At 60.1% G+C, this 57,671-nt stretch carries 47 protein-coding genes, 4 tRNA genes and 1 riboswitch (2 of these 52 only partly in view); of the genes, 21 read left to right on the top strand and 30 right to left on the bottom strand.

Annotated elements, in window-relative coordinates; all coding sequences use genetic code 11:
- Positions 1 to 154, top strand: the end of a protein-coding gene (locus AC27VO_RS12860; protein WP_488667109.1) for a TauD/TfdA dioxygenase family protein. It extends 755 nt beyond the left edge of the window; 154 of the gene's 909 nt are visible here — the last part of the coding sequence; its start codon lies beyond the left edge, outside the window; its stop codon occupies positions 152 to 154.
- Positions 155 to 289: 135 nt separating this feature from the next.
- Positions 290 to 1,327 (top strand): Bug family tripartite tricarboxylate transporter substrate binding protein, encoded by a 1,038-nt coding sequence (locus tag AC27VO_RS12855; RefSeq protein ID WP_488667108.1) that lies wholly within the window; start codon positions 290 to 292, stop codon positions 1,325 to 1,327.
- Positions 1,328 to 1,394: 67 nt separating this feature from the next.
- Here the strand turns inward: AC27VO_RS12855 and AC27VO_RS12850 are convergent, their stop codons facing one another.
- From AC27VO_RS12850 to rpsB, 20 genes are all read right to left on the bottom strand, one after another.
- Positions 1,395 to 1,838 carry a hypothetical protein gene (locus tag AC27VO_RS12850; protein WP_488667107.1) on the bottom strand — a complete coding sequence of 148 codons (444 nt, stop codon included), beginning with the start codon at positions 1,836 to 1,838 and terminating at the stop codon, positions 1,395 to 1,397.
- A 14-nt stretch (positions 1,839 to 1,852) separates the two neighbouring features.
- The gene (greA, locus tag AC27VO_RS12845) at positions 1,853 to 2,329 is read right to left on the bottom strand and encodes a transcription elongation factor GreA (protein ID WP_488667106.1); all 477 of its coding nucleotides are present in this window, start codon (positions 2,327 to 2,329) and stop codon (positions 1,853 to 1,855) included.
- Between the two features lie 214 nt (positions 2,330 to 2,543).
- Positions 2,544 to 5,792, bottom strand: a complete 3,249-nt coding sequence (carB, locus tag AC27VO_RS12840) for a carbamoyl-phosphate synthase large subunit (RefSeq protein WP_488667105.1) — start codon at positions 5,790 to 5,792, stop codon at positions 2,544 to 2,546.
- On the bottom strand, positions 5,785 to 6,957 hold the full coding sequence (gene carA / locus AC27VO_RS12835; protein WP_488667104.1) for a glutamine-hydrolyzing carbamoyl-phosphate synthase small subunit: 1,173 nt from the start codon (positions 6,955 to 6,957) through the stop codon (positions 5,785 to 5,787). Before carA ends, carB begins: the two co-directional genes overlap by 8 nt.
- A gap of 188 nt (positions 6,958 to 7,145) precedes the next feature.
- Entirely contained in the window at positions 7,146 to 7,916 is a 771-nt protein-coding gene (locus AC27VO_RS12830) for a TrmH family RNA methyltransferase (protein ID WP_488667103.1), read from the bottom strand.
- On the bottom strand, positions 7,913 to 8,566 hold the full coding sequence (gene rnhB / locus AC27VO_RS12825; protein ID WP_488667102.1) for a ribonuclease HII: 654 nt from the start codon (positions 8,564 to 8,566) through the stop codon (positions 7,913 to 7,915). The genes AC27VO_RS12830 and rnhB overlap by 4 nt, the downstream gene beginning before the upstream one ends.
- Entirely contained in the window at positions 8,538 to 9,707 is a 1,170-nt protein-coding gene (gene lpxB / locus AC27VO_RS12820; RefSeq protein ID WP_488667101.1) for a lipid-A-disaccharide synthase, read from the bottom strand. Before lpxB ends, rnhB begins: the two co-directional genes overlap by 29 nt.
- A gap of 4 nt (positions 9,708 to 9,711) precedes the next feature.
- Positions 9,712 to 10,503, bottom strand: a complete 792-nt coding sequence (gene lpxA, locus AC27VO_RS12815) for an acyl-ACP--UDP-N-acetylglucosamine O-acyltransferase (RefSeq protein ID WP_488667100.1) — start codon at positions 10,501 to 10,503, stop codon at positions 9,712 to 9,714.
- A complete protein-coding gene (fabZ, locus tag AC27VO_RS12810; protein WP_488667115.1) occupies positions 10,503 to 10,958 on the bottom strand; it encodes a 3-hydroxyacyl-ACP dehydratase FabZ in 456 nt (151 codons plus the stop codon). Before fabZ ends, lpxA begins: the two co-directional genes overlap by 1 nt.
- Positions 10,955 to 11,956 carry a UDP-3-O-(3-hydroxymyristoyl)glucosamine N-acyltransferase gene (gene lpxD, locus AC27VO_RS12805; protein WP_488667099.1) on the bottom strand — a complete coding sequence of 334 codons (1,002 nt, stop codon included), beginning with the start codon at positions 11,954 to 11,956 and terminating at the stop codon, positions 10,955 to 10,957. The genes fabZ and lpxD overlap by 4 nt, the downstream gene beginning before the upstream one ends.
- A 16-nt stretch (positions 11,957 to 11,972) precedes the next feature.
- On the bottom strand, positions 11,973 to 12,482 hold the full coding sequence (locus AC27VO_RS12800) for an OmpH/Skp family outer membrane protein (protein ID WP_488667098.1): 510 nt from the start codon (positions 12,480 to 12,482) through the stop codon (positions 11,973 to 11,975).
- Entirely contained in the window at positions 12,482 to 14,845 is a 2,364-nt protein-coding gene (bamA, locus tag AC27VO_RS12795) for an outer membrane protein assembly factor BamA (protein ID WP_488667097.1), read from the bottom strand. The genes AC27VO_RS12800 and bamA overlap by 1 nt, the downstream gene beginning before the upstream one ends.
- Positions 14,846 to 14,893: 48 nt before the next feature.
- Positions 14,894 to 16,255 carry an RIP metalloprotease RseP gene (gene rseP / locus AC27VO_RS12790; RefSeq protein ID WP_488667096.1) on the bottom strand — a complete coding sequence of 454 codons (1,362 nt, stop codon included), beginning with the start codon at positions 16,253 to 16,255 and terminating at the stop codon, positions 14,894 to 14,896.
- Positions 16,256 to 16,285: 30 nt separating this feature from the next.
- Positions 16,286 to 17,464, bottom strand: coding sequence for a 1-deoxy-D-xylulose-5-phosphate reductoisomerase (ispC, locus tag AC27VO_RS12785; RefSeq protein ID WP_488667095.1), 1,179 nt, complete (start codon positions 17,462 to 17,464; stop codon positions 16,286 to 16,288).
- Complete coding sequence (locus tag AC27VO_RS12780; RefSeq protein WP_488667094.1) at positions 17,464 to 18,315, bottom strand: phosphatidate cytidylyltransferase; 852 nt, start codon at positions 18,313 to 18,315, stop codon at positions 17,464 to 17,466. The genes ispC and AC27VO_RS12780 overlap by 1 nt, the downstream gene beginning before the upstream one ends.
- Before the next feature lie 15 nt (positions 18,316 to 18,330).
- A complete protein-coding gene (uppS, locus tag AC27VO_RS12775; protein WP_488667093.1) occupies positions 18,331 to 19,062 on the bottom strand; it encodes a polyprenyl diphosphate synthase in 732 nt (243 codons plus the stop codon).
- A gap of 27 nt (positions 19,063 to 19,089) precedes the next feature.
- On the bottom strand, positions 19,090 to 19,650 hold the full coding sequence (frr, locus tag AC27VO_RS12770; RefSeq protein ID WP_488667092.1) for a ribosome recycling factor: 561 nt from the start codon (positions 19,648 to 19,650) through the stop codon (positions 19,090 to 19,092).
- 69 nt (positions 19,651 to 19,719) lie between these two features.
- Entirely contained in the window at positions 19,720 to 20,442 is a 723-nt protein-coding gene (pyrH, locus tag AC27VO_RS12765) for a UMP kinase (protein ID WP_488667091.1), read from the bottom strand.
- Between the two features lie 66 nt (positions 20,443 to 20,508).
- Complete coding sequence (tsf, locus tag AC27VO_RS12760; protein ID WP_488667090.1) at positions 20,509 to 21,399, bottom strand: translation elongation factor Ts; 891 nt, start codon at positions 21,397 to 21,399, stop codon at positions 20,509 to 20,511.
- Between the two features lie 103 nt (positions 21,400 to 21,502).
- Positions 21,503 to 22,255, bottom strand: a complete 753-nt coding sequence (gene rpsB, locus AC27VO_RS12755) for a 30S ribosomal protein S2 (RefSeq protein WP_488667089.1) — start codon at positions 22,253 to 22,255, stop codon at positions 21,503 to 21,505.
- 297 nt (positions 22,256 to 22,552) lie between these two features.
- Between rpsB and AC27VO_RS12750 the strand changes: the two genes are divergently transcribed.
- Positions 22,553 to 23,800, top strand: coding sequence for an NAD(P)/FAD-dependent oxidoreductase (locus AC27VO_RS12750; protein WP_488667088.1), 1,248 nt, complete (start codon positions 22,553 to 22,555; stop codon positions 23,798 to 23,800).
- Between the two features lie 8 nt (positions 23,801 to 23,808).
- Positions 23,809 to 25,320 carry an NAD(P)H-hydrate dehydratase gene (locus AC27VO_RS12745; RefSeq protein WP_488667087.1) on the top strand — a complete coding sequence of 504 codons (1,512 nt, stop codon included), beginning with the start codon at positions 23,809 to 23,811 and terminating at the stop codon, positions 25,318 to 25,320.
- A gap of 156 nt (positions 25,321 to 25,476) precedes the next feature.
- Here AC27VO_RS12745 and rnr read toward each other — a convergent pair whose 3' ends face one another.
- Complete coding sequence (rnr, locus tag AC27VO_RS12740; RefSeq protein ID WP_488667086.1) at positions 25,477 to 27,825, bottom strand: ribonuclease R; 2,349 nt, start codon at positions 27,823 to 27,825, stop codon at positions 25,477 to 25,479.
- Positions 27,826 to 27,859: 34 nt separating this feature from the next.
- Between rnr and AC27VO_RS12735 the strand changes: the two genes are divergently transcribed.
- From AC27VO_RS12735 to AC27VO_RS12720, 4 genes are all read left to right on the top strand, one after another.
- Positions 27,860 to 27,944, top strand: a tRNA-Leu gene (locus AC27VO_RS12735).
- Positions 27,945 to 28,085: 141 nt separating this feature from the next.
- A tRNA-Leu gene (locus tag AC27VO_RS12730) sits at positions 28,086 to 28,170 on the top strand.
- Positions 28,171 to 28,258: 88 nt separating this feature from the next.
- Positions 28,259 to 28,343 (top strand) — tRNA-Leu (locus AC27VO_RS12725).
- 83 nt (positions 28,344 to 28,426) lie between these two features.
- Positions 28,427 to 28,511 (top strand) — tRNA-Leu (locus AC27VO_RS12720).
- 151 nt (positions 28,512 to 28,662) lie between these two features.
- On the opposite strand, the gene AC27VO_RS12715 is transcribed toward AC27VO_RS12720, so the two are convergent.
- Together AC27VO_RS12715 and AC27VO_RS12710 are read right to left on the bottom strand one after the other, a co-directional pair.
- A complete protein-coding gene (locus tag AC27VO_RS12715) occupies positions 28,663 to 31,194 on the bottom strand; it encodes a DUF349 domain-containing protein (RefSeq protein WP_488667085.1) in 2,532 nt (843 codons plus the stop codon).
- Positions 31,195 to 31,345: 151 nt separating this feature from the next.
- On the bottom strand, positions 31,346 to 35,044 hold the full coding sequence (locus tag AC27VO_RS12710) for a DUF748 domain-containing protein (protein ID WP_488667084.1): 3,699 nt from the start codon (positions 35,042 to 35,044) through the stop codon (positions 31,346 to 31,348).
- Positions 35,045 to 35,578: 534 nt separating this feature from the next.
- Between AC27VO_RS12710 and AC27VO_RS12705 the strand changes: the two genes are divergently transcribed.
- The 3 genes from AC27VO_RS12705 to nrdR all read left to right on the top strand — a co-directional run bounded on the left by AC27VO_RS12705 (position 35,579) and on the right by nrdR (position 38,442).
- Positions 35,579 to 36,430, top strand: a complete 852-nt coding sequence (locus AC27VO_RS12705; protein ID WP_488667083.1) for a lytic transglycosylase domain-containing protein — start codon at positions 35,579 to 35,581, stop codon at positions 36,428 to 36,430.
- Between the two features lie 103 nt (positions 36,431 to 36,533).
- Positions 36,534 to 36,695, top strand: a riboswitch (ZMP/ZTP riboswitch).
- A 40-nt stretch (positions 36,696 to 36,735) separates the two neighbouring features.
- A complete protein-coding gene (gene glyA, locus AC27VO_RS12700) occupies positions 36,736 to 37,980 on the top strand; it encodes a serine hydroxymethyltransferase (RefSeq protein WP_488667082.1) in 1,245 nt (414 codons plus the stop codon).
- 12 nt (positions 37,981 to 37,992) lie between these two features.
- Positions 37,993 to 38,442 (top strand): transcriptional regulator NrdR, encoded by a 450-nt coding sequence (gene nrdR, locus AC27VO_RS12695; protein ID WP_488667081.1) that lies wholly within the window; start codon positions 37,993 to 37,995, stop codon positions 38,440 to 38,442.
- A 157-nt stretch (positions 38,443 to 38,599) separates the two neighbouring features.
- On the opposite strand, the gene aroC is transcribed toward nrdR, so the two are convergent.
- Entirely contained in the window at positions 38,600 to 39,697 is a 1,098-nt protein-coding gene (gene aroC, locus AC27VO_RS12690) for a chorismate synthase (protein WP_488667080.1), read from the bottom strand.
- 94 nt (positions 39,698 to 39,791) lie between these two features.
- Here aroC and AC27VO_RS12685 point away from each other — a divergent pair, with 94 nt between their 5' ends.
- Positions 39,792 to 41,981, top strand: a complete 2,190-nt coding sequence (locus AC27VO_RS12685) for a sensor domain-containing protein (RefSeq protein ID WP_488667079.1) — start codon at positions 39,792 to 39,794, stop codon at positions 41,979 to 41,981.
- A gap of 91 nt (positions 41,982 to 42,072) precedes the next feature.
- Here AC27VO_RS12685 and AC27VO_RS12680 read toward each other — a convergent pair whose 3' ends face one another.
- A complete protein-coding gene (locus tag AC27VO_RS12680) occupies positions 42,073 to 42,534 on the bottom strand; it encodes a CBS domain-containing protein (RefSeq protein ID WP_488667078.1) in 462 nt (153 codons plus the stop codon).
- A gap of 330 nt (positions 42,535 to 42,864) precedes the next feature.
- Here AC27VO_RS12680 and AC27VO_RS12675 point away from each other — a divergent pair, with 330 nt between their 5' ends.
- The 4 genes from AC27VO_RS12675 (at position 42,865) to AC27VO_RS12660 (ending at position 45,911) form a co-directional block, all read left to right on the top strand.
- Positions 42,865 to 44,163, top strand: coding sequence for an O-acetylhomoserine aminocarboxypropyltransferase (locus AC27VO_RS12675; protein WP_488667077.1), 1,299 nt, complete (start codon positions 42,865 to 42,867; stop codon positions 44,161 to 44,163).
- A complete protein-coding gene (locus tag AC27VO_RS12670) occupies positions 44,163 to 44,585 on the top strand; it encodes a GNAT family acetyltransferase (RefSeq protein WP_488667076.1) in 423 nt (140 codons plus the stop codon). Before AC27VO_RS12675 ends, AC27VO_RS12670 begins: the two co-directional genes overlap by 1 nt.
- Positions 44,586 to 44,650: 65 nt before the next feature.
- Positions 44,651 to 45,460, top strand: a complete 810-nt coding sequence (locus tag AC27VO_RS12665) for an alpha/beta fold hydrolase (RefSeq protein ID WP_488667075.1) — start codon at positions 44,651 to 44,653, stop codon at positions 45,458 to 45,460.
- A gap of 121 nt (positions 45,461 to 45,581) precedes the next feature.
- On the top strand, positions 45,582 to 45,911 hold the full coding sequence (locus tag AC27VO_RS12660) for an Mpo1-like protein (protein WP_488667074.1): 330 nt from the start codon (positions 45,582 to 45,584) through the stop codon (positions 45,909 to 45,911).
- A gap of 172 nt (positions 45,912 to 46,083) precedes the next feature.
- On the opposite strand, the gene AC27VO_RS12655 is transcribed toward AC27VO_RS12660, so the two are convergent.
- Positions 46,084 to 47,922: an AMP-dependent synthetase/ligase gene (locus AC27VO_RS12655; protein WP_488667073.1), complete on the bottom strand. Its 1,839-nt coding sequence runs from the start codon at positions 47,920 to 47,922 to the stop codon at positions 46,084 to 46,086.
- Between the two features lie 297 nt (positions 47,923 to 48,219).
- Complete coding sequence (locus AC27VO_RS12650) at positions 48,220 to 49,518, bottom strand: YihY family inner membrane protein (RefSeq protein ID WP_488667072.1); 1,299 nt, start codon at positions 49,516 to 49,518, stop codon at positions 48,220 to 48,222.
- A 21-nt stretch (positions 49,519 to 49,539) separates the two neighbouring features.
- Between AC27VO_RS12650 and AC27VO_RS12645 the strand changes: the two genes are divergently transcribed.
- Complete coding sequence (locus AC27VO_RS12645; RefSeq protein WP_488667071.1) at positions 49,540 to 49,932, top strand: DUF2069 domain-containing protein; 393 nt, start codon at positions 49,540 to 49,542, stop codon at positions 49,930 to 49,932.
- Positions 49,933 to 49,951: 19 nt separating this feature from the next.
- On the opposite strand, the gene AC27VO_RS12640 is transcribed toward AC27VO_RS12645, so the two are convergent.
- The gene (locus tag AC27VO_RS12640) at positions 49,952 to 50,887 is read right to left on the bottom strand and encodes a LysR family transcriptional regulator (protein WP_488667070.1); all 936 of its coding nucleotides are present in this window, start codon (positions 50,885 to 50,887) and stop codon (positions 49,952 to 49,954) included.
- Between the two features lie 180 nt (positions 50,888 to 51,067).
- Between AC27VO_RS12640 and AC27VO_RS12635 the strand changes: the two genes are divergently transcribed.
- Positions 51,068 to 52,492: an FAD-binding oxidoreductase gene (locus tag AC27VO_RS12635; protein WP_488667069.1), complete on the top strand. Its 1,425-nt coding sequence runs from the start codon at positions 51,068 to 51,070 to the stop codon at positions 52,490 to 52,492.
- 200 nt (positions 52,493 to 52,692) lie between these two features.
- Here AC27VO_RS12635 and AC27VO_RS12630 read toward each other — a convergent pair whose 3' ends face one another.
- A complete protein-coding gene (locus tag AC27VO_RS12630) occupies positions 52,693 to 53,295 on the bottom strand; it encodes an Ivy family c-type lysozyme inhibitor (RefSeq protein WP_488667068.1) in 603 nt (200 codons plus the stop codon).
- A 266-nt stretch (positions 53,296 to 53,561) separates the two neighbouring features.
- On the opposite strand from AC27VO_RS12630, the gene AC27VO_RS12625 reads away from it, so the two are divergent.
- From AC27VO_RS12625 to AC27VO_RS12615, 3 genes are all read left to right on the top strand, one after another.
- A complete protein-coding gene (locus AC27VO_RS12625) occupies positions 53,562 to 54,383 on the top strand; it encodes a thymidylate synthase (protein ID WP_488667067.1) in 822 nt (273 codons plus the stop codon).
- 123 nt (positions 54,384 to 54,506) lie between these two features.
- Positions 54,507 to 54,998, top strand: a complete 492-nt coding sequence (locus tag AC27VO_RS12620; protein ID WP_488667066.1) for a dihydrofolate reductase — start codon at positions 54,507 to 54,509, stop codon at positions 54,996 to 54,998.
- A gap of 135 nt (positions 54,999 to 55,133) precedes the next feature.
- Positions 55,134 to 56,204 (top strand): metallophosphoesterase, encoded by a 1,071-nt coding sequence (locus AC27VO_RS12615; protein WP_488667065.1) that lies wholly within the window; start codon positions 55,134 to 55,136, stop codon positions 56,202 to 56,204.
- 188 nt (positions 56,205 to 56,392) lie between these two features.
- On the opposite strand, the gene AC27VO_RS12610 is transcribed toward AC27VO_RS12615, so the two are convergent.
- Positions 56,393 to 57,671, bottom strand: the 3' portion of a protein-coding gene (locus AC27VO_RS12610) for a methyl-accepting chemotaxis protein (RefSeq protein WP_488667064.1). The gene runs 311 nt beyond the window's last position; 1,279 of the gene's 1,590 nt are visible here — the last part of the coding sequence; its start codon lies beyond the right edge, outside the window; the stop codon is at positions 56,393 to 56,395.

The raw sequence follows: 57,671 nt of genomic DNA, 5'->3' as shown, positions 1-57,671 counted from the left end.
GACACAGCCACACCTGACCTGGAGCCAGCAATGGCAAGCCGGAGATCTGGTGGCGTGGAACAACAACGTCACCTTGCACCGCCGCGATGCGTTTGACCCCGGCGCACGCCGTTATATGCACCGCACCCAGGTGGGCGCAGGCACTGCCGCATAAGCCCGCCAGCAACCCCATCAGGCCCCTTCAGCGCACCGGCAGCGGTTCACGACAACCGCTGCTGGTAGCCGCCACACCACCCTGTTTCCCGTGCCCTCACGCGTTGAAGGCAGGCCCCACTTTTTGCCCAAAATCATGACTGCCCCCACTTCTACGTTCTCTACCGCACGCCGCCAATGGCTGCGCTGGTCGCTGGCTGCATCGGCCAGCACTGTGGCCGCCCCCTGGGCTTTGCAAGCCGCCCATGCGGCGCCGCTGCCCACGCTGCCCGTGGTGCCGGGCAAAGCCATCACCATCATCGTCGGTGGCCCCGCAGGTGGGGCCACCGATGGTGTGGCCCGCGTGCTGGGCCAGGCGCTGTCTCACAGCCTGGGGCGTGAGGTGATCGTGGACAACAAGCCCGGCGCGGGCGGCACCATTGGCTCCAAGCTGGTGTCGCAGTCCAAAAACGATGGCTACACCTTGCTGCTGGGCCAGATTGCGCCCAACGTGCTCTCCCCGCTGATGCAAAACCCACGGCCGTATGACCCCATCACCGGCTTCACGCCGATTGGGCAAATTGGCAATACGGCATCGGTGCTGGTGGTGCCAGCCAACGGCCCGCAGACGCTGGAAGCGGCACTGCGCCGCTGGAAGCAGCAAGGCAGCTTCAGCTACGCCTCCACCGGCGTGGGGTCGGGTGCACATTTGCTGGGGCACTTGATGGCGGCATCGCTGGACATTGAAGGCCTGCACGTACCCTACCGCGGCAGCCCCTTTGCGCTGCAAGACCTGACGGGCGGACGCGTGGATGCGTTTTTTGTGACGGCGGGCGCACTGGGCTCTTACCTCGAATCCGGCAAGCTGGTGGCACTGGCCACCGCCTCGCGCGAACGCAGCCACTTCTACGCGCAACTGCCCACACTGCGCGAAGCGGGCCACCCCGATGTCAGCAACGAAGGCTGGTTTGGCCTGTTTGCCGCCGCACAAACCCCAGCTGACATTGCCCGCACCCTGCACCAGCACCTGAATGCCGCACTGCAGACTGCCGAAGTCAAGCAACAGCTGCAAGCCCTGGTCGTGGACATTGCCCCCAGCAGCAGCCACGAGCAGTACGCAGGCTTTATCCGCAAGGAAGTCACGCACTGGAGCCAGGTGCTGGCGCGCATGGGCAGCAGCCTGCAGGCCACCTGATCGGCCGCATGGGGCATAAAAAAACCGCTGAGGCCTGGGCCCAGCGGTTTTTTTGATGCAAGCGCCTTCAAGGCATTGCAAGGCGGCGGCGGTGGTGCAACAAACTGCGCAGCGTGCGCCAGGCACAGCACCAGTGCAGCAGCGCGAGCGACAGCACCTGCGCCGTCAGCGCCAATGAGGCGGAGCGCACCAGCCACTGCGGCAGCACACCGTAGTTGAGCAAGATGGCCGTCAACAGGCCGCCCAGCACATAAATAAGCAGAGCGCCTTGCGCCCATGCTTGTTCGGCTTCAGCGTGTTTTCGCCTGGAAATGACCAGCAGGCCTACGCAAGCAGCTATAGAAATCCATGTCTGCCACAAGGCAAGCTGCGCCAAGTGGCCGCGCACCTCGTGCCAATACGGCACGGTGGCAATGATGGCAGGCGCAGCCAGCACACTCACGCTGGCCGTGGCCAGCCACACCCCGGCGCATGCCAACGGTGCTTTCAGTGAGGGGGCTGGGGCCACCATGCAAACGCCCTGAATTACAGGTATTTAACGGCCACGATTTCGTAGCGGCGCACGCCACCGGGGGCCTGCACTTCGGCAGTGTCGCCCTCTTCCTTGCCAATCAGCGCGCGGGCGATGGGGCTGGAGATATTGATCAGGCCGTGCTTCAAGTCGGCTTCGTCTTCACCCACGATCTGGTAGGTGACCTGGTTGCCCGAGTCTTCGTCTTCCAGATCTACGGTGGCGCCAAACACCACGCGGCCATGCGCATCCAGCGCCGTGGGGTCAATGATTTGTGCGGCCGAGAGCTTGCCCTCGACTTCCATGATGCGGCCTTCGATGAAGCCCTGGCGGTCCTTGGCGGACTCGTATTCGGCGTTTTCGCTCAAGTCGCCTTGGGCGCGCGCTTCGGCAATGGCCTGAATCACTTCAGGACGGTCCACGGTCTTCAGACGCTGCAGCTCGGCCTTGAGCTTTTCAGCACCACGCTTGGTAATTGGAATGGTTGCCATGTCAGTTTCTCCACATACGGCTGGGCGTACACGCGCAAGGTTTGCACAGTCGCGCCACAAGGGCATGTCCAGAGTGCCACTACAACGTGGCTGTTTGGGACGCCCCAAAAGCAAACCGCCGCGCAGTGAGCCGCGCGGCGGTGTTCCTAGGTCAGGTGGGCATTATGCCGCGTTTGCGGCACGATGCTCCCAGTAAAACCCGACGTGTTGTGACTTAGTGCGACAACATGGCGTGCAGCTCTTGGACAGAGTGCACATCCAAGTTACCGCGCATGGCCTTCATGCCTTCCACGGCCGCTTCCGCGCCGAAGATGGTGGTGAAGGTGGTCACCCGAGCCAGCAAAGCGCTGGTACGGATCTGGCGCGAATCCGCGATGGCGTTGCGGCGCTCTTCCACGGTGTTGATGACCATGGCGATCTCGCCGTTCTTGATCATGTCCACGATGTGGGGGCGGCCCTCGGTCACCTTGTTCACGGTTTGCACCGTGATACCAGCGGCTTCCAGCGCAGCTGCGGTGCCACGGGTGGCGCACAGGCTGTAACCCATGCCCACCAGTTCCTTGGCCACAGCCACGGCACGTGCCTTGTCGTTGTTCTTCACGGACAGGAAGACCTTGCCGGATTCAGGCAGGTGCACACCGGCACCCATCTGGCTCTTCACAAAGGCTTCGCCGAAGGTCTTGCCCACGCCCATGACTTCACCGGTGGACTTCATCTCGGGGCCGAGGATGGTGTCCACACCGGGGAACTTCACGAACGGGAAAACGGCTTCCTTGACGCTGAAGTAAGGCGGTGTCACTTCCTTGGTGATGCCCTGCTCGGCCAGCGTGTCGCCCGCCATGCAGCGTGCAGCCACTTTGGCCAGTTGCACACCGGTGGCCTTCGAGACAAAAGGCACGGTACGCGAAGCGCGGGGGTTCACTTCCAGCACGTAGATCACGTCCTGGCCGTCCACTTCCTTGATGGCGAACTGCACGTTCATCAGGCCCACCACGTGCAGGCCTTCGGCCATGGCTGCGGTCTGGCGCTTGATTTCAGCGACGGTTTCAGCCTTCAGGTAGTAAGGCGGCAGCGAGCAGGCAGAGTCACCGGAGTGCACGCCGGCTTGCTCGATGTGTTCCATCACGCCGCCGATGTACACGGCGCCGGTCTTGTCACGCACGCAGTCCACATCGCACTCGATGGCGTTGGACAGGAAGTGGTCCAGCAGCACGGGCGAGTCGTTCGACACCTTGACGGCTTCGCGCATGTAGCGCTCCAGATCGCGCTGCTCGTGCACGATTTCCATCGCACGGCCGCCCAGCACGTAGGAAGGGCGCACCACCAGGGGGTAGCCCAGGCCAGCGGCCTTTTCCAGCGCTTCTTCTTCGGTACGCGCAGTGGCGTTGGGTGGCTGGCGCAGGCCCAGGTCGTTGAGCAGCTTCTGGAAGCGCTCACGGTCTTCGGCCGCGTCAATCATGTCAGGCGTGGTGCCGATGATCTTGACGCCTTCGGCTTCCAGGCCCAGAGCCAGTTTCAGCGGGGTCTGACCGCCGTACTGCACGATCACGCCATCAGGCTGCTCCACCGAAACAATCTCCAGCACGTCTTCCAGCGTCAGTGGCTCGAAATACAGACGGTCCGACGTGTCGTAGTCGGTGGACACGGTCTCGGGATTGCAGTTGACCATGATGGTTTCGTAACCGTCTTCGCGCATGGCCATGGCGGCGTGCACGCAGCAGTAGTCAAACTCGATACCCTGGCCGATGCGGTTGGGGCCACCACCCAGCACCATGATCTTCTTCTTGTCCGAAGGTGCGGCTTCGCACTCTTCGTCATAGGTCGAATACATGTAGGCGGTGTTGGAGGCGAACTCGGCAGCGCACGTGTCCACGCGCTTGAACACGGGACGCACGTTCAGTGCCTTGCGCGCTTCGCGCACGGCCTTGTCGGTGGTGTGCAGCAGCTTGGCCAGACGGCGGTCCGAGAAGCCCTTTTGCTTGAGCGCGCGCAGTGTGGCTTCGTCCAGCGAAGCCAGTGCGTCAGCACCCTTGGCTTCATAGACGGTGTCCAGCTCGAGTTCGATCTTGATGATCTCTTCGATCTGTACCAAGAACCACTTGTCGATCTTGGTGATGTTGTGCACTTCGTCCAGCGACCAGCCAGCGGCGAAGGCATCACCCACGTACCAGATACGGTCGGGACCAGGCTCGCCCAGTTCCTTTTCCAGAATCTCGCGGTCCTGGGTCTTTTCGTTCATGCCGTCCACGCCCACTTCCAGACCGCGCAGGGCTTTCTGGAAGGATTCCTGGAAGGTACGGCCAATGGCCATCACTTCACCCACCGACTTCATCTGGGTGGTCAGGCGGTTGTCGGCTGCGGGGAACTTCTCGAACGCAAAACGAGGGATCTTGGTGACCACGTAGTCGATCGAAGGCTCGAACGACGCGGGGGTCTTGCCACCGGTGATTTCGTTCTTCAGCTCATCCAGTGTGAAGCCCACGGCCAGCTTGGCCGCGATCTTGGCGATGGGGAAGCCTGTCGCCTTGGATGCCAGCGCGGAAGAGCGCGAGACACGGGGGTTCATCTCAATGACGATCATGCGACCGTCCTTGGGGTTCACCGAGAACTGCACGTTGGAGCCGCCGGTATCCACACCGATTTCACGCAGCACTGCCAGCGAGGCATTGCGCATGATCTGGTATTCCTTGTCAGTCAGCGTCTGGGCTGGAGCCACGGTGATGGAGTCACCGGTGTGCACGCCCATGGGGTCCAGATTCTCGATCGAGCAGACGATGATGCAGTTGTCCGCGGTGTCGCGCACCACTTCCATCTCGTACTCTTTCCAACCCAGCAGCGACTCTTCGATCAACAGCTCATTGGTGGGAGAGGCTTCCAGACCGCGCTTGCAGATGGTCTCGAATTCTTCGGGGTTGTAGGCAATGCCACCGCCCGTACCGCCCAGCGTGAAGCTGGGGCGAATCACGGTGGGAAAGCCCATTTCCTTTTGGACTGCCCAGGCTTCGTCCATCGAGTGAGCGATACCGGAGCGTGCGGAGCCCAGACCAATCTTGGTCATGGCGTCCTTGAATTTCAGGCGGTCTTCGGCCTTGTCGATGGCTTCAGGCTTGGCACCGATCAGCTCAACCTTGTACTTGTCCAGCACACCGTGCTTCCACAGATCCAGCGCGCAGTTCAGCGCGGTCTGGCCACCCATGGTGGGCAAGATCGCGTCAGGACGCTCCTTGGCGATGATCTTCTCGACCGTTTGCCAAGTGATGGGCTCGATGTAGGTGACGTCCGCTGTGGCGGGGTCTGTCATGATCGTGGCAGGGTTGCTGTTGATCAGGATGACCTTGTAACCCTCTTCGCGCAGGGCCTTGCAAGCTTGCACGCCGGAGTAGTCAAACTCACAGGCCTGGCCAATCACGATGGGGCCAGCGCCGATGATCAGAATGCTTTTGAGGTCGGAACGCTTAGGCATTTTTGTGGTTCTCCATCAACGCGGTAAAGCGGTCGAACAAATAGGCAATATCGTGGGGGCCGGGCGATGCCTCGGGGTGACCCTGGAAGCAGAAGGCGGGCACATCGGTGCGCTCCAGGCCTTGCAACGTGCCGTCAAACAGGCTCACGTGGGTAGCACGCAGGTTGGCAGGCAGGGTTTCCAGCTCCACGGCAAAACCGTGGTTCTGGCTGGTGATGCTGACGCGACCGGTATCCAGGTCCTTGACCGGGTGGTTGGCACCGTGGTGGCTGTTTTGCATCTTGAAGGTCTTGGCGCCAGAGGCCAAAGCCATGATCTGGTGACCCAGACAGATGCCAAACAAAGGTACCTTGGCTGCCATGATTTCCTGCGCTGCGGCAATCGCGTAGTCGCAAGGCGCTGGGTCGCCAGGGCCGTTGGACAGGAATACACCGTCAGGGTTCAGCGCCAGCACATCCTTGGCAGGGGTCTGGGCGGGGACCACGGTCAGCTTGCAGCCACGTTCAGCCAGCATGCGCAAGATGTTCTTCTTGACGCCAAAGTCATAGGCCACAACGTGGAACTTGGGGTTGTCCAGCTGGCCGTAGCCTTCGCCCAGCTTCCACTCGGTTTCGGTCCAGTCGTAAGAGGTGGCAGTTGTCACTTCCTTGGCCAGATCCAGACCCTTCATGGCTGGCGCGGCCTTGGCGGCAGCCAGGGCTTCGTCGATCTTGGCTTGGGTGACCGCTTCACCAGCCGCCAAACCGACGATGGCGCCGTTTTGTGCGCCCTTGTCGCGCAACAGTCGGGTCAGCTTGCGGGTGTCAACGTTGGCAATGGCAACGGTGTTGTTGCGGACCAAATATTGCGACAAAGTCTCACCCATGCGGAAGTTGCTGGCGAGCAAAGGCAGGTTTTTGATGATCAAACCTGCGGCATGGACTTTGTCTGCTTCCACATCCTCTGCGTTCACACCGTAGTTACCGATGTGGGGATATGTGAGCGTAACGATCTGCTGGCAATAGCTGGGATCCGTCAGGATTTCTTGATAGCCCGTGATGGCAGTGTTGAACACCACCTCACCTACCGTGGTGCCTTGCGCACCAATGGAATTGCCAATAAAGACCGTGCCGTCTGCGAGCGCCAGAATGGCGGATGGGAAGCTTCCCTTAAGAGACAAAAGCACTGGGTTCTCCGGTTTTAAGTACGGTTACGCCCAGCGCAAGCTCTCGACCTAGCGTCAAGAGCAAGTTGCTTGTCTGCAATGTGGATGGCGAGGGAAGCGTCGCTAGGCGTAAGGAAATAATGCTGAAAAGCCTCTCATTATATCCACCTGTCCCAAAGCCGTTTTCTAATCCCTTGTAAGTGGCTGCTTCACTGCAGGGCTGACACCGCGCTGGCGTGCAGACAGATGGCCGCTGCAGCCGCCACGTTGAGCGACTCTTCGCCTCCGGGCTGGGCAATGCGTACATGCTGCGCCGCCAACGCTTCGACAGCCTCGCCCACACCCTGCCCCTCATGCCCCATGGCCCAGGCACACGGCCAAGGCAAGGCGGAGGCATGAATCAGATCACCGCGGTGCGAGCTGGTAACCAGCAGCGGCACTTGCAGCTGCTGCAGCGCCTGGGGCTCAGCCCCTTCGACCAGATGCAGCGCAAAGTGCGCCCCCATACCCGCACGCAGCACCTTTTGGCTCCACAACGCGGCCGCGCCCTTCATGGCAACGACCTGCTTGAATCCAAAGGCAGACGCGGAGCGCAAGATGGAGCCAACGTTGCCCGCATCCTGCACACGATCCAGCACCACCGTCGCAACGCCCGCCAGCACCTGAACATCCGGCGTCCAGGGCATCACGTAGCCCATGCTCGCAGGCGACTCCAACCCACTGATGTCAGCAAACAAGGCATCATCAAGCACTACAACTTTAGAAGCTACTTGCGCCCATTCCTTGGGGGCTAGAGGCCAAAAAGACTTCGAAAAAACAGCCACCTTGGGTTGCAGCCCCCGGGTGAGTGCTGCGCGGCACAGGTGATCACCTTCCAGCCACGAGTAACCCAATTTGCGGTACATGCCGCTTTCGCGCGAGAGGCGGCGCAGTTCTTTGACAAACGCGTTATCGCGCGAGCTGATTTCTGTAATGTTCATGCCGTTGCGGCTGCAGCCTGCTCGACTGCAAATCTATGAATAACGTGTGTCACGGGGGCAAAGCTGCGGCGGTGCTCAGGCGTGGCGCCCAAGCGATTGAGCGCCTGCAGATGGGCGGCTGTGCCGTAACCCTTGTGCGCGGCAAAGCCATATGCGGGATAAGCGCGATCAAACGCCTCACACCAGCGGTCGCGATGCACCTTGGCCAAGATGGAGGCCGCAGAAATGGCAGGAATCAGCGCATCACCTTTGACAATGGCCTCTGCCTGCACATCCAGCAGCGGAATACGGTTGCCATCCACCTGCACCAGTGCAGGCTTTAAACGCAGGCCGTTGACTGCTCGCTGCATGGCCAGCATGGTGGCCTGCAAAATATTGAGACGATCAATCTCTTCGACCGAGGCCTGCGCAATACAAAAGCACAGGGCCTTGGCCCGAATTTCGTCAAACAGCTTTTCACGGCGCGCTGCCGTGAGCTTTTTGGAGTCTGCCAACCCGGCAATCGGGTGCAGGTCATCCAAGATCACTGCAGCAGCCACCACAGGCCCCGCCAAGGGGCCACGGCCCGCCTCATCCACGCCAGCAACCAGGCCCGGCGCATGCCATTGCAGACAGCTTTGCTCAGGCATGGAGGACTTTTTGGATGGCATGGGCGGACAAAGTGGTGGTGTCTCTGCACAGCTCCTGGTGCAAAGCCGAAAAACGCTGCTCCACCGCATGAACGCGGGCACGCGCATGTGCACTGCTGTCGAGCCACTGCGCCACGGCATCCGCCAGCGCACGGGGGGACGCCTGGTCTTGCAGCAATTCCGGCACCACAAAATCCGAGCACAGAATATTGGGCAGACCCACCCAGGGCTGCAGCTGCTTGCGCTGCATGAGACGGTAGCTCCAAGGGTGCATGTTGTACGAGATCACCATGGGCCGCTTGAACAAAGCCGCCTCCAGCGTCGCCGTGCCACTGGCAATCAGCGTGCAGTCACATGCAGCCAGCACATCGTGCGATTGGCCACGCACAATACGCAGCCAGTCGGTCACCCCCAGCTCGTGCGCCAGTGCAGTCAGTCGGTCGAACAAGGCTGGCACTGCTGGCAGCACCACTTGCAGACTGGGCCATTCACGCTTGAGCAACGCAGCCGCTTGCATGAAGGGTTTCGCAATATATTGCACCTCCGCACGGCGGCTGCCTGGCAACAGTGCCAGCACGGGCAGATCCTGTGCCAAGCCCAGGCGCGCACGGGCAGCCGCACGATCCGGCTCCATCGGAATAACTTGCGCCAGCGGGTGCCCAACATAGGTTGCCGCAATGTCATGCTGGGCCAGCAATGCGGGCTCAAACGGGAAAAGGCACAGCACATGGTCGGCTGCCGCGCGAATTTTGTGGACACGCTCTGGGCGCCAGGCCCAAATCGACGGGCACACAAAGTGCACGGTCTTGATGCCAGCAGCACGCAAATCCTGCTCCAGCCCCAAATTGAAATCAGGGGCATCCACACCCACAAAAACATCAGGGCGCTCTTGCAGCAGCTTAGCACGCAACTGCTTGCGGATGGACACGATGTCCCACAGCCGCATCAGCACTTCCAAGCTGTAACCGTGCACCGCCAAGCGCTCGCTAGGCCACAGCGCTTCAAACGCGCGCTGTTGCATGTGCGGACCACCAATGCCATAGCTTTGCACCTGCGGCCATTGGCGCTGCAGACCATCCAAAAGCAAACCGGCGAGCAAGTCTCCTGACGTCTCGCCGGCCACCATGGCAACATGAGGTTGCTGAATCTCTAGTAAAGACATGGCCTTATCGTGCAATACCCCGGGTAGATGAAGCAAGGAAAGATTGCATCAATGCAATATCCTGGAGTGCCTCGGGCATCTCCTGCGCCAAATCACCGATCGCCTGCTGCGCTGCATCCAGCGTCAACCCCTGGCGATAGAGCAATTTGTGCATTTGCTTGACCGCTTTCAAGCGCTCTGGCGTGAAACCACGACGGCGCAGCCCTTCAATATTGAAGCCACGTACGGCCAGAGGATTGCCTTCAATCATCATGAACGGCGGTACATCTTGTGCCACACGGCTTGCAAAACCTGCCATGGCATGCGCACCAATCTTCACAAATTGGTGCACACCTGTCAGCCCGCCCAGGATGACCCAGTCACCCAGGTGCACATGGCCCGCCAAGGTGGCGTTGTTCGCCAAGATGGTGTTGTTGCCAACAGCGCAGTCATGCGCAATGTGCACATAGGCCATGATCCAGTTGTCATGCCCGATGCGTGTCACACCAGAGTCTTGGCTGGTGCCGGTATTGAAGGTGCAGAACTCACGGATCGTGTTGCGATCACCAATCACCAGCTGCGTCGCCTCACCTGCATATTTCTTGTCTTGCGGCTGTGCGCCCAAGGAAGCAAACTGGAAGATGTGGTTGTCCGCGCCAATGGTGGTGTGACCTTCAATCACGCAATGCGGACCGACCTGCGTGCCCTCACCAATCGTCACATGCGCGCCAATGATGCTGTACGCACCCACAGACACAGAAGGGTGCACTTGTGCACCCTCGTGAATGATGGCGGTTGGATGAATATGCGCGCTCATCAAGCCTGCTTTTCAGGACCCACGTAACGCATGGTGCACATCAGCTCGGCTTCGCAGGCCACTTCTTCACCCACGCGTGCCACGCCCTTGAACTTCCAGATACCACCACGCACACGATCAATCGAAGCTTCGAGAATCAGCTGATCACCAGGTTCGACGGGGCGCTTGAAACGTGCCGAATCAATACCGACGAAGTAGTAGATATTGTTTTCATCAGGCACCTGACCCATGGCATCAAAAGCCAGCAAACCGGCGGCTTGTGCCAGAGCTTCCAGCATCAGCACGCCCGGCATCACGGGACGACCAGGAAAGTGGCCTTGGAAAAATGGCTCGTTAAACGTAACGTTCTTGACGGCGCGAATGCGCTTGTTGCTCTCAAGCTCGACAACGCGATCCACCAGCAAAAAAGGATAGCGGTGGGGAAGTTGCTTGAGAATTGCGTGAATATCCATTATGAATTTCCGTTGTTGCTGGTGAGCGCCTCTAGCGCTTTCTCCAGCTTTTTAATGCGTTCTCGCAGCACATGTAGTTGCTTCAAAGATGCCGCGTTTTTCTCCCATTGCTCATTGGTCTGCAACGGGAAAATCCCAGTGTACAAGCCTGGCTGGTGAATCGAACGCGTCACCATCGAGGTGGGCGAAATACTCGTGCCATCGGCAATGGTCAGATGACCCAAAATATTCGCTGCACCGCCGATGGAGCAATGGCGACCAATCCGGGCACTACCCGCCACGCCAGTGTTCCCAGCAATGACCGAATGTGCCCCGATATGTACATTGTGGGCGATTTGGACCAGATTATCGAGCTTCACGCCATCTTCAATGATCGTGTCGTCCAGTGCCCCCCTGTCAATGCAGGTGTTAGCACCAATTTCCACATCATCACCAATGCGGACTCGACCCAGTTGCTCAATTTTGACCCAGGAGCCCGCCTCATTGGCAAAACCAAAGCCATCGGCACCAATCACCACACCTGGGTGCAACAAGCAGCGCGAGCCAATTTCGCAGTCGTCTGCAACGGTGATGCGCGATCGCAAGACCGTATCTGCACCGATTTTCACCCCAGCTCCCACCACGCACTGAGGCCCAATATAGGCACTCTCAGCGATGACGGCCGTTGGATCCACCACAGCCGAAGGATGAATCCCACGCGTTTTCACCCCCTGCTTTTTAGCCTGCCAAAACTGGGTTAGCTTCGCAAAATAAAGATAGGGATTGGGCGTTACGATGCATGCGCCGCGCGCACTCGCAACCTCACGCATTGCAGGCGCAACAATGACACAGGCCGCCTGTGAGGCGGCCATTTGCGAGGCATACCGAGGGTTACTCAAGAAGCTGATGGAGAAAGCATCTGCCGTCTCCAGAGGCGCAATACGGGAAACAGTTTGTTCCCGCTCGCCCCCCACCAACTCCCCACCCAAGGCATCAATGAGTTGTCCAAGTTGAACAATCACAAGCAACCTTGAGGACTTACTTGGAAGCGCCGTTCAAAGCCTTGATGACTTTGTCAGTGATGTCATGCTTAGGATTCACATACACCGCTTCTTGCAAAATCACATCGTATTTTTCAGCCTCAGCAACTTGCTGAACCACACGATTGGCCTGCTCCAGAACGCGCGCCAGCTCTTCGTTCTTACGTGCATTCAAGTCCTCTTGAAACTCACGGTTCTTGCGCTGGAAGTCACGATCCTGCTCAACCAAATCGCGCTGCTTCGCAACACGCTGGCTTTCCGACAACGTAGGAGCATCGCGCTCAAAAGCTTCGGAGGCAGACTTCAGTGTTTTGCCTTTGGCAACCAAGTCACGCTCGCGCTTTGAAAACTCTTGCTCCAGCTTGCCTTGCGCAGCCTTAGCGGAATTTGCCTCACGGAAAATGCGGTCCGTATTCACGAAACCCGCCTTGAAATCCTGCGCGTAGGCAGTCAGTGTCAAGCTAGCCAACAAGGCAGACACCGCCAGTGTGCGATACATATTTTTCATCAGAAAGACGTTCCAATTTGAAATTGAAGCTTTTGCAGCTCATCACCCGTTTTTTTGCGAATAGGGTTTGCCCATGCCAAACGCAAAGGTCCCAACGGAGAAATCCAGCTCAAACCAATACCTGCAGATGCTCGCAATTCACCTGCGCGAATGGGATCATTCTCGCCATAAATGCCACCCACATCAACAAAGGTAAACCATCGCAGCGTCTTGTCATTGCCTGCACCTGGGAATGGTGCAATCAGCTCGAAGTTCATGACTGCCTTCTTGGCTCCACCCAAATATGAGTAGCTACCAGAACCATAGTTTTCAATGGCCCCATTGGGCCCAATGTACTGATTGGCACGCGGACCCAGGCTGCCTTGCTCAAAGCCACGCACCGAGCCCAAGCCACCTGCATAGAAGTTCTTGAAGATGGGGTAAGGCTTTCCGCCCATACCCTTGCCCCAGCCCAACTCAGCATTCACAGCAAACGTCATTGCCTTGGTCAGCGGCAAGTATTGCTGGAATTGGTAGTTGGCCTTGACATACTTCATGTCTCCTGCTGCCGACCATTCCGCATTGAAACGCTGGTAACGACCCGAATTGGGAGCCAACGCACTGTCACGCGAATCGCGACCCCAACCAATGGTCAGAGGAATACCTGTGGTGCTCTTGTCCGCATACGGTAGGTACTGAATGGGCATGTACACACCCTGGTCGATCGAGGTCTGCTCTACACCAGCACCGAAATAAACCGTGTCGATTTCACTGAAAGGAACGCCAAACTTGATCGAAGCACCCTTGGAGACAATTTTGTACAAGTCTTCAGACTTGACCAGCTCGTTACCGACATAGATATCCCCCGAATAAGGGCGCGATGTGCGGTAGAAGGCATCCACAGTGCGAGAAATGCCGTCCTGTGTGAAGTATGGATCAGTTGTGCTGACAACCAGTGTTCGGTTGTACTTGCTCGTATTGACATCCAAGCCCAGGTAATTACCGGAACCAAATGCATTCTCTTGCTTGATACCGAAGCTCAGAGACACCTTCTCAGCACTGGAGAAACCAGCACCCAGCGTCACTGCACCCGTAGGCTTTTCCTTCACGTTCACGACCAAGTCAACCTGATCTGGTGAACCAGGAATTTCCTGGGTATCAATATCCACTTCGGTGAAATACCCCAAGCGATCCACGCGGTCACGGGACAGTTTGATCTTGTCTCCGTCATACCACGAAGACTCAAACTGGCGGAACTCGCGGCGAATGACTTCGTCACGCGTACGATCGTTGCCCGAAACTTGGATGCGGCGCACGTAAGCACGACGCGAAGGTTCCGCACGCAGCACAAAGGCCACGCGATTGTTGTCACGGTCAATTTCAGGCACCGCTTCAACACGCGCAAAAGCGAAACCGAAGTTACTAAAGTGGTCGGAGAACGCCTTGGTAGTTTCTGTCACCAAGTCTGCGTTGTAGGCTTGACCAGGGCGAATCTTGACCAATGACTTGAACTCGTCATCACGTCCCAGGTAGTTGCCCTCCAGCTCAACGCCCGAAACCACAAACTTTTCACCCTCGTGAATATTCACGACCAAGGAGATTTTTTGCTTGTCTGGCGAGATCGCGACTTGCGTCGAGTCGATGCGGAAGTCCAAATATCCACGCTGCAAATAGTAGGAGCGCAATGTTTCCAAGTCAGCATTGAGTTTGCTGCGCGCGTAACGGTTGGACTTGGTATACCAGCTCAGCCAGCCGCCCGTATCTTGGTCAAACTGCTTTTTCAACGTCGACTCGCTGAAAGCTTTGTTGCCAACAATACGAATATCGTTGATTTTGGCGGCATCACCCTCAGTGACCGAAAACGTCAGATTCACACGATTGCGCTCAATGGGCGTAACCGTAGTCACCACCTCCGCGCCATAGAGGCTGCGGTTGATGTACTGGCGCTTGAGCTCCTGCTCCGCACGGTCGGCCAATGCTTTGTCAAAGGGGCGACCTTCCGCCAAACCCACATCGCGCATGGCCTTTTGCAAAGCTTCCTTGTCGAACTCTTTGGTGCCAACAAATTCAACACCTGCAATGGTAGGGCGTTCCTCGACCACAACCACCAGCACATTGCCATTGGCTTCCAGGCGCACATCCTTGAACAGGCCCAAAGCAAACAGCGAACGAATGGCAGATGCGCCTTTGTCGTCGTTGTAGTCATCACCCACGCGCAAAGGCATGGAGGCAAAAACGGTACCTGCCTCTACACGCTGCAACCCTTCCACACGGATATCTTGAACCTTGAAGGGCTCCAAAGCCCAGGCGGCTTGGGCAGCACAAAGCAAGGCCGCTACGGCTGTGGCCGTACGAACGCCAAATCTATTTTTTGAGAGTTTCATTTGTGATGCAGGCGCCAACTTCAAAGTTCGGCAGTTTGACTGTATGGATTAGCCCCAGAGACGGCTGATATCGTTGAACAAAGCAATGGACATCATCATTAGCAAAAGGCCTATGCCGACCCGTTGCAGACGTTCCATCCAAACGTCGCTGACGGGATGCCCTGTGACACCTTCCCAAAGATAATACATCAGGTGCCCACCGTCCAATACGGGAAGCGGCAAGAGATTCAAAACGCCGAGGCTAACGCTGATGAGCGCCAAAAACAATACGTACTGGATCCACCCCAAGCTGGCAGACTTGCCCGCGTAATCAGCAATCGTCAGCGGGCCGCTCAAGTTCTCTAAAGAAGCCTGCCCAATCAGCATCTTTGCCATCATTTGCACGCTTAATACAGAGACTTCCCACGTCTTGCGCACGCCTGCAGACACCCCATCCAGCAAGCCTTTTTGCACCAACACCATCTCTGGTGCACCACCGACAAAAGCACCAATACGCCCAATGCGCCCCTCTGGAACCTCCGTCAACTCAGGCACTACAGAGATCGTTAACGATTGTTGATTGCGTTCAATGCGCCACGTCTGGGTCTGCAAGCTGGCATCCACCCCCGCTTGCTTGATCAACGCACGCAGCTGAGCACCATCCTGGACAGCATGCCCATTGACACTGCGCACCACATCACCAGGCTTCAAACCTGCCGCCTGCGCAGGCATCCCTTCCATAAGCTCCCCCAACACTGCGGGGGTCCATGGCGTATCAATACCTATGCGTTTCAACGCTGCAGGGTCCATACCGGAACCCGCCAATGTCGACGTAGCAAGCACTCCCTGCGCCACAGAGCCACCTGCAGGACTCGTCCAAATCAGCCGAACATCCTCACCATGTAGCGCCGCTTGTGTCAGCTGCCAACGCAAGTCTTCGAATGACGCCACGGACTCTTCCGCGCCGGAGGCGAGCCGGACCGACTGCACCCATTCCCCGCCTTTTAACCCGGCCTGCGCAGCCAAAGTACCAGCATGGGGCGCTGAGACCACGGCCTTCGGCTGCTCCAACCCAACCCAATTGACCACGCTGTACAACACAATGGCCAGCAACAGATTGGCCAGTGGGCCCGCTGCCACAATGGCAGCTCTTTTGCGCAAGGGCTGGCGATTGAATGCGCGGTGCAACTCCGCCTCAGGTACTTGGGCCTCACGCTCATCCAGCATGCGCACATAGCCACCCAAAGGCAAGGCCGCGATCACAAACTCTGTTTCAGCGTTGCGTCCTTTCCAGCGCAAGAGCGGCTTACCCATACCGATGGAAAATCGCAAAACCTTAACGCCACAGGCCACCGCTACGCGGTAGTGGCCATATTCATGGATGGCGATCAGCACACCCAACGCAACAATGAAAGCTACCACGGTCAGCATGTAATCATCCTTGCGTGAACACCGGCTTCATTAAAGTGCGAATTGCGCAAGCACTTGGTTAGCCACACTGCGCGCTTCATCGTTCAAGGCCAACAAATCGCCCAGCGACTGCGGTTTGGCAGGTTGCAGCTTGTCCAGCGTCGCCAAGTTCACTGCATGAATACGGTCAAAACGCAAGCGCTCCGCCAAAAATGCAGCCACCGCCACTTCGTTGGCGGCATTGAGCACCGCAGTGGTGCCCTCCGGTGCTTTTAAGGCCTGCCACGACAAATGCAAACCCGGGAAGCGCTGGGCATCCGCTTCTTCAAAAGTCAGGGCCGCCAGATTTGCAAAATCCAGTCGATCTACGCCGCTTTCAATGCGCTGCGGCCACGCCAGGCCACATGCAATCGGAACGCGCATGTCTGGCGTGCCCAGCTGAGCCAAAATGGAGGCATCCTTGAACTGCACCATCGAGTGCACGATTTGCTGCGGATGAATCACCACCTTGATCTGATCTGGCTCTACATCGAACAACCAGCGCGCCTCGATCACCTCCAAGGCCTTGTTCATCATCGTGGCCGAATCCACTGAGATTTTGCGGCCCATCGAAAAATTAGGATGCTTGCAAGCTTGGGCCGGTGTGATTTCCGAGAGGGTCGCGGGATCACGCTGGCGAAAAGGGCCGCCGGACGCCGTCAGCAGCAAGCTATCAATGCGCGTTTTCCAAGTGCTGCGATCTTCTGGCAGGCACTGAAAAATGGCAGAGTGCTCACTATCGATCGGCAGCAGCGTGCAGTTGTTAGCATGCACCGTATCCATGAACAATGCGCCCCCCACCACCAGCGCCTCTTTGTTGGCCAGCAAAAGGCGCTTGCCAGCCCGCGCCGCAGCAAGGCATGGCGACAGGCCAGCAGCCCCCACAATAGCCCCCATCACGGCATCTACCTCTGGGTGAGACGCTATCTGTTCCAGAGCATCTTGCGCTTGCAATACCTTGGTTTTAAGGCTATTTGCCTTTAATTTTTCTGCCAATGCATCAGCATGCACCTTGCTTGCCATGACGGCAAAACGCGGCTGAAACTCTGCGCATTGCGCCAGCATCACATCCACTTGCGTAGCCGCACTTAAGGCAAAAATCTCGTAATCCGCCGGGTGCCGGCGCACGACATCCAATGTACTTGTTCCAATAGAGCCCGTAGAGCCCAGCACCGTCAAACGTTGTTTCATCACTGCACCAAAGAAGTCAGCATCATGGCCAGAGGCAAGGTGGGTAAGAGAGCATCAATACGGTCCAACACACCACCGTGGCCGGGCAATAACTGGCTGCTGTCTTTGAAACCAGCACTTCGCTTGATCAAAGACTCCACCAAATCACCCACCACACTCATAGCCGCCATGAACAAGGCTGCCACCAAAAGCAGCCAAACACCTTGCTCGCAAAGACGTGTATAGAAACTTGCCACTTCGGCCTGCTGTGCTGCATCTGCCCACACCCACAGCAATGCCATCAGCACCACGCCCAAAGCACCACCCCAGGCACCCTCCCAGCTTTTACCGGGACTGATGGCTGGAGCCAGCTTTTGCCGCGTCCAGCGCAGGCCAAATGCGCGGCCCGAAAAATAAGCAAAAATATCAGCCACCCAAACCAGCGCCAGCACGGACAGCAAGAAATTGACACCCACTTGGCGTGCTTGCACCATGGCCAGCCCGGCCACCCACAGCGCAAGCAGCCCGACAATCCAGCGTACGGCTTGAGGGATCTTGCCCCAGGCAGGGACACCAGCCTTGATCAGCAAGGCACTGCCCAGCACCCAGGCCCCACCAGCCACCACCCACAGCGTAGTGTGCGACTGCACCAACCAGCCCTGCTGCCAAGTGAGACCGCACATCACCAGCATCACAGCGCCCGTACCCAATGCACCCGCGGTACGCAAGCCATTGAGCCGCCCCCATTCCCAGGCGCCGGCCGTGAGCATGACCAAGACGATGATGTTGAATGCGGTAGGGTTGGAAGCAAACAGTGCGGGCAACAAGATTGCCAATAGCACGATAGCCGTAATGACACGCTGCAAGAGCATGGGAGTCTCTCCCGATTAGACAGTCACCTTCTCTGAGGTTGACTGTGTGATTTGTTCAGATGTTTGGCCAAACCGGCGCTCACGGCGTGCGAAATCTGCCACTGCCGCATCCAGCTCAGCCGCATCAAAATCAGGCCACAGCGCAGAACTGAAATACAGTTCCGAATATGCGGCCTGCCACAGCAAAAAGTTGCTGATGCGAAATTCCCCACCCGTTCGGATGAGCAAGTCAGGGTCAGGCACATGCGCCATTCCCATGGCCGCATTCAAGTTCTGCTCGGTCATAGCTTGCCCCTGCGCAGCCACGCGTGCAGCGGCTTGCACAATATCGCTACGGCCACCGTAGTTAAAGCAGACATTGAGTACCAGACGCGCATTGGCAGCCGTCAAGGATTCCGCCTGCACGAAGCCTGCCTGCACCTTGTCCGATAAGCTGGCCCGCTCACCCACAAAATGCAGCTGCACACCTTCTTCATGCAGACTTGGCACTTCGCGCGCCAAGGCCCCCGCCAGAAGATTCATGAGGCCAGAAACCTCGTCCGCCGGACGATTCCAGTTCTCGGATGAGAAAGCAAAGACTGTTAAGACGCGTACGCCACGTGCAATACACAAACGCACGCAACGGCGCAAGGCTTCTACACCTTGCTTATGACCGGCCAAACGCGGCAAAAACCGCTTTTTGGCCCAGCGCCCATTGCCATCCATCACGATGGCAATGTGGCGGGGAACTGCAGTGGACTGGGTCATGTTGATTCCCCGCTCCGTCAGCAGGCCTCAAACGGCCAAGATTTCTTGCTCTTTGGCCGCAACCAGCGCATCAATCTCAGTGATGTGCTTGTCGGTCAGCTTCTGCACTTCCGCTTCCGAACGTTTCTGATCGTCTTCCGAAGCTTCTTTGTCCTTGACCAGACGCTTGACCGCCTCATTGGCATCACGACGCAGATTGCGCACGGCCACTTTCGAGGCTTCGCCTTCGTTGCGAGCCAGCTTGGTCATTTCCTTGCGACGCTCTTCACTCATCGCAGGCATGGGCACACGAATCAAGTCACCCATGGATGCTGGGTTCAAACCCAGATCACTTTCACGGATGGCCTTCTCCACCTTGGCACCCATATTCTTTTCCCAAGGCTGCACGCTCAGCGTGCGCGCATCCAGCAGCGAAACGTTCGCAACTTGCGACAGCGGCACCATGGATCCGTAGTACTCCACCTGGATCACATCCAGCAGCTGTGGGCTGGGGCGACCTGTACGCACGCGCGACAGATTGTTCTTCAACGCCTCGAGGGATTGACCCATCTTGGTTTCGGCGGTTTTCTTGATTTCAGCAATCGTCATATTCATTACCTCTGAAAGCAAACGGCCTTCCATGCTTGCACAAGGAAGGCCTCAAGCGCTTTTAATTAATCAAGCGTGTACCAGCGTGCCCTCATCCTCACCCATGACCACGCGCAGCAGCGCGCCTGGCTTCACGATCGAGAACACACGAATCGGCAACTTCTGATCACGACACAAAGCAAAAGCTGTGGCATCCATGATGCCCAAGTTACGACCAATCGCTTCGTCAAAAGCCAGCTTGGTGTAACGGGTCGCTGTAGGATCCTTCATCGGATCTGCAGTGTATACGCCATCCACCTTGGTGGCCTTCAAAACCACCTCGGCACCGATTTCTGCACCGCGCAGTGCAGCCGCAGTGTCAGTGGTAAAGAAGGGGTTGCCCGTACCCGCCGCAAACACCACCACCTTACCCTCTTCGAGGTACTGCAGTGCCTTGGGGCGCACATAGGGCTCTACCACCTGCTCAATGCCAATGGCGGACATGACACGTGCGGTCAAACCCTGCTTGTCCATGGCATCCGCCAGGGCCAAAGCATTCATCACCGTCGCCAGCATACCCATGTAGTCAGCAGTGGCGCGATCCATACCGGCCGAGCCGCCTGCCACACCACGGAAAATATTGCCCCCGCCGATAACCACCGCCACCTGCACACCCACATTGGAGACTTCAACAATTTCCGAAACCATGCGTTCAATGGTTGCGCGGTTGATGCCAAACTGGTCGTCACCCATGAGCGCCTCACCAGACAACTTAAGCAATATGCGCTTGTGGGCTGGCTGAACTTGTGTCATAGGTAACTCCGGTTTGTGTGTGGTTATGGTGTGAAAAATCAGTCGACGGCAGAGGGCAAAGAGCGTTTACGCGCCCTTGGCAGCAGCCATTTGGGCAGCAACTTCAGCAGCGAAGTCGTCTACCTTCTTCTCAATGCCTTCGCCCACCACAAACATCGTGAAACCCTTCACGGTGGTGTTGGCAGCCTTCAGCATGGCAGCCACGGTTTGCTTGCCGTCAGCGGCCTTCACAAACACTTGGTCAGCCAGAGACACTTCCTTCAGGTACTTCTGCACGGAACCTTCGACCATCTTGGCCACGATTTCAGCAGGCTTGCCGGACTCAGCAGCCTTGGCAGCAGCAACGGTACGCTCTTTTTCGATCAGATCTGCAGGCACATCAGCAGATGTCAAAGCCACAGGCTTCATCGCAGCCACGTGCATTGCCACATCCTTGGCAGCTGTTGCATCGCCGTCAAACTCAACCACAACGCCAATGCGCGAGCCGTGCACGTACGAAGCCAGAGTGCCTTCAAAGCGCTTGAAGCGGCGGAAAGACATGTTTTCACCGATCTTGCCGATCAGGCCCTTGCGCACATCTTCCAGTGTGGGACCGAAGCCGTCTTGCTCGTAAGCCACAGCACCCAGAGCTTCCACATCCGCAGGATTGTGCTCAGCCACCAGCTTGGCAGCAGCAGCAGCCATCGCCAGGAAGCTGTCGTTCTTGGAAACAAAGTCAGTTTCGCTATTCACTTCGATCAGCGCGCCCACATTGCCTTCCATGAAGGAAGCAACCACGCCTTCGGCGGTCACGCGCGAAGCAGCCTTACCAGCCTTGGTACCCAGCTTGACGCGCAGCAGCTCTTCCGCCTTGGCCATATCGCCATCAGCTTCGGTCAGAGCCTTCTTGCATTCCATCATGGGCGCGTCAGTCTTAGCGCGCAGTTCAGCCACCATGCTTGCGGTAATTGCAGCCATCTTGTTTCTCCGTATTCAGTTCAAATCGTTACAGGATTTCAGCTAAAAAAAGGGGGCTACGTAGAGCCCCGCTTTTTATTGCGACAAGTCGCACAGCCAGGACTTAGGCAGCGGAATCTTCCACTTCGACGAATTCGTCGGAACCTTCACCAGCAGCCACCTTAGCCACGTCGTTCAGACGAGCTTCACGGCCTTCCAGGATGGAGTCAGCAATAGCGCGGGCGTACAGAGCCACAGCCTTGGCCGAGTCATCGTTACCAGGAATCACGTAGTCGATGCCTTCGGGGTTGTGGTTGGAGTCCACCACACCGATCAATGGGATACCCAGCTTCTTGGCTTCGGAAATAGCGATCTTGTGGAAACCCACGTCGATCACGAAAATGGCGTCAGGCAAAGTAACCATATCTTGGATACCGCCGATGTCCTTTTCCAGCTTTTCCAGTTCGCGAGCGAACATCAGCTGCTCTTTCTTGGACAGCGATTCCAGGCCAGCTTCTTGTTGAACCTTCATGTCCTTCAGACGCTTGATGGAAGTCTTCACGGTCTTGAAGTTGGTCAGCATACCGCCCAACCAACGCTGGTCCACGTAAGGAACGCCAGCGCGCTGAGCTTGCTCAGCCACCAGTTCACGGGCTTGACGCTTGGTACCAACCATCAGGATCGTGCCGCCGTTAGATGCCAGTTGCTTGGCAAACTTCTGGGCGTCCTGCAGCATGGGCAGGGACTTTTCCAGGTTGATGATGTGGATCTTGTTACGGTGACCGAAGATGAACGGAGCCATCTTGGGGTTCCAGAAACGGGTTTGGTGACCGAAGTGGACACCGGCTTCCAGCATTTCGCGCATGGTAACGGACATGGTTTTCTCCAAAAGGTTAGGTCTTAAATGCAGCTCGATTTCGCAGACCTCGTGGCCTTGCAACACCTTGAGAGAGCTGATTTGCGATTAACTTTGCAAGCCTTGCCCAGCCAATTACCGGACAACCAACTGCAAAGCCGAAAGATTTTAGCACAAGACAACCCATGCCCCTGCCAACACCCCGCCTGTCTTTTGCAAGCGCCCCCGCGCAACACTTCATATTTCTTTGCGAATTGGCGCAAGTCGGACGCTGTTTGCAAGTCAAAATCACGACTTCCGCAATAGCGCAAAAATGCCATGAATCTCGCCATCGTGGGCGCCGGTATCGTCGGCATCTCCACGGCCTTGGAGCTTGCCCGTGATGGGCACCAAGTTACCGTTTTCGAACAAATGAATGCCGCCGTCGAAGAAGCCAGTTTCGCGCCTGGCGGCTGGTTGTCACCCTTGATCACACCAAGCCTGTCCACCCCCGGCGCAGGCATGCCACTCAAGCGCCTGCAAAGCGGCACTGGTTTGCTGCAGGCATCACGCATGATTGGCTCCCCCACCTGGCGCTGGATGCGCCAATGGAAAAAGCACGAAAAAAGCGCCAACAAACAAGGCGACCACACCCTGGCTGAAGCCCTGCACACCATGGGCAGCTACAGCGCAAGCCTGCGCTGGCAAGACTGCGAAGACACCGAGCTGGCCGCCGAACGCCAATCCGGCGCCCTGGTTTTGCTGCGCACCCCCCAAGAGGTGGAGTTCTGGGAGGCGCACGCCCACTGGATGCAAGAACAAGGCATCACCTCCAAGCTTTTGAGCGCCCCCCAAGTCCAGGCCCTAGAGCCCGGCTTGGGCCAAGAAATAGCCTGGATCAACGCCCTGCATTTCCCAGATGCGGAATCGATCAACCCGCGCCTCTGGGCGCAGTATCTGCGCGTGCACGCCCAGCATATGGGCGTGCACTTTTGCACTGGCACCCCCATCAGCCGCATTCACACCCAACCAGTGGGTGTCGAAACTGGCGGTCAGCTGCATTGTTTTGATAGCATCGTGCTGTGCACGGGTGCTACGCACCAGCTCTTGCATTCGCTCGGCATTCAACTCCCCCTGATCCCCACCTGGGGCTACAGCGTGACCGCTCCCGTGCGAGATGCCTTGCAAGCTCCCCGCAGTGCCGTCATGGATTGGACGCACCAGGCCACCATCAGCCGCATGGGACAACGCGTGCGCATTACGGCAGGCCTGGAGATGGGTGCCACAGCCGGAGCACCGCACCACAGCGGCACTCTGCAGCGCATGTACCAATTGCTCAACGACTGGTTTCCAGGGGGTGCCCATTTGTCATCTCCACAAGTGCAGGTATGGCGCGGGGTGCGTGGTCACCTGCCGGATGGTCTACCCGCCGTGGGCAGCAGCGGTCACCCTGGGGTATGGCTCAATATGGCCCACGGCAGCCAAGGCGCCAGCCTGGCGGCAGGCTGTGCCCGGGCTGTGGCAGATATGCTGGGCCATCGCCCACCCGCACTCGATATGCAAGCCTTCTCGCCCTTGCGCTTTTAGGAGAACCCATGCTGCAGCGCATTCACCCCCACCACACCGCCCCCCTGCCTCTGTGGAATGCGCACAACAGCCAACGGATCGAACAGGCTGCGCTGGCCACCCCGCGCACACCCAGCTTGATGCAGCGCGCCGGGGGCAGCATTGCACAGCTGACATGCGCCATTGCACCCCATGCCCGCCAGGCCTGGGTGCTGTGCGGCCCCGGCAACAATGGCGGCGATGGCCTGGTCGCCGCACACCGCCTGGCACAACGCGGCCTCACCGTATGGGTGCATGACTTAGGCGCAGCAGCCACATCCGGCAGCAGCGATCGCCAGCATGCGTGGGCACAAGCCCGCCAAAGCACGGCGCAGTGGCTCACGCCGACAGAAATTCCCACCCTTGGCACAGATGACGTGGTGATTGATGCCCTGCTGGGCCTGGGCCAACGCACCAACCAGCACGCCAGCGCCACCACCATCCAGCACCTGCTACAGCACAGCTACCGCAGCCCGGCGCACACACTGGCCGTAGACATCCCCACCGGACTGGGCGCCGACCACGGCGACTGGCTACCGGGATACGCTCCGCCCGCCACCTGGACACCCGCCAGTCGACACACGCTCAGCCTGCTGACCCTGAAGCCCGGCCTGCTCACCCACCACGGCCGCGACGCTTGCGGCCAGCTCTGGTGGGACGACCTGGGTTGCCAGCCACTGCTACACCACCCCCCTGATGCATGGCTGAGCGCAGCCCCCACATCCGCTGCGCGCGCTCACAACAGCCACAAGGGCAGCTTTGGCGATGTACTGGTCATTGGCGGCGCACCAGGCATGGCTGGCGCCGCCGTCTTGGCTGCCAGCGCTGCCCTGCACCACGGTGCGGGGCGCACCCTGCTGCACCTGCTGGATACCACGCTACACACACTGTATGCACCACTGCCCGACCTGATGCGGCCCGATGCCGACAGCGCGCGCGCCCTACTGGCACATGCCACCGTAGTGTGCGGCTGCGGCGGGGGCAACGCCATCCATGCCTGGCTGCCCGAGGCGCTTGAGCAAGCCCCACGCCTGGTGCTAGACGCCGATGCCCTAAATGCCATCGCCCGCGACATCACGCTGCAAAGCGCCTTGCACGCCCGCCGGGCGCGCGGCCAGGCCACCCTGCTGACACCGCACCCCCTGGAAGCGGCCCGCTTGCTGCAGCAAAGCAGCGCCGAAGTCCAAGCACAGCGCCTGCATGCCGCAGCCACGCTGGCCCAGCGCCTGCAATGCACCGTGCTGCTCAAAGGCTCGGGCAGCATCATCGCCAGCCCCGACGAGATCCCTCACATCAACCCCACCGGCAACGCCCGACTGGCCATTGGCGGCACCGGCGATGTACTGGCCGGATTGCTGGCCGCACGCTGGCAAGCGGGCATCAGCGCCCACAGCGCGGCCAGCCATGCAGCCTGGGAGCACGGCGCATTGGCCGACCAATGGCCTGCACAGCAAGCACTGACCGCCTCCGAGCTGGCACGCGCTCTGCTGCGCAGCCATTAGCACCAACAAAAAAAAGGAGCTGCCAGCACTTGCAAATCCTGAAGTTCAGATAGAAAACTATCCGAATTTCAGAGAATACAAGCGCTGGCAGCTCACTTATTTACGCACCCGCTTCGGAGGTACGGTCATGTGCGGCACCGTGGTGCCATGCCAGTATCAGCGGCGCTTTCTGGAAGACTTGGCCTTGGCTGCCGCCTTACCGTCGGGCGATGCCGCGCCGCCAGATTTACCACGCACTGCGCCAAACCCCGCCACAGCCGGGTCTGTCCACGCTGCAGCGGGCTGCCCACCTTTGGCCGCTTTGGCTGCCTTGCCAGAGCCACGTTTTTTATCGCGTGCCTGTGCACGGGCCGCAGGCTCGGCATAGGTCGACTGCGGCTCCTGCTCTCGGCGCTCACGCCGCCCGTCGCGCCCACGACCTGCACCATTGCGCGCCAACGCAGCCTCTGCCTCGTCTTGCACGATGCGGAAATCAATCTTTCGACCATCCAGGTCCACACGGCTGACCTGCACCTGCAAACGCGTGCCAATCGTGTAGCGCACGCCAGAGCGCTCACCGCGCAACTCTTGGCGCTGGTCGTCGAACTTGAAGTAGTCGCCACCCAGCTCGGTGATGTGCACCAAGCCTTCCACATACATGGCATCCAGCGTGACAAAGATGCCGAAGGTGGTGACGGCCGTCACCGTGCCGGCAAACTCTTCACCCAAGTAGTCGCGCATGTATTTGCACTTGAGCCAGGCCTCCACATCGCGACTGGCCTCGTCGGCGCGGCGCTCATTGGCACTGCAATGCAAGCCCGCCGCCTCCCAGGCCGTCATTTCCGCCTGCGCCAGTTTGCTGCGCGGTTTGACTTGCGGCTCCGCCACGCGGCTGGCCAATCGCTTGGCCAGTTTCTCCTGCGCCTCACCCGGTGTTGGCAGCTTGGGCAGCTTGTACTTGGCATCCACCAAGATCGACTTGATGACGCGGTGCACCAGCAAATCGGGGTAACGGCGAATCGGGCTGGTGAAGTGCGTGTACGCATCAAACGCCAAGCCGAAGTGACCGCCGTTATCCGGGGTGTACATGGCCTGCATCATGGTGCGCAGCAGCATGGTGTGAATTTGCTGCGAATCAGGGCGGTCTTTGGTCGCTGCTGCAATCGCCTGAAACTCCGCCGGCTTGGGCGAATCACTGACCGACATATTGATGCCCGTGGCCTTCAGATAGCCGCGCAGCAAATCAATTTTTTCAGCCGAGGGCTTATCGTGCACGCGGAACAAGGCGGGACGACCGTTTTGCTCAATAAAGTCTGCCGCGCAGACGTTGGCCGCCAGCATGCACTCTTCAATCAAGCGGTGGGCATCGTTGCGGGTGCGCGGCATGATTTTTTCAATACGACCGTTTTCATCGCAAACGATCTGCGTCTCCACCGTATCGAAGTCCACCGCGCCACGCACTTCGCGTGCCTGCAGCAGGGCGCGAAATACACCGTGCAGATTCAGCAGATCCGGCACACGCTCTTTGCGCTGCGCTGCCTCGGGGCCACGGGTGTTGGACAAAATCGCCGCCACTTCCGTGTATGTAAAGCGCGCATGGCTGTGCATCACACCAGGGTAGAACTGGTAGGCATGCACCTCCCCTTTGGCGGTCACCAGCATGTCGCAGACCATGCACAGGCGATCCACCTCTGGATTGAGCGAGCACAGGCCGTTGGACAGCTTCTCCGGCAGCATGGGAATCACGCGGCGCGGAAAGTACACGCTGGTGGCACGATCGTAGGCATCCACATCAATGGCATTGCCGTTTTGCACGTAGTGGCTGACATCGGCAATCGCCACCAGCAGGCGCCAGCCCTTGCTGCGACCCACTTTGGCAGGCTCGCAATACACGGCATCGTCAAAGTCGCGCGCGTCTTCGCCATCGATGGTGCACAGCGGCACATCGCGCAGGTCAATGCGATCTTTGCGATCCTTGGCCATGACCTTCTCAGGCAAAGCCTTGGCAGCAGCCAGGCAAGCGTCCGAGAAGATATGCGGCACACCGTATTTGCGCACGGCAATTTCAATTTCCATGCCCGGGTCGTCCATCCCCCCAAGTACTTCCACGATACGGCCGACGGGCTGACCAAACAGCGCTGGCGCTTCCGTCAACTCCACCACCACCACCTGACCCGTCTTGGCCTGCCCGGTGGCACCTTGCGGCACCAGTACATCCTGACCATAACGCTTGTCTTCCGGCGCCACCAGCCAGACGCCGCTTTCTTGCAGCAGGCGACCGATCAAGGTCTTGGTGGGGCGCTCCACAATTTCAACAATATGCCCTTCGGGGCGACCGCGCCGGTCTTGCCGCACGATGTGCACACGCACGCGATCCTTGTGGAGCACGGCGCGCATTTCATTGGCGGGAATGTAAATATCGGCATCGCCATCGTCACAGATGACAAAACCGTGTCCGTCTCGATGCCCCTGCACAATCCCTTCAATCTCTTTGAGAGAAGTGCGTGAGTTGGTGCGAGGGTCCATTTTTTTGCTATACAATCTAAATCTTTCCTGAAAAGCCCAGGTGGCGGAATTGGTAGACGCACTAGTTTCAGGTACTAGCGGGTAACTCCGTGGAGGTTCGAGTCCTCTCCTGGGCACCAAGTTTAACGACAACTGCTTGCAGTGTTGGAAAACAAAAAGTTCATAAATTACCAAATGAACGCTTTGTTTGGAAGTAAACTTCTCTTTTCAGCGAAATATGAAATTTATTGAAAGACCTTAAGGCTTTTCAGTAAATATCAGCCCAGGTGGCGGAATTGGTAGACGCACTAGTTTCAGGTACTAGCGGGTAACTCCGTGGAGGTTCGAGTCCTCTCCTGGGCACCAAAATTTGCGATACTTGCTTGTTCAGCAGGTATCAACAAAAGCAGATTGTTGAGTGTTACCTCACTTATTTAAAAACAATTTGTCTTTTGCCCAGGTGGCGGAATTGGTAGACGCACTAGTTTCAGGTACTAGCGGGTAATTCCGTGGAGGTTCGAGTCCTCTCCTGGGCACCAAAATTTAGACAGGCATATTTGTTTGTATGCCGCAAAGATAGATTGCCGAGTGCTACCTCACTCTTCAAAAAGCAGCTAACTTTGCCCAGGTGGCGGAATTGGTAGACGCACTAGTTTCAGGTACTAGCGGGTAATTCCGTGGAGGTTCGAGTCCTCTCCTGGGCACCAAACACAGCAAGCCGTTGTATGTACATACAACGGCTTTTTTTTCGCCTCCATTTCAGGCATAACCCATACGCACATAAAAAAAGCCAACCCGATGGACTGGCTTTCAGATCAGGAATTGCTAAGCAGCAATGCTGCCCGGCACTTCTGGCGATTACTTGCGCAACAGTGGCTTGAGCACGTTTTGCAAGCGGCGTGCCTGTGCATCGCTGTGTGCCGATGCCAGTACCGCTGCCACATCTTGCGCCCAGGTTTGATCTGGCGCCGGTGCATTGCGTCGTGTCAGCAGCTGCAGCTGCAGCATGCGGCGTGCAGCCACATGCTCGGCTGGAGTGGTGCTGTCCGATGCGATTTCCAAACGCAGCAGGGCTTCCGCAGCATCCGCACCAGCCGGTGCGGACACGGCTTGCGACCAGGCATTGCGCACTTGCGCCGTCACCTTACCGCCCAACTCTTGGGGCGAAGGCAGCGCCTGTGCATCACGCTTGCTCCAAGCCTCCACCAGCTTCGTCAACGCCTCACCATGGGCTTGCGCCGCCAGCTTGCGCATGGCGAACTGCGCACCTTCCATGGCATCGCGCTGTGCACGGAAAGCGGCATCACCCAAACGAGGACCACGCTCTGGACGGGCAGGACGCGCATCCTTGCGCGCAGCAGGTCGCGCTTCGCGCACGGGTGCTGCTGCTTCTTTCTTGGCACCGGGGCGGTCATCGCCGCGCACAGCCACCACAGGGCGGTCCGACTTCACTGCTGCAGCAGCATCAGCTTCTTTAACAGGAGCATCTTGCGCGCTTGCAGATTGGGCTACAGGCTGATTTTGCACTGCATCTTCCAATGCGTCCATGGCTGCACGAATCTGCTGCACATCACCGGATGCATTGGCGGCTTGCAACGCTTTGGAAGCTTCCAGCACCGCACGGTCATGGGCCGGCAGATTCTCCAGCGAAGGTGCACGATTGCGCTCAGCGCCCTTGCGATTGAAGGCCTCATCCAAAGGCTGGCGGAAGGTATCCCACAGCTTTTGCTCGTGCTTGCGATCCAGAGGCACTGATTGCGCCTCCGCCTGCCAGCGTTGCTGCAGTGCCTTGACCGCATCGATGCGCAAAGCAGGGGCATCCGCCAGCGCTTGCGCTTCCGCAATCATGGCGTGGCGACGATCCAAGCTGGCTTTTTGCGCAGCGTGCAGCGGCGCTTCTGCCAACACCATCGCTTGCTTGAAGGCTGTTTGCAGCTCTGCAAAAACCTTTTCACCCACATGACCACCATCGCGCCAGCGCTCGGAAAACTGACGCAGACCCCGCGCCAAACCTTTCAAGTCCTCGGTGTTGGCTTGCGCTACGGCCCACGCCTTGAGCTCTTCAATCAGTGCCAGACGCGATGCCTTGTGCTGCGTAGCCTCAAAGCGCACACGCTCCAACCAAGCCTCCACCTGCTTGTAAACCGCGTTACAGGCGTCATCAAACTTCTTCCACAGCGCGTGGTTGGGTGCCGCACCTTGGTCGGTCTGCTTCCACTGCTCGCGCAGCTGGCGCAACGATTCCTGCAGTTTGCGGCCACCCAAGGCCTGACCTTCAGGGCGGTTGAGCAGTGCTTCAGCCTTGGCAATCAGCGCTTCACGCTGTGCATCCACGTTCTTGGGCTGCCAGCCTTGCGCATCACCTGCCGCCAGCAATTGCTCGTGCACCTGCAGGGCCAGCGCCTCATCCAGCCAACGACCTTGTTGCTTGAGCACAGCGCGCAACGCAGCAACGGCTTCAGCCTTCTGCTCTGCACCCGCATCTGCCAGCGCCTTGAGTGCAGGCTGCACGGCTTGTACGGCGGCTTGCTGCTTTTGCGCCGCATCGACCTTCGGTGCCTTGGCCGCAGCCGCGGGCTTGGCCACAACTGGCGCCACCAACTCCGAAGGCAAACCGCGTGCTACGCGAATTTCATCAGCCCACACCGGCACTGGAGGCAACTCAGCCTGCTCATTGCTGGCAGCAGCTTGCGTCAGCGCCAAAGCAGACTGGTAAGCCTCCCACACCACCAGCAGCTGAGCGCGCGAAGCCTCCAGCTGTGGTGGGAAGCGGTCATTCACACTGCCCCAGCTGGCGTCATTGGTGAGCTCTGTGGCCTGGGCTTGCCAGTGGGCGACATCGCTGCGCAAACCCTCTTGCGCCACTTCGGCATCACGCCAGGGCTTGGTCGACAGCACTTCAATGCGCTGGGCCAGCAACACAGCAGCCTCGCGCTGCACCTGCACGCGGTGCTGCAGGTCTTCAATGGTTTTCACACGCTCGACCAGTTGCTGCTTCAGCGCAGACAGTGGTTCGCGCGACAGGGGAGCACCGGCTTTGGCCGCATCGCGCTGCCATGCCACGGCCTCGGTCACGTTCAGCACCGCACCGGCAAGCAATGCGTTGGCTTTTTCCGCCCACTCCACGGCAATGACTTCCTGGTCTTTCGCACGGCGAATATCGTCCATGCGCTCGCGCACCAGACGAGCCACGCTCTTGTCGCGCACGCTCAACTCTTTGAACACTTCTTGCAATTGCTCGTCCGAGGGCTGTGCGGCCAGCCAGTCGCGGATACGGGCCGCGCGGTCACCCGATGTAGCGGCCGAAAACGCACCGCCAGTCAGCGCATCCAGCGGATGAGCCTCAGTGTGCTTGGCTGGGGACGGGTTCATTTCAGGTGCGTCAGACATTTTGCTGCGAATAAATTAAGAATCATGAAATAGGAAAACAGCCCTTCATCCCAAGGCATGAAGGGCTTTAGTGTCTTGCAGGCACGCTTGGTCTCAAACCTGCGCGCTGGTTAACACGTATTTTCGCCGCTAATTGCAAAGACCCAAAGTATCACTGGACAGAAATGTTCAGCAACACAGAGGGGCTGGCTGGCTCAGCGGCCTTGCCCGAGGCATTCCCCAGGAATACACGGCCTGGCTCCACCCCTTGCGCCAGCAGATAGTCACGCACATTCTGTGCCCGCGCGGCAGCCAAGTCCTGCCAAGCCGTTTGCGGGATCACCATGTCCTGCACGGTCAATGTCCGCATCTCTTCTGCGGGCAAATCCTTGGTCATGCCCACCATGTTGCGTGGGCGGTCTTTGACGGTGTTGCGATAGACCTGCTTGAGCGCCGCCAGCTTTTGCTTGTCCGTACGTGCTGGCGCTGCATCAGCTTCGTCTGCCGCACCCGCTGGGCCGTCCTCCAGTTGCTGCAGCTTGGCGCGCTTCCAGCCCTGCGCCTCTGTCGCGCCATCCGCCTGCCCCACCAAGGTCAGCTTCAGCTGTGGCTTGCTGTTCATCGCTTTGGCCAGTTGCTGCAAATTGGTTTGTGCTTGGGCATTCAGACTGGAGCGCCCCGCCTCAAACGTGATGTCGCTCTTGTCATCCTCCGAAGCGAAAGCCCCCGTCAGCAAACTGAACGGCGCGGTGACGGCTTTGCGGATGATGTTGCCAATGATCTTGAAGACCACGGGTGCAATACGGAACTGCGGGTCATTGAGCGAGCCACTGATCGGCAGGTTCAGGTCAATCACGCCATTGCTGTCTGCCAGCAGCGCCACCGCCAGGCGCACAGGCAAGGAAGCCGGAGCGCCCTCCACCGGGTCGGTGAACGTCAGCTGGTTCAGCACCAGTTGGTTGGTGGCCGTCAGTTGCCCATCGGGCTGCACTTGATAGCGCACATCCATGGTGAGCTTGCCCTTTTCAATGCCATGCCCTGCATACTTAATAGCGTAAGGACTCAGCGGCGACAGATCCAGCCCCTGCACCTGTGCGCGTACGTCCATGGCCAGGGGTTGGGCCAGAGGATTGATAGCGCCGTCGATATGCAGCTGCGCCGTGCCTTGCGCCACCCCCTCCAGCGCCAGTTTGGCCAGCGCAGGCGCCTCGCCGGGCGCTGCAGGCAGGGACGAAAAGGCTTCCAGGCTGCCGTTGAGCGCCGTCAAATCTGCGGTGTAGTTGGGACGGATGAAATAGTCCGAGAACTTGATCACACCGCCCTGCAGCGCAATAGGCCCCATGTCGATGCGAGCCGCAGGCTCTGCTGAAGCAGGTGCAGCGGCGACAGCGCCTTCAGACGTCGCAACCGGTGCGTCTGCATGCCCGCCTGCGGTTGCTGCCACCTGCGCTGCGGCGTCTTGCTCCGCATTTTTCACCAAATTCTGCAGATTCAGGCGCCCTTGCGGCAGCACCACCACGCGGGCGTAAAAGTCCTGCAGCTGCGTGCTGCGCACTTGTATATGGGGTGGTTGTGCGGGCTGCATGTTCACACGCACCCCTTGCAGGCGCAGCTGCTTCCAGCGCAGCAAGTCTTCCGCGCCCAAGACAGCCGAAGCCTGTGGCCCTTGCACCGCATGCGCGGCCTGCGTATCACCCTGCACGGTTTGGACGTGCAGATCGGTCACGCGCCCCTCGCCTTGCAACTGCAACTGGGGACCCTTAGCCCGCTGCGTATAGTGCACATCGCCATCAAAGCTGGCCAGTGCACGCACCAGGCGCACGTTCAAGTACGGTGCCATATAGGGCTCAAAAGCCTGCAGTGGCAACGCATTGATGTGCACGCGCCCTTTGGCCAGCAGCGGATCCAGCTGCAGGTCCCCCTCGTACGACAAAGCCCCAGGCTTGCCCCAGCCACCGCGGCGCGTGCGCTCAGCCATGCGCGCCGACAGCTTGGCCTGTGCAGTACCTTTGATGCTGTCCACGTTCTGCATGCGCAACTGCACATCCGAAAGCTTGATGGCCAGGGGCATATCACCGAGCGAAGCATCGGTCAGCTCAACCTGCCCTGCGGCCAGCTCCATGTCCTGCACCAGTACCTGCCATGGCTTGCCTGCGGGTGAAGCGACGGTCTCCTTGCCCTTGGCAGGCGCCCCCACCACCGGCTGCAGCCACTGCTCATACATCCAGCGGCCTTGCGCATTGCGCTGCACCCGGGCAGTGGGTGCCTCCAGTGCAATATGTTCCACCTGCACCTGCTGCTGCGCTGTATCCAGTTGCAGATTGCGCAGCTGCAGCCCTGTCCACGCCACCTCAGGGGAAGCCGGTTGCCCCAGGGCGACCGACTCCACCGTCAATGTCGGCACCTTGGCGTGCACGCGCCCTTGCTGCCAAGCCACGCCGACAGTCAGCGAAGTCAGCCCCCCCACCGGCAGCTTGAGCCACTGCTTGGCATAGGCTTGAACAGCCTGCGCGTCGAATTTATCCACCACGATGGCGCTTTGGCCCTGCTCCAACCCACCTTGGCCCGTGCTGCGCACGCTGCCGCGCGCTGCGCGGTCTTCACCTTGCAACTGCGCCGTCAGCGTCCAGCGGGCATCCTGCCCCATGGGCCATGCCAGGTCCTGGGCATGCAGCTGCAGCTGATCCACACGCAGTGCCGCCCCCACCTGACCGACATCATCGCGCCACTGCGCCCAGCCACCTTCCACATCAAAACGGTCGATAGCCAGCTTCCACTCTGCGCTAGCAGCTTCTTTTTTTGAAGCATCTACCGACTGTTCTGCAGGGGTTGTCACACCTGCACCTGGCCCTGCAGGCAAAAAACGGCCGTCAGCACGGCGGTGGATATGCCCAAACGGCTGCTGCAGTGTTACGGCTGCCACCCGCACCTGGTGCTGCAAGGGGCGCGTATCGCCCAACTCCACTTTCAGGTGTGACCAGCCTGCCAAATCCTGCGCAGCGGTATCTTGCAGCTTCAAATCTGAAAGCTCGAGCGTGCTGCCTTGCAGCTGCACGGTGGGCTGCTGCGTTTGCTCAAAATCCACCAGGATCTTGGCATCCACCTGACCTTGCTGCAGCCGCAGCGGCACGCTGGCTGGCAGGTAAGGGGCATAGGGTCGCAGATCAAACTGCTTGATCTCGAGCTGGGCCTGCGTTTGGTGGGTGGCATCAAACGGGGTGCCCACCGCCTGCGTTGCAATCTCACTGCCGTTGAGCCGCAGGGACAGCTGGGGCTGCACGGTCACCTCACGCTGCGAGGGCAACGTACTGATGAACGGCAGCTGCAGCTGCAAAGCCTCAATCTTGTGCTCCACCCCGGCCACGTCGTCGTTAAACAACACCTGGCCATCATGAATCTGGATGTTGTAGAGCGCCAGACGTGCAGGCGCGGCCTGGGGATCCTCAGGCTCTGGGTTTTGCTGCAGCTTGGCCAGTACATCCGCAAAGTCCCACTGCCCGGAAGCATCCTGGCGCACCCGCACCACGGGCTGATCGAGTTCAATGGCATCGAGCACTGGCGCCCAGCGCAGCAAGCTGGTGAGTGATGCATTGATATACGTGCGCTCTATCGATAAAGCCGGCGCCTGGCCCGGCAAACCCGCAACTTCCAGACCGCGCACCGTCAGCGCCAGCGACCACGGGGCAAATTCCACACTGCGTACCGCCACTGCGCGGCCCAACGCCTGCGAAGCTTTGTCCTGCACCTGTTGTGCAATCACACCAGGTAACGCCAGCCACAAGCCCCCCCAGACCAGCAGCACAGCGCCAGTGGCCACCGCCAGCTTGCGCCCTATCTTTTTGCCCCGCCCTGCTTGTTTTGTTTGCGCCATCTTTATCCACACTCCGTACGTCGGTGATTACCTGCCTGCAGACCTTAACGCGCCAGAGCGCGAAGCGGTGACCGCTGCCGCCCAAATTGACACTGTTTTAAACATGGAATGCGTCACCAATTGTCAGGTGGGCGCCGTCGGTTAAAGATTTCACCTATAAGCCGCATTGAATAATTTAAAAATCAAATCAAGCAACCCCCAGTTTGATAGCAACAAAGGCATTGACAAACACTGGAATACAAGGGTTTACAGCTAGTTACCACTTTATGCATGGCTATAAACACAGCCCAATAACAACCAAAAGTAATAAAAAATAGAATCCAAAGTGTTGACTGGTAATTTAGACGAAATTTAGAATCCGCCCACTTCACATCGCAAGATTGTCAATCGTTGTTACTTCAATCCCTTCCCGGGATGTTCATGCCCTCCAGGCGCTGAGTAAGCGCATGAAACAGTAGCCATCGGATCTCAGGCTGGATCGTCGGAATGACCTCGTACGGACACTCCGCCCCAGGCCTCAAGAAAGGAAACGCCATGTCTAAGCCAGGAAACTGGGTGACATCTGTACGCGCCATTGCGTCAGATATCACCGAGGGTTTTCTTGAAATTACCCACAACAGCTTTGCATTGATCGGTCTGGTCGTTGCATTTGCTGGTATCGCCCTGTTCGCACACCCCGATTTGCGCGCGCAAGGTGAAGCACAGCTGCGCACGTGGCTGCAGGATCGTCACGTGGCCGTGGTCGGCTTCACCCCCGAGCCTGAAGCCATTGAGCGCACCACCGCCTCCAATCCCAAGGAGCTGCCCAAAGACCAGTCTGCCGTGGCTTACTGGATCAGCAAAAAGTACAAGGTTGCGGCCGAGCCGATTGCGGCCATCGTGTCGGAAGCCTATGAGCAAGGCGAGCTGCAAAAGATTGACCCCACGCTGATCCTGGCCGTGATGGCCATTGAGTCGCGTTTCAACCCCTTTGCCCAAAGCACTGTGGGTGCACAAGGCCTGATGCAGGTGATGACCCGCGTCCACACCGACAAGTACGACAACTTTGGCGGCAACCATGCGGCCTTCGACCCTGTGAGCAACCTGCGCGTGGGTGCTTCCATCCTTAAGGAATACATCCAGATCACGGGTTCCGTGGAAGGTGCGCTCAAGTACTACGTCGGCGCTGCCAATCTGCAGACCGATGGTGGCTATGCCGCCAAGGTGCTGGCCGAACACCGCCGCCTGCGCCAGGTGGCTGGCAGCAGCACCCCCACCACGCAGATCAAGCCCGCTCTGGTGGCCAAGCGCATGATCACGCCCATGAAGGACGACGAAGAGCCCGCGTCGGTGGCTGCCAGCCATGTGCAAGACGACACCCATGTCGCGCTGAACTCCAACCTCTGACGTATTGAAGCTGAGCGCCACCCAGCGCAAGCAGTGCAAAGGCCCAGTGCCCATGCAGTGCTTGCGCTGCGTTGTTTCTAGGGTTTGCAGGCTGGGCTACACTTGCGGGGTACGCAACTGGCGATAGGTGCGGCCGAGAATCACTTTCGGTGCTGCACTGACGTGGAATCGCTGCAAAGGACTTTTCACAAGCCCTGCGCCAACCACCGGGGAGCGTACCGCCCAGACTGATCGGGCGTTTCAGCCGTTCGCCTGGGCAGCCCTTGTCTTCAAGGGAATACAAGTTCACAGGACTGCCAAATACCATGTTCCAACGCACCAACACCGTCGAGATCGTCGATCCCGAAGTCTTTGCCGCCATCCAGGCTGAAAACCAGCGCCAGCAAGATCACATCGAGCTGATCGCCAGCGAAAACTACTGCTCGCCCGCCGTGATGGAAGCCCAGGGCTCCCAGCTGACCAACAAGTACGCCGAAGGCTATCCCGGCAAGCGTTACTACGGCGGCTGCGAACACGTGGACGTGGTGGAGCAACTGGCCATCGACCGCATCAAGGCCATCTTCGGCGCTGAAGCGGCCAATGTGCAACCCAATTCCGGCTCGCAAGCCAACCAAGCTGTGCTGATGGCTTTTGCCAAGCCCGGCGACACCATCCTGGGCATGAGCCTGGCCGAAGGCGGTCACTTGACCCACGGAATGGCCCTGAACATGTCGGGCAAGTGGTTCAATGCCGTGGCCTACGGTTTGGACGCCAACGAAGCCATCGACTACGACAAGATGGAAGCGCTGGCACGTGAGCACAAGCCCCGCATCATCGTGGCTGGCGCATCGGCTTACGCCCTGCGCATCGACTTTGAGCGTTTCGCCAAGATCGCCAAGGAAGTCGGCGCCATCCTGTGGGTGGACATGGCCCACTACGCGGGCCTGATCGCTGCGGGCGTGTACCCCAACCCTGTGCCTTTCGCGGACGTGGTCACCACCACCACCCACAAGAGCCTGCGCGGCCCCCGCGGCGGCGTGATCTTGATGAAGGCCGAGCACGAGAAGGCGCTGAACAGCGCCATCTTCCCCGGCCTGCAAGGCGGCCCATTGATGCACGTGATCGCCGGCAAGGCCGTTGCGTTCAAGGAAGCACAAAGCCCCGAATTCAAGGCTTACCAAGAGCAAGTCGTGAAGAACGCCAAGGTGGTGGCCGATACCCTGACCGAGCGCGGTCTGCGCATCGTCTCTGGCCGCACCGAAAGCCACGTCATGCTGGTGGACCTGCGTGCCAAGGGCATCACTGGTAAGGCGGCTGAAGCTGCTTTGGGTGCTGCCCACATCACCATCAACAAGAACGCCATTCCTAACGACCCCGAGAAGCCATTCGTGACCAGCGGTATCCGCGTGGGCACACCGGCCATGACCACCCGTGGTTTCAAGGAAGAAGAAGCCCGCATCACCGCCAACCTGGTGGCCGATGTGCTGGAAAACCCCAACGACGAAGCCAATCTGGCCCGCGTGCGCGAAGAAGTGGCCAAGCTGACTGCCCGCTTCCCCGTCTACAAGTAATCTGCCACTGCCATGAAGTGCCCCTTTTGCAGCCATCCAGACTCCCAAGTTGTGGAAACCCGCGTGGCCGATGAAGGGGCCTTGATTCGCCGTCGCAGGCAATGCCTGGGCTGTGCCAAGCGCTTTACCACCTACGAACGCCCCGATGTGAGCTTTCCGACCGTGGTCAAAAAAGACGGCCGCCGCATTGACTTCAGCCACGACAAACTGCAAGCCTCGTTCGCGCTGGCCTTGCGCAAGCGCCCGGTAGAATCGGCCCAGGTCGACAACGCCATCGAACGCGTGCAAGAACAGTTGCTGACCGCTGGCGTGCGCGAAGTGCCTTCCAGCCGCATTGGCGAGCTGGTGATGCAAGAGCTGCGCAAGCTCGACAAGGTGGCCTATATCCGCTACGCCAGCGTCTACCGCAGTTTTGAAGACATTGATGACTTCAAAATCCTGGTGGATGAAGTCCGCACCTGAGCGGCACAGCAGCAGCACCCCACAAAAAAGGCCACGTATGTGGCCTTTTTTTCGTGGACTCTTTCAAAAACAGAAGCAGCCAGCGCTTGCCATACATGGATTTCATGCTTAAAACTGCATGAAATCCAGCAAACCCGTGCGCTAGCTGCTCCTGAATTTATTTGACTGCCGCTGCAATCGGTGCCACGGCGGGGCGGACATCCCCGCACTGCGCACGGTGGCGCAAGGCGTGGTCCATCACCACCAGCGCCAGCAGCGCCTCGGCAATCGGTGCTGCGCGAATGCCCACGCACGGGTCGTGGCGGCCCTTGGTGATCACCTCGGTGCTGTTGCCATGCACATCGATGGATTCGCGTGGGCTCAAGATAGAGCTGGTGGGCTTGATCGCGATCGAGACTTCCAGATTCTGGCCGGTGCTGATACCGCCCAGCACACCACCGGCATGGTTGGTGCGAAAGCCCTCGGGGCTCATCGAATCCCCATGCACCGTGCCGCGCTGCGCCACGCTGGCAAAGCCGGCACCAATTTCCACACCTTTGACGGCGTTGAGCCCCATCATGGCGTAGGCAATGTCAGCGTCCAGCTTGTCGTACAGCGGCTGGCCCAGGCCCACGGACATGCCCGTAGCCTGCACGCGAATGCGCGCGCCGCAGCTGTCACCGGCCTTGCGCAAGGCATCCATATAGTCTTCCAGCGCCTGCACATCGGCCACCGGCGCAAAGAAGGGGTTGTGCGGCACATGGGCCCAGTCTTCAAAACCAATGGGCAATTCGCCCAGCTGGGTCATGCAGGCCCGAAACTCGGTGCCAAACTTTTCCTTGAGCCATTTTTTGGCCACTGCGCCCGCCGCCACCGTGGGTGCCGTCAAACGCGCCGACGAACGGCCACCACCGCGCGGATCGCGCACACCGTACTTGTGCCAGTACGCGTAATCCGCGTGCCCGGGGCGAAAACTCTGTGCAATATTGGCGTAATCCTTGCTGCGCTGGTCGGTATTGCGAATCAGCAAACCAATGGGCGTGCCTGTGGTCACGCCTTCATACACCCCAGAAAGGATCTCGACTTGGTCAGGCTCCTGGCGCTGCGTCACGTGGCGGCTGGTACCAGGACGGCGGCGATCCAGGTCCGCTTGAATATCCTCCACCGACAGTGACAGCCCTGGTGGGCAGCCATCAATAACACAGCCAATCGCTGGCCCGTGCGATTCACCAAAATTGGTGACCGTGAAAAGAGTTCCGAATGTATTGCCGCTCATAGTGCGGTGGATTATGCCCGCGCGATACCCAAACACCTTGGCGAGGTTCTGACAGCTTGTTACCATTTGCGAAATTTTTCGAGAAAGCCGCTTGATGACACACTTGACACCGGCCCCTCACGCCCCGGACTGGTTGCAAGCGCTGCATAGCAGCGACAGTGCATGGATCATTACGAATGACGATTTGAATGTCACCCATGTCAATGAAGGATTCACACGCCTGCTGGGCTATACCCAGCAAGAGATACAAGGCAAACGCCCGCTGACCACCCTGCTGGCCACCTCCATGGAGCTGGCCCCGCACATCCGCGAGCAACTGGTGCTCAGCGGCACCTACAACGGCGAGCTGCAGCTGCGCCACCGCGACGGATCGCTGCTGTGGGTGGCCGCCACGGTCAACACCCTCAACCGCCTGCCCATGCCACTCGACCGCAACCAGGCCGAAGTGATTGTGTTCACCGACATCGGCTTCACCAAACGGTTTGAAGCACTGCAGCGCCAGATGCTGGAAGACGTGGTGCACGAAAAGCCGCTGGCAGAGCTGATGACCCGCATGTGCAAGGGCATTGAGCAGATCTGCCCCGACCTGCGCGTCAGCCTGCTGACCGTCGACAGCACCGGCGTGCTGCACGCCCTGGCCGCACCCAGCCTGCCGCAGCACATCAACGATTTTGTCGACGGCCTGCACATCGGCCCCGACGTGGGCAGCTGCGGCGTGGCCGCATTCAAGGGCCATGAGGTGCAGTGTGCAGACATCAGCACCGATCCCTGCTGGACCGACATGGCCGCACCGTTTCTGGCGGCCGGCTTGCGGGCCTGCTGGTCCTGCCCCATCAAAAACCACGAAGGGGTGGTGATCGGCACCTTCGCGCTGTACTTTGACCGGCCACGACTGCCCAACGAGCTGCACCGCCAGCTGGTGCAGGCCTGCCTGTACCTGAGCGCCATCGCCATGGAGCGCGATGCCAGCAAGCACCGCATCCGCCAGCTGGCCTACTACGACACCCTCACCCACTTGCCCAACCGCACCATGTTCAATGAGTGCGCACAGCAAGCGCTGCATGCCATCCGCGGCAAAAAAGGCTTGCTGTTCTTCCTGGACCTGGACCGCTTCAAACAGTGGAATGACAGCCTGGGTCACTCAGCGGGTGATGCCTTGCTGTGTGAGATTGCCCAGCGCCTGGGCAAGTGCACGCGCCCCGAAGACGTTGTGGGCCGTCTGTCCAGCGACGAATTTGCGGTGCTGATGCCTTTTTGCTCCGCAGACCAGATCCCCGAGCTGGCGCTGCGCATGCTCAACGCTATTGCCGAGCCCTTCTACATCAACGGTGTGATGACCACGCCCAACGCCTGCATTGGCGTCTGCACCTACCCCGAGGACGGATCCGACATCGAGACACTGCTGCGCCACGCAGACCAGGCCATGTATGCCGCCAAAAGCCAGGGTTGCCAGCTGTGGGAGCGCTACCAGCCCGAGATGGGCAAGGTCAGCCAGGAGCGCGCCGACATGGAGCGCGAGCTGCGCCAGGCACTGACCGATGGGGCATTGCAGCTGCATTTTCAGCCCCAAGTCTTCAGCCAGGCCCCCACCACGCTGTACGGCATGGAAGCGCTGTCGCGCTGGCAGCACCCGGAATGGGGCTGGGTGGCACCGCCGCGCTTTATTGCCATTGCCGAGGATGCTGGCCTGATTCACCAGCTCACCAGCTGGCTGGTGGATGCTGCCTGCGCGCAGCTGGCCGCATGGCGCGCACAGGGTCTGTCCATCCCGCACGTGGCCGTCAATCTGTCCACCAACAACCTGCACGACCCGACGTTTGCCCTGCAGGTGCTGACCACGCTGCGCCAGCATGGCCTGGACTGCAAAGACCTGATGCTGGAGATCACCGAAAGCGTGATGCTCGACAGCAGCCCTGCCACGCTGGACAACCTGACGGCGCTGCACCAGATGGGCATCCGCCTGTCCATGGATGACTTTGGCACGGGCTATTCCAGCCTTAGCTATTTGCACCGCCTGCCCATTTCGGAACTCAAGCTCGACAAGAGCTTTGTCCAGGACGTTGGCAGCAGCAGCGCGGCCAGTGCGCTGACGCGCTCGGTGCTCAATATCGCAACCAGCCTGGGCATGACGGTGGTCGCTGAAGGGGTGGAAACCCAGGAGCAGGCCCACTGGCTGCAGGCGCAAGGCTGCCCGGTGCTGCAAGGCTATTTGTTTGCCAAGCCCATGCCTGGCGCGCAGATTGCGCAGTGGCTGCAGCTGCAAGCCAGCGCCCAACCCGCTTAAGCCGCAGGCGGCATCGCACAGCAAAAAGGCTTCCCGAGGGAAGCCTTTTTTTCGCACCGTCAGCGTCTGGTGACACTAGCCGGTGGGCGTATCAGCCCTCTTGTGAAGCTCGGTTTTCCGACTCGGGCCAGTCACGGATATAGGCTTTGAGCAGCTTGTTCTCAAAATTCTGACTGTCGACCACGGCCTTGGCCACGTCATAGAGGCTCACCACGCCTGTCAGTGCGCGCTTGTCCATCACGGGCATATAGCGTGCGTGGTGGTCCAAGATCATGCGGCGCACTTCATCCAGCTCGGTCTCTGCCGTGCAGGTCAGCGGTGCGTCATCCATGACCGAGCGCACGCGCAGCGTGCCCAAAGTGCCACCATTCTTAGCAATCGCCTGAATGACCTCGCGGAAGGTCAGCATACCCACCACATCACCGTGCTCAACCACCACCAGCGAACCAATATCTTTGGCGGCCATCAACGTCACAGCATCAACCAGGGCATCGTCGGCTTGCGCCACGTACAAACTGTTGCCCTTCAGGAGCAGGATGTCGCTCACTTTCATCGGTGTATCTCCAAGAACCAGCCGCTGCAAACCCGCGCAGCAGCCGTTTGCACAATATAGCCCACATCACAAGGGCCCTCCCCTTTCTGGGCGACAGGGTGGCCATTTTGACGACAGCCGCACAAAACATAGCAGCTTGCGCGCATGCATTCATAGATGCAGAGTCAATTCGCATGCAAACCCAATCAAATAAAGCGCTACAAGCTCTTATTTGCAGAGCATTGCGCACTTTGCGCGTCACCCAGGGTGCTGACCACGGCGCACTTCTGTGCCAGCATGCGAGCTGATCACGCCCAACACCCCTAAAAATCAAAACCCTGGAGACAGCACATGCCCGGTTACTCAGACCCCGGCTTTGACACCCTGAGCCTGCACGCAGGCGCCCAGCCCGACCCGGCCACCGGCGCGCGCGCGGTGCCGATTCACCTGACGACCTCCTTCGTCTTCGAATCCAGCGATCACGCCGCCAGCCTGTTCAACCTGGAGCGTCCTGGTCACGTCTACAGCCGCATCTCCAACCCCACCAATGCGGTGCTGGAGCAGCGCGTCTCGGCGTTGGAAGGCGGCGTGGGCGCAATTGCCGTGGCCAGTGGCCAGGCGGCGCTGCACCTGAGCGTGGCCACGCTGATGGGCGCGGGCAGCCACATCGTCGCCAGCACGGCGCTATATGGCGGCAGCCAGAACCTGCTGCACTACACACTGGCGCGCTTTGGCATTGAGACCACGTTTGTGAAGCCCGGCGACATCGACGGCTGGCGCGCCGCCGTGCGCCCCAACACCAAGCTGTTCTTTGGCGAAACCGTGGGCAACCCCGGCTTGGACGTGCTGGACATCCCCACCGTCAGCCAGATCGCCCATGAAGCCGGCGTGCCGCTGCTGGTCGACTCCACACTCACCTCGCCCTGGCTGATGAAACCGCTGTCGCTGGGTGCGGACATCGTCTACCACTCGGCCACCAAGTTCCTCTCGGGCCACGGCACCGTGATCGGCGGCATCATCGTCGACGGCGGCAGCTTTGACTGGGAAAAATCGGGCAAATTCCCCGAGCTGACCCAGCCCTACGATGGCTTTCACAACATGGTGTTCAGCGAAGAGTCCACCACCGGCGCCTTCTTGCTGCGCGCCCGCCGCGAAGGCCTGCGTGACTTTGGCGCTTGCATGAGCCCGCACAGCGCCTGGCTGATTTTGCAAGGCATCGAGACGCTGCCGCTGCGCATGGAACGCCACATGAAAAACACCGAAAAAGTCGTTCAGTTCCTGGCCAGCCACCCGCTGGTCAGCCGCGTGGGCCACCCCATGCTGGAGTCGCATTCCTCGCACGCACTGGCCAAAAAGCTGCTGCCGCGCGGTGCCAGCTCGGTGTTCAGCTTTGACATTGCCGGCAACCGCAACCAAGGCAAGAAGTTCATCGAAACACTGAAGGTCTTCAGCCATCTGGCCAATGTGGGCGACTGCCGCAGCCTGGTGATCCACCCGGCCAGCACCACCCACTTCCGCATGAGCGACGAAGCGCTGGCTTCCGCCGGCATCGGCCAAGGCACGATCCGCCTGTCCATCGGCCTGGAAGACGCCGACGACCTGATCGACGACCTCAAGCGCGCGCTGAAGGCGGCCGAGAAAGCGGCGTAATGGAAATCCGCGCCTTTGCCGCTTCCGACACCGACGCTGTGGTGCAACTGTGGAGCGACTGCGGGTTGATACGCCCGTGGAACGATCCGCACCAAGACATTGCGCGCAAGTGCAGTGTTTCGCCCGAGCTGTTTTGGGTCGGCCACGACGAGGGCGGCGCCATCATCGCCACCATCATGGTGGGCTATGACGGGCATCGCGGCTGGATCAACTACCTGGCCGTTCACCCCGCACACCAACGCCAAGGCCATGCGCATCAGCTGATGCAGCAAGCCGAGCAGGCGTTGACCGCGCTGGGCTGCCCCAAGCTCAACTTGCAAGTGCGCGCGGGCAACGAGGCCGTGATCGCTTTTTACGAAAGCCTCGGCTATGCCACAGACCACACCGTCAGTCTGGGAAAGCGCCTGATTCCTGATCGGTGAATCGGCACGCCCACCATACCCAGTCAAAACAACCTCTAGCGCTGATACATATTGCGGAGACAGCTATGTTTTTAGAAGTTAACAACGCCTCCATCTATGCTTACACCGGCGGCAAGGCCTTCGACGCTGCCAAGCCCACGGCCATCTTTATCCACGGTGTGCTGTGCGACCACAGCGTCTGGGCACTGCAAAGCCGCTATGTGGCCAACCACGGCTGGAACGTGCTGGCCATTGACCTGCCCGGCCACTGCAAAAGCGGCGGCAAGGCGCCCGCCAGCGTGGAGGAAGCAGCAGCCTTTATCAGCCAACTGATGGACGCGGCAGGTGTGCAAAAAGCCGCCCTGGTCGGTCACAGCTGGGGCAGCCTGATTGCCATGGAAGCCGCGGCCAAGCTGCAAGACCGCATCAGCCACCTAGTGCTGGTGGGCACGGCATCGCCCATGAAGGTAGCACCTGCGCTGCTGGAATCGGCACTGAACACGCCCGAGAAGGCCATTGCCATGGTCAACACCTTCTCCCGCGCCACGCTGTCGCCGCCCAATGGCGCCGGCAGCTGGGTGTTTGGCGCCGGCATGGCCCTGGGCCGCCGCGTGCTGGCCAGCAACCCCGATGTAAACCTGCTGCACGCAGGCTTTGTGGCCTGCGACAGCTACGCCGGTGGCGAAGCCGCCATGGCCTCCATCACCGCCCCCGTGTTGTTTGTGCTGGGCGAGCAAGACCAGATGACGCCACCCAAGGCCGCCAAGGGCCTGATCGACGCCGCCAAGGCCGCCGGCAAGCAGGTGAAGGTGCAGATGATTCCGAATGGCCACAACCAGATGACGGAGTCACCCGACGCCACACTGTTTGCAGTGCGCGATTTCCTGCACGCTTAAGCGCCACCACAGTCACACGCCCGCCCTGCACCGCAGGGCTTTTTTATTGCACTGCAGCGGGACAGCGCCACAGCTTGTCTCTATAAGTGGGGGCGAAAAGCCCATCACCACGGAGGCCGCCATGTCCACCAGCACCCCTGCCGTCAACGCCAAAGCGTTCACCAGCTTTGCCGAGTTTTACCCCTTCTACCTGAGCGAGCACAGCAACCGCACCTGCCGCCGTCTGCACTTTGTCGGCAGCACGCTAGGCCTGATCTGCTTGGCACTGGCCATTTACCTGCGCCAACCGTGGTGGGTGCTGCTGGGCTTGTTCTTGGGCTATGCATGCGCATGGATCGGCCACTTTGGTTTTGAACACAACCGACCTGCCAGCTTCAAGCGCCCGCTCTACAGCTTTATGGGCGACTGGAAGATGTACGCAGACATCTGGGCGGGCCGCATTCCGCTGTAACGCAGCCTCAAGTTTGGTGCGCGCAGACCGAAAACCTGGGTATCCGGTTTCGCACCAAGTCTAGGTGGAGCCCGCCAGCCCCGGCCGCGCAAGCGCCGGGGCTTCGTTTTGTGCAGGCAGCCGCAAAAACGGGCCCGAAGGCCCGTTGTTCCATCCCGCTGAGCGCCCAGCGTCAGACCGCACGGCGGCTGCCATACAGGCCGTCCACCTCCTGGGCGTAGTGCTCCAGAATTTGCTTGCGTTTGACCTTCATGGTAGGGGTCAGCAGCTGGTTTTCCACACTCCAGGGCTCGGTGGTCAGCAACAGCGCACGCGGCTGCGCATAGCTGGGGAAATCGGTGCTCAAGGCTTGCAGGCGCTTGAGGATGGTTTGCACCACCGCCGGTTGGCGTAAGGTCTGCGGATCGTTCGCATCCCAGCCGTTTTCCGCGGCAAACAGGGCCCAGTTTTCGGCGTTGAGCACGGCAATGGCACTAATGTAAGGGCGGTGATCTCCCAAGGCCATGATCTGCTCGATCAAGGGGTCTCCCAGCAGCGACAGCTCCAGGTCGGCCGGAGAGATCTTCTCGCCCGTGGAAGTCACGATGATTTCCTTGAGGCGCCCCATCAGCCGAATACGCCCCTTGACCAGTTCCGCCTGATCACCGGTGCGCAACCAGCCGTCCGCCGTAAAGGCCGCGGCGGTTTCTTCAGGGCGCTTCCAGTAGCCCTTCATCACAATCGGGCCACGCACCTGCAGCTCACGCTGCTCCCCAATGCGCACTTCCACGCAAGGCAAAGGCTCACCGACGGTGGCCGGGTCGTTGCTGTCGAGCGTCACCACCGAAATCACTGGCGTGGTTTCGGTCATGCCATAGCCTTGCAGCAGGGGCACATCCAGCGCCAGAAAGTCTTTGGCCGTGTTGTGCGGAATGGCGGCGCCGCCGGTGATGGCCATGCGCACATGGCCGCCAAACAGCTGGGCAATCTGCGCGGTAAGCGCGGCATGCGCAGCAGGCTTGGGTGCGCCAATCAGTGCCGCGTTGTGCTTGTGCAGATCGGTAATGTTCTGGCGGGCGCAGAAGTTGGCCCAGCCCCATTCCACAGCGTCGTGGAAAGCCTGGCGCTCGGCTTCAGGGCCTGCCAGCACTTTTTCCAGCACCTTGGCATGGGCGCGTTCGTAGATGCGCGGCACGCACACCAGGATGGTGGGCTGCTCTGTCTGCATGTCTTGCATCAGCAGGGCGGCCGAGCGCGCATAGGCGGTACATGCACCACAGGCAATCGACAGGTAATAGCCCACGGTGCGCTCAAAGGTGTGCGACAGCGGCAGGAACGACAGAAAGCGGTCGTGCTCATTGGGCTGCAGGCGTTCGACAAACGCGTTCACATCGGCCAGCACATTGGCATGGGTGAGCATTACGCCCTTGGGCTTGCCCGTGGTGCCGGAGGTGTAGACGATGGCCGCCACATCGGAGGCCACAGGCAGCGCAGGCGCAGGGGCCTGTGCCTGCGCCTCTCCCTGCTGCAGCCAATCGGCCAGCGCCACCACGCGGGGCTGGCCCTCAACGTGCGCCACAGGCTCAGCCAGCTCGGCCACCACCACGGTGTGCAAGCTGGCCATGGGGTATTCGGTGGCGCGCAGGCGCTCCCACTGGCTCAGCGAAGCCAGCACCAGCAGGCTGATTTCAGCATTGTCAAAAATGTAGGCAATGCTGGCCGGATTGTCGGTGGTGTGCACAGGCACCGAGATGGCACCCACCTGCAGACCGGCTTGGTCCATGCACATAGCGTTGGTGCTGTTGGGCAGCCAGATACCGACACGGTCGGCGTGCTGCACGCCGCTGTGCTGCAGCGCGCAGCGAAAGCGCGTGACGGCAACGCCTGCGGCCTGCCAGCTCCACTGCGACCAGGGCATGTCTTTGCCGGCAAATTCACGGTAAGCGGGCAAGGCGGGGGTTGCCGCCACACGCGCGTTCAGCATGTGGGCCAAGGTAGGTTGCTGCCAAGGCAGTGAGACAGATGCGCTCATAAGCAATCACAAAAAGAAATGCACCAGCGCACAGCCTAGGGCCATGCACTGACAATGCGTGTAGGTAGATATGAAGTTTGTCCGAAAGCCGGACCTGTGGCAGGTCGCAGCGGACCCTCTGCGGGCGCAGCCCAATACGGGCCATCGGCATCACCAGCGTCGGGGAGCCATGGTTGGCACAGCGCCTGCGTAATGCGTGTCTGTGCGGGCCACGACTCTTCGCTTCAATTAAAGAAGCACTCAGCGCTTATCCAGCAAGGATTAACACCTTAAAACGCTATTATTTTAACGTGAGTGCTACGCATCCGCTGGGGGCTGGCTTGGTGAATCCCCTGCTGCGGCGCTGGCAATGGGCGGCAGTGCCTGGCGCAGCAAGGTGGTTTCCCAGCCCGCGCTGTGCCACAGGGACTGTGTGCTGGGCGTGTGCGTGAGCAGCATGTGCTCGATCAGTGGCGACAGCAGCGTGTGATCGGGGTCGGCCAGCAGCACGTAGCGCGGCTCGCCCTCTTCGAGGTAGGCCGTGCCCGCGTCCGGCATGGCACCCACCCAGCGGATGGCGGTCAGCGCGCTGAGCGCGGGCTCCAGCTGCAATCGATCCACCTGCAGCCGCTTGGCCAGCGCCATCGCGGGCAAACCGCGCTGCGCCTGCGACCGCAGTGGATCCAGCACGGCCACGGTCTCCAACGCCAGCTCCAGCTTCCAGCCTGGCTGGCGCAAACCACGGCTGGTGCCTGCCAGCAAGCTGGGCATATAGGCAGCCACCACGGCACCCAGCAAGAAAATCACCCAGCAGGTGTAAATCCAGATCAGCAAAATCGGCAGCGTGGCAAACGTGCCGTAGATGGCCGAGTACGTGGGCACGGTCGACAAATACAGGCCCAGCACCGTCTTGGCCAGCCCCATGCCCGCCGCCACAAACAGCCCCCCAGCCCACGCGTGGCGCCATTTCACCGGGGTGTTGGGCACAAAGTGGTAGAGCGCCGCCATCGCCGCCGACAGCAGCAAGAACTCCAAAGAGTTGAAGGCCATCTGCACACCCTCAGGCAGCACCGCCACCAGCCCGCGCGAGGCCGACAGCACATACGAGGTGGTCGCAATGCTTAGACCCATCAGCAAGGGGCCAAATGTGATCACGCCCCAGTAGATCAGCAGGCGCTGGCCCAGCGGGCGCATGCGCTGCACGCGCCAGATGTGGTTGAGCGTTTTGTCCATGGTCAGGATCAGGCTCACCACCGTCAGCAGCAAAAAGGCCAGGCCGACAATCCCGAGCTGGCTGGCCTTGCTGGCAAATTGCATCAGGTAGTCCATCACCTGCTCGGCAATCTCGCCGGGGATCAGGCTGTCCACCAGCCAGCGCTGCAGCGTCTCTTGCAGGCGACCAAAACTGGGAAAGGCGGTGAACACCGACAGCAGCACCGTAAAGAACGGCACCAGCGCCAGCAGCGTGGTGAAGGTGAGGCTGCTCGCCGTCAACCCCAGCTGGTCTTCACTGAAACGGGTTTTGAGCGTGTGCAAGGTATTGCGCCAGGGAAACGCCTTGAGCGTCTCACGCAACTGGCGCGCGCGCTGACGCGCACGGTGAAAAGTCAGTGGCATGGGCCGTATGATGCCATCCCAATGAATTTCTCCAACAACAACCTTCCGGGCAGCGACGTGGCTGCCACACGCTGGCTGGCCGTAGGCAGCCTGCTGGGCCTGATTGTTTTGAGCGTGGCCTGGGAGCTGTGGCTGGCGCCGCTGCGCCCTGGCGGCTCCTGGATGGTGCTCAAGGCTTTGCCGCTGTGCCTGCCGCTGATTGGCTTGCTCAAGCATCGCATGTACACCTACCGCTGGGTCAGCCTGGTGGTGTGGCTGTACTTCACCGAAGGGGTAGTGCGCGCCTGGAGCGACCCCGCGCCCAGCAGCTGGCTGGCGCTGATTGAAATTGCGCTGTGCCTGCTGCTGTTTGTGGCCTGCACCCTGCACGTGCGCCTGCGCCAGAAAGCCGCCAAGGCCGCCGCCCAGGCCTGAGGCCCAGGCCTGAGGCCCATCACCCCAGCGCCATGCCCGGTTGCTGCGCCAGCGTCTGCACCTGGGCGGCCACGGCATCGCACAGCAGCTGCGCCGCCGGCGACAGCGCACGGCGCGGGCGCTGAATCAGCAAGGTGCTGCGCACGATCTGCGGCGTCTGCAGCACGCGAAAACCCAGCGTACCGCGTGCCGGGTGCTGCGCCGTCAGCGCAGGAATCAGGCTGACCCCCAGACCCAGTCGCACCGCATCGAACAGCAGCGCAGGGTTGGACACACGCAGCGGTGTCTGCAGCACATTGGCCGGCATACCCGGTGCGGCCGCCAGCAACTGGCTGATGGCCGTGTCCGTGGTCAGACCGACAAACGGCAGGTGCGCCAAATCGGCTGCCTGCAGCTGCGGGGCATGCAGCAAAGGCTCATCGGCCCGGGCCACCAGGCCCATGGCATCGCTGACCAGCGGCTGGGTCACCAGCTCGCTGCCCACGGGGTGGGCGGCACCCACGCCAAAATCCACCAGCCCATCGCGCACGCGCTGGGCAATGCCTTCGGCACTGTCTTCTATCAAATCGACCTCAATACCGGGGTGCGCGGCGCGCAACTGCGGCAGGGCGGGCAGCAGCAGCACCGTCAGCACCGAAGGGGCTGCGGCTATGCGCACCTTGCCGCGCCGGTGCGCCGCCAGGTCGCCCAACTGCTGAATGCCCTGCTCCAGCGTGTCGAAGGCCTGGCGCACATCCTGCAAAAACGCCTGGCCTGCACTGGTCAGCCCCACGGTGCGCGTGGTGCGGTCAAACAGGCGCATGCCCAGCGCCTCCTCCAGCTGGCGGATGGACTCGGACAGCGCTGACTGCGTGATGCACAACGCACGTGCCGCCGGGGCAAAAGCGCCCTGGCGCGCCACTTCGTCAAAGGCGCGCAATTGGCGCAGGCTGAGATTATTCGGAAAAACTGGCATAACTGAGTAATTTATTTCAATTGTTGCACCACCCGCAATCCCCTAGGCTTACACCCTTGCTGGCGGCTTGGCGCCCGGCCCGACTCCAGCCCCGCTGGGCGGGCTTAGGATGGCGCCTGTTTCCCGCTTGCTTTCCCTGTGACTTTTCTCTGTGCGCCTGCGTGCGCCAATTGGCCTCCCATGACTGTTTCTGCTTTGCTCGATACCTTGCGCCACACCGTGGGCGCTGCCCATGTCCTTACCGAAGGGGACCTGAGCGCCTATGAACAAGATTGGCGCAAGCGCGTACACGGCAAGTCGCTGGCCGTGGTGCGCCCAGGCAGGACCGCCGAGGTGGCCTCCGTGGTCAAGGCCTGCGCGGCAGCGGGCGTGACCATCGTGCCCCAGGGCGGCAACACCGGCCTGTCGGTCGGCTCCACCCCCGACAACTCGGGCCAGCAGGTGGTGCTGAACCTGCAGCGCATGCAGGCCATCCGCAAGCTGGACGCCGACAACCTGACGGTGACGGTGGAAGCCGGTACCGTGCTGCAAACCCTGCAAGAGGCGGCGGACCAAGCCGGTTTTCTGTTCCCCCTGTCACTGGCCGCCGAAGGCAGTTGCACGATTGGTGGCAATTTGGGCACCAACGCAGGCGGGACGCAGGTGGTGCGCTATGGAAATACGCGCGAGCTGTGCCTGGGGCTGGAAGTGGTGACCCCCCAGGGAGAGATCTGGGACGGCCTGAGCGGCCTGCGCAAGGACAACACCGGCTACGACCTGCGTGACCTGTTCATCGGCAGTGAAGGCACGCTGGGCATCATCACCGCCGCCACCATGAAGCTCTTTCCCCAACCTGCAGCGCAACTGACGGCCTTTGCCGCTGTGCCCAGCATGGAAGCGGCTGTTCGCCTGCTGGGCTTGGCGCACCAGCAACTGGCGGCTGGCTTGACCGGGTTTGAGGTGATGGGCCAGTTTGCGCTGTCGCTGGTGGTCAAGCACATGCCCCAGCTGCGCGTGCCATTTTCCGACATGGCCGAAGCCCCTTACTGCGTGCTGCTGGAAAACTCCGACAGCGAATCAGAAGCCCATGCCCGCGCCCGCTTTGAGCATTTGCTGGAGCTGGCGCTCGAAGACGGCTGCGTGCTGGATGCGGTGGTGGCCGAGAGCATGGCGCAGGCGCACGAGCTGTGGCACATCCGCGAGAGCATTCCCCTGGCACAGGCCGAAGAAGGCCTGAACATCAAGCACGACATTTCCATCCAGGCCTCGCGCATTCCCGCCTTTGTCGAGCATGCCGACGCCGTGCTGCGCCGCGAAATTCCCGGGGTGCGCCTGGTCAACTTCGGCCATCTGGGCGACGGCAATCTGCACTACAACGTGCAGGTGCCCGAAGGGGAAGACGGCAAGACGTTTTTGCGTGAGAAGGAAGACCTGGTCAACACCCTGGTCTACGACGCAGTGGCGGCGTTTGGCGGCTCGTTCTCTGCCGAACACGGCGTAGGCGCGCTCAAGGCTGACAAGCTGGAGCACTACAAATCCCCCGTGGCGCTGGGCATGATGCGCGCCATCAAGCAGGCGCTGGACCCGCAAGGCACGATGAACCCCGGCTGCGTGCTGAAGGTCTGAGCGCACCTGAAGTACATCCGCGCACGTCCGAATACCTCGACGTCATTCGAGCTGCGCTTCGGTACCCTTTAGCACTCACCACCCAACAAAAACGCCACGAAACATCGTGGCGTTTTTGTTGGGGATGAGCAGCATGGCCGGACGGTGTGCACCAAGCGAGCGCGTCATCGCCACCTCGCCTGGCCTGCTGGCCCACATGCTCAGCCCTTGGGCTGGTGCATCTGGTTGCGCTGCATGGTTTGCACATCCTTGGGCCAGGGCACCTGTGCCTGGGCTGGGTCCACCCGCTCCAGCACCTGGCCGGCGTGCAGCATCCACACCCGCACCGCGTTCTGCGCCGCATCCACCACCACGGCAGCCGCTTCGGTGCCGCCCTCGTGCGGGTGGTTGCCGGTAATGAACCAGCGCCCGGCATCTTCAGTCAGCGGGCTGACGGTGCGCAAGTTGCTCAGCAGCGTGGCGTAGTCCTTGCCCAGCATCTGCTTGAGGCGGTCAGCCAGCACGCCCTGCTCCAGAAAACTCACATTGCTGTCACTGGGGTAGCTGCCCACATAGGCGCTCAGCGCTTGCAGCGATCCTGCCGCGCCTGGCGCAGGCTGTGCGGCGCTTTGTGCCACCAATGCAGCATCGCCTTCCAGGCCCTGCACGGCACCGGTGGTGGCCTCCGGCTGTTTGGCGTCCGGCGCTGCAGCCGGTGTCTGCGCGGCCTTGGGCGTGGGCGGGGTGGGCTCGCAAGCGGCCAGCACGCCCACCAAAGTCATCAAACACACGGTGTGCCAAGGGCTGAGCATGAATCTTTTCATCGTTGTCCTCCTCGCGGTAACGCAATGAAAACCATAGCTACAAGCGCTGACCTGACAAGCGCTTTCAACGGTTTTTATTCAAACTTGATGACCGTATTGTGAAAACAAAGCGCCAGAGTGTCTGTCCGCCAACGCCGCATATGCCCACTCAACCCCGTGGCCGGGGTCGCCATGGCGCTCATGGCACAATGCCCCATCGGCCGCCCGCGCCGCCGCAAGCTCAGCTTGCTTCGTGCAGGGCGGTTTTGTTTTTTAAGAGATTCCGCATGACATCCTCCACAGACCGCCCAGTTCGTTCGCAGTACGAAGACTTTATGCGCCATGTGTACGAGCAGGGTGTGAGCAAAGGTGACCGCACGGGCACCGGCACGCGCAGCGTGTTTGGCCACCAGATGCGTTTTGACCTGTCCGAAGGTTTTCCGCTGGTGACCACCAAGAAGGTGCACCTCAAATCCATCATCAATGAGCTGCTGTGGTTCCTGCGTGGCGACAGCAATGTGCAGTGGCTGCAAGAGCGCGGCTGCACCATTTGGGACGAGTGGGCACGTGAAGACGGCAGCCTTGGCCCCGTATATGGCGTGCAATGGCGCAGCTGGCCCAAGGCCGATGGCACACACATCGACCAGATTGCCGAAGTCGTCAAAACCCTGAAAAACAACCCCGACAGCCGCCGCATCATCGTGAGCGCCTGGAACGTGGCCGATCTGGACCAGATGGCGCTGATGCCTTGCCACGCCTTCTTCCAGTTCTACGTGGCCAACGGTAAGTTGAGCTGCCAGCTGTACCAGCGCAGCGCCGATATCTTCCTGGGTGTGCCATTCAACATTGCCAGCTACGCGCTGCTGACCCACATGCTGGCGCAGCAGTGCGATCTGGAAGTGGGCGACTTCATCTGGACCGGTGGCGACTGCCACATCTACAACAACCACTTTGAGCAGGTTGAGACCCAGCTGGCGCGCCAGCCGTTGGCTTACCCCACCCTCAACATCAAGCGCAAGCCTGACTCCATCTTCGACTACGAGTTTGAAGACTTTGAAGTGCTGGGCTACGAACACCACCCGGCCATCAAAGCCCAGGTGGCGGTTTAAAACTATCCAAACAAGAGCTGCTTGCGCACGTCTTTCCTAGACTTCAGATAGAAAACCATCCAAAGTCTGTAAATATCCAGCGCTGGCAGCTCTCTTTTTAGATACAGACAAAGAGTTGCGCCCATGGCCATCCACCTGATTTACGCGCGCGCCGCCAATGGCGTGATTGGCTTGAACAACACCATGCCCTGGCACCTGCCCGAGGATTTGGCCCACTTCAAGCAGCTGACCAGCGGCAACCCCGTGGTCATGGGCCGCAAGACCTGGGACTCGCTGCCCGAGCGCTTTCGCCCCCTGCCCGGGCGCACCAACATCGTCGTCACGCGCAACACCGACTGGAGCGCCGAAGGCGTGGTGCGCGCCAGCAGCCTGGAAGAAGCCTTGCACGCCGGTGCGCACCACGGCGACACCGTCTGGGTGATGGGCGGGGCCCAGATTTACGCCCAAGCCCTACCGCTGGCCGACGTGGTGGAAGTCACCATCATTCACCAGGACTTTGCTGGCGATGCCCACGCCCCCGTGCTGGATGCACAGTGGCGCGAAACCGCCCGCCAAGACCACGTCAGCGCCAAGGGCCTGCCGTTTAGCTTTGTGCGTTACGAGCGCCAACGTTAAAACCGAACACCGCCTGCACCAAACACGTCACAGGGTCAGGGGGACGCCGGGTTGACGTTTTTGCTGCATTGCAACAATATGGAACGCCAGTGCACAATTTGCCAGGCGTTTTTTTGATGGAAAGCCACTGCCGCCATGAGCCTGATTCAGCCCCTGCCCCCTGGCCCGCTCGACATCGTGGGAGACATCCACGGTGAACTGCATGCCCTGCAGGCTTTGCTGCGCCATCTGGGCTATGACGAAACCGGGCGCCATCCACAGTCGCGCACCCTGGTGTTTGTGGGTGACTTTGTCGACCGTGGCCCCGACAGCCCCGGCGTGGTCAAACTGGTGCAAAGCCTGGTCGAAGGTGGCAACGCCTGCGCGATTGCGGGCAACCATGAAATCAATCTGCTGCGCCATGACGCCAAGGACGGCGCCGGCTGGTTCTTTGACGAGCGCGTGGCCAGCGACACCGCCAACTACACCCACTTTGCGCGTGCCACCAACACCCTGCAGCGCGCGCGCATTGAAACGTTTTTGAACAGCCTGCCGCTGGGGCTGGAGCGCGAGGACCTGCGCATCATCCACGCCGCTTGGCACGCCCCGGACATTGCCAAGGCCCGTGCCATGGCCCTGGGCAGCGCCCGCACCGAATACGACCGGGGTGAGCAGCATGCCGCTGAGGTGGCGGCCGCGCTGCGCATTGCCGACCACATGGCCGAAGAAAAAGCCATCTGGCCGCACAGCCTGGAAGATGGGCAGCGCTGCCCCCCCTTCCTCAAAGCGCATTGCGACAATGAGCTGAACAAGGCGCTGATCAACCCCCTCAAAGTGCTGACCTGCGGGCTGGAGCGCCAGACGCCCGAGCCCTTTTTTGCCGGCAACAAATGGCGCTTTGTCGAGCGCATGCCCTGGTGGAACACCTATGGCGATACCCCCCCCGTGGTGGTGGGCCACTACTGGCGCTCCACCTTGCCTGCGCAAACCACGCACGAAGGGCTGTTCCGCCACACCCCCCCCTATGCCTGGCACGGCCAGCACGGCAATGTGTTTTGCGTGGACTACTCCGTGGGCGCCCGCGCCCAGGCTCGCACCTTTGACCGCCCGCACGCCCACATGAAACTAGCCGCCCTGCGCTGGCCCGAGCGCACCCTGGTCTTTGACGATGGCAGCACCCATGCCACCACTGGCTACCGCCAAGAGCGTCTGGCCCCGGTAGCCTGACGGCCGCTCACCCTGGCAGGGGTGAAAAAAAGCCACCTCATGGGTATGAGGTGGCTATCAATAACAAGCGTTCGGGTAAACCCCACCCGACGCCTCAAATATACACAGTTTTCAGTATTTACTGAAATTAAATAAATTCATATTCGGCGACTGGGGCCCTCGCGCCCCAGCAGGGTTTCACCAAAGCCTTAGCGCAGACGCAAGCTGGCGGCGATGACCCCCTGGCCTTCCCCTTGCTTGAGGCGGAAGACGCTGACCATCTGCGACAGATCACCGGTTTGCTGCTGCATGGACTGGGCCGCTGCGGTCGACTCTTCCACCAGCGCCGCATTCTGCTGGGTGACCATGTCCATCTCGGCCACGGCGCGGTTGATCTGCTCGATACCGCTGGTCTGCTCCAGGCTGGCCGCCGTGATCTCGCCCATGATGTCTGTCACGCGCTGCACGCTGCTGACAATCTCGTCCATGGTGCGCCCAGCCTGGCTGACCTGCTCGCTGCCTTCTTCGACCTTGTCGACCGAGGCGTTGATCAGCAGCTTGATTTCCTTGGCCGCTTCCGCACTGCGACCGGCCAGCGAACGCACTTCCGAAGCCACCACCGCAAAGCCACGGCCTTGTTCGCCAGCACGGGCCGCTTCCACGGCGGCGTTCAGCGCCAGGATGTTGGTCTGGAAGGCGATGCCGTCGATCACGCCAATGATGTCGGCGATTTTCTTGGACGAGGTGCTGATGGCGCTCATGGTCTCCACGACCTGGGCCACCACACGGCCACCCTTGACGGCCACGTCCGAGGCGGACAGGGCCAGCTGGTTGGCCTGGCTGGCGTTGTCAGCGTTTTGCTTGACGGTGGAGGTCAGCTGCTCCATCGACGCAGCGGTCTGCTGCAAGGCGCTGGCCTGCTCTTCGGTGCGCGAGGACAGGTCGTGGTTGCCCGAGGCAATTTCACTGGAAGCGGTGGCAATGTTGTCGGTGCCCTGGCGCACCTGGCCCACCAGCTTGCCCAAGCTGGCATTCATGTCGTGCAGCGCCTGCAGCAGCTGGCCGGTTTCATCGGTGCCGCTGACGGTGATCTGGGTGCTCAAGTCGCCATCGGCCACACGGCGGGCCACGGCCACGGCGTTGCGCAGCGGGGCCGTAATACCCACCGTCAGGCGCCAGGCGCACAGCGCACCCAGGGCTACGGCCAGCACCGCCAAAATCACAAAATACGTCTGGCTCGTGCTTTCAATCGCAGCCACTTCAGCGGCTTTGGCATCCAGGCTGCTGCGCTGCATCTGCAGCAGCTCACCCAGCAGCTTCAGATAGCCTTGGGCAGCGGGCACAAAGTTTTTGACCAGCATGGTTTCCGCTTCATCCGACAGACCATCGGCCTTGAGCTGGCTGACCTTGTCACGGCTGGCTATGTAGGTCTTACGCACCTCCATGATCTTGTCGAAGGTCTCACGCTCGGCCGGTTGCGAAATCAGG

It is taken from the genome of Comamonas sp. 14P8.1.4 (assembly GCF_057799285.1).
Note: the sequence above shows the minus strand (reverse complement) of the source record. Positions and strands in the feature narration are given on the sequence as shown.

Bases quoted from the DNA above. Each gene is read 5' to 3' on its own strand.
- AC27VO_RS12855 (WP_488667108.1), top strand. From the start codon at position 290: ATGACTGCCCCCACTTCTACGTTCTCTACCGCACGCCGCCAATGGCTG.
- AC27VO_RS12850 (WP_488667107.1), bottom strand. From the start codon at position 1,838: ATGGTGGCCCCAGCCCCCTCACTGAAAGCACCGTTGGCATGCGCCGGG.
- greA (WP_488667106.1), bottom strand. From the start codon at position 2,329: ATGGCAACCATTCCAATTACCAAGCGTGGTGCTGAAAAGCTCAAGGCC.
- carB (WP_488667105.1), bottom strand. From the start codon at position 5,792: ATGCCTAAGCGTTCCGACCTCAAAAGCATTCTGATCATCGGCGCTGGC.
- AC27VO_RS12830 (WP_488667103.1), bottom strand. From the start codon at position 7,916: ATGAACATTACAGAAATCAGCTCGCGCGATAACGCGTTTGTCAAAGAA.
- rnhB (WP_488667102.1), bottom strand. From the start codon at position 8,566: ATGCCATCCAAAAAGTCCTCCATGCCTGAGCAAAGCTGTCTGCAATGG.
- lpxB (WP_488667101.1), bottom strand. From the start codon at position 9,707: ATGTCTTTACTAGAGATTCAGCAACCTCATGTTGCCATGGTGGCCGGC.
- lpxA (WP_488667100.1), bottom strand. From the start codon at position 10,503: ATGAGCGCGCATATTCATCCAACCGCCATCATTCACGAGGGTGCACAA.
- AC27VO_RS12800 (WP_488667098.1), bottom strand. From the start codon at position 12,482: ATGAAAAATATGTATCGCACACTGGCGGTGTCTGCCTTGTTGGCTAGC.
- bamA (WP_488667097.1), bottom strand. From the start codon at position 14,845: ATGAAACTCTCAAAAAATAGATTTGGCGTTCGTACGGCCACAGCCGTA.
- rseP (WP_488667096.1), bottom strand. From the start codon at position 16,255: ATGCTGACCGTGGTAGCTTTCATTGTTGCGTTGGGTGTGCTGATCGCC.
- ispC (WP_488667095.1), bottom strand. From the start codon at position 17,464: ATGAAACAACGTTTGACGGTGCTGGGCTCTACGGGCTCTATTGGAACA.
- AC27VO_RS12780 (WP_488667094.1), bottom strand. From the start codon at position 18,315: ATGCTCTTGCAGCGTGTCATTACGGCTATCGTGCTATTGGCAATCTTG.
- uppS (WP_488667093.1), bottom strand. From the start codon at position 19,062: ATGACCCAGTCCACTGCAGTTCCCCGCCACATTGCCATCGTGATGGAT.
- frr (WP_488667092.1), bottom strand. From the start codon at position 19,650: ATGACGATTGCTGAAATCAAGAAAACCGCCGAAACCAAGATGGGTCAA.
- pyrH (WP_488667091.1), bottom strand. From the start codon at position 20,442: ATGACACAAGTTCAGCCAGCCCACAAGCGCATATTGCTTAAGTTGTCT.
- tsf (WP_488667090.1), bottom strand. From the start codon at position 21,399: ATGGCTGCAATTACCGCAAGCATGGTGGCTGAACTGCGCGCTAAGACT.
- rpsB (WP_488667089.1), bottom strand. From the start codon at position 22,255: ATGTCCGTTACCATGCGCGAAATGCTGGAAGCCGGTGTCCACTTCGGT.
- AC27VO_RS12750 (WP_488667088.1), top strand. From the start codon at position 22,553: ATGAATCTCGCCATCGTGGGCGCCGGTATCGTCGGCATCTCCACGGCC.
- AC27VO_RS12745 (WP_488667087.1), top strand. From the start codon at position 23,809: ATGCTGCAGCGCATTCACCCCCACCACACCGCCCCCCTGCCTCTGTGG.
- rnr (WP_488667086.1), bottom strand. From the start codon at position 27,825: ATGGACCCTCGCACCAACTCACGCACTTCTCTCAAAGAGATTGAAGGG.
- AC27VO_RS12715 (WP_488667085.1), bottom strand. From the start codon at position 31,194: ATGTCTGACGCACCTGAAATGAACCCGTCCCCAGCCAAGCACACTGAG.
- AC27VO_RS12710 (WP_488667084.1), bottom strand. From the start codon at position 35,044: ATGGCGCAAACAAAACAAGCAGGGCGGGGCAAAAAGATAGGGCGCAAG.
- AC27VO_RS12705 (WP_488667083.1), top strand. From the start codon at position 35,579: ATGTCTAAGCCAGGAAACTGGGTGACATCTGTACGCGCCATTGCGTCA.
- glyA (WP_488667082.1), top strand. From the start codon at position 36,736: ATGTTCCAACGCACCAACACCGTCGAGATCGTCGATCCCGAAGTCTTT.
- nrdR (WP_488667081.1), top strand. From the start codon at position 37,993: ATGAAGTGCCCCTTTTGCAGCCATCCAGACTCCCAAGTTGTGGAAACC.
- aroC (WP_488667080.1), bottom strand. From the start codon at position 39,697: ATGAGCGGCAATACATTCGGAACTCTTTTCACGGTCACCAATTTTGGT.
- AC27VO_RS12685 (WP_488667079.1), top strand. From the start codon at position 39,792: ATGACACACTTGACACCGGCCCCTCACGCCCCGGACTGGTTGCAAGCG.
- AC27VO_RS12680 (WP_488667078.1), bottom strand. From the start codon at position 42,534: ATGAAAGTGAGCGACATCCTGCTCCTGAAGGGCAACAGTTTGTACGTG.
- AC27VO_RS12675 (WP_488667077.1), top strand. From the start codon at position 42,865: ATGCCCGGTTACTCAGACCCCGGCTTTGACACCCTGAGCCTGCACGCA.
- AC27VO_RS12670 (WP_488667076.1), top strand. From the start codon at position 44,163: ATGGAAATCCGCGCCTTTGCCGCTTCCGACACCGACGCTGTGGTGCAA.
- AC27VO_RS12665 (WP_488667075.1), top strand. From the start codon at position 44,651: ATGTTTTTAGAAGTTAACAACGCCTCCATCTATGCTTACACCGGCGGC.
- AC27VO_RS12660 (WP_488667074.1), top strand. From the start codon at position 45,582: ATGTCCACCAGCACCCCTGCCGTCAACGCCAAAGCGTTCACCAGCTTT.
- AC27VO_RS12655 (WP_488667073.1), bottom strand. From the start codon at position 47,922: ATGAGCGCATCTGTCTCACTGCCTTGGCAGCAACCTACCTTGGCCCAC.
- AC27VO_RS12650 (WP_488667072.1), bottom strand. From the start codon at position 49,518: ATGCCACTGACTTTTCACCGTGCGCGTCAGCGCGCGCGCCAGTTGCGT.
- AC27VO_RS12645 (WP_488667071.1), top strand. From the start codon at position 49,540: ATGAATTTCTCCAACAACAACCTTCCGGGCAGCGACGTGGCTGCCACA.
- AC27VO_RS12640 (WP_488667070.1), bottom strand. From the start codon at position 50,887: ATGCCAGTTTTTCCGAATAATCTCAGCCTGCGCCAATTGCGCGCCTTT.
- AC27VO_RS12635 (WP_488667069.1), top strand. From the start codon at position 51,068: ATGACTGTTTCTGCTTTGCTCGATACCTTGCGCCACACCGTGGGCGCT.
- AC27VO_RS12630 (WP_488667068.1), bottom strand. From the start codon at position 53,295: ATGAAAAGATTCATGCTCAGCCCTTGGCACACCGTGTGTTTGATGACT.
- AC27VO_RS12625 (WP_488667067.1), top strand. From the start codon at position 53,562: ATGACATCCTCCACAGACCGCCCAGTTCGTTCGCAGTACGAAGACTTT.
- AC27VO_RS12620 (WP_488667066.1), top strand. From the start codon at position 54,507: ATGGCCATCCACCTGATTTACGCGCGCGCCGCCAATGGCGTGATTGGC.
- AC27VO_RS12615 (WP_488667065.1), top strand. From the start codon at position 55,134: ATGAGCCTGATTCAGCCCCTGCCCCCTGGCCCGCTCGACATCGTGGGA.